Origin of the sequence: Stieleria tagensis (assembly GCF_024129865.1) — a bacterium.
Taxonomy (GTDB): Bacteria; Planctomycetota; Planctomycetia; order Pirellulales; family Pirellulaceae; genus Stieleria; species Stieleria tagensis.
The window spans coordinates 1-57,671 of record NZ_JAMYFE010000019.1 but is presented as its reverse complement, the minus strand read 5'-3'; the positions used below and the strand labels follow the sequence as shown (position 1 = coordinate 57,671).

Sequence of the window (57,671 nt, the reverse complement as noted above, 5' to 3'; positions counted from 1 at the left end):
GTCGCCGAACGGTCCAAGTCACCGGGGTTCAACCCAAATCCGGACGCGCCGATGGGAGCGGTCAAGGATTTGTTGAACGCTGATTTCATGTTCGCCAAAGCGATTCGGTCTTGCGGACGTTTTGGTCCGGCCATGCTCGGTTCGACCGTTCCCAGGTCCAACGACAGCGTTTTGGTGTAGGTCAACGCCGGGCTGTCATCGGTGTGGAACAGACCCTGTTCTTTGCAATACCGTTCGACCAATTGCACGTTGGCTTCGCTGCGACCGGTTTGTCGCAAGTAATCCAATGTCACGTTGTCGACCGGAAAAAAGCCCATGGTGGCGCCGTATTCGGGTGCCATGTTGGCGATTGTCGCCCGGTCGGCGACGCTCATCGCGTTCATGCCGCTGCCGTAAAATTCAACAAATTTGCCCACCACACCTTCGGCACGCAACATTTCCACGACACGCAACACCATGTCGGTTGCGGTGGCACCGGCGGGAAGTTTCCCGGTCAGCTCGAATCCGATCACTTCGGGCATCAACATGTACAGGGGCTGGCCCAACATGTTGGCTTCGGCTTCGATCCCACCAACGCCCCAACCGAGTACACCCAAACCGTTGATCATCGTGGTGTGACTGTCGGTCCCCACCAACGTGTCGGGCATCGCGACCGGACCGTCACCGGTGTCGCGGATGGCGACCACGTGTGCCAGGTATTCCAAGTTGACTTGGTGGACGATACCGACGTTTGGCGGAACGACACGGAAATTGTCAAACGCCTGTTGCCCCCAACGCAAGAATTCATAGCGTTCGCGGTTCCGCTCGAATTCCATTTCAACGTTGCGGCCGAGCGCACTGTCGCTGCCAAAGAAGTCGACCTGCACACTGTGATCGATCACCAGGTCGACCGGGATCAGTGGGTTGATTTTGTTGGGATCGCCACCGATACGTTGCATGGCCGATCGCATCGCAGCCAAGTCGACGACGGCCGGCACACCGGTGAAGTCCTGCAGCACGACTCGATAGGGTTTGAACGGGACCTCTTGTTTGGCCGGCGCGGCGGCATTCCAGGCGGCCAAGTTCTTGACGTCGTCCTCGCTGACAGAAAATCCATCGCAGTTTCGCAGGACGGCTTCGAGTAACACTCGGATCGAAAACGGCATTCGATCGATCGGTCCGAGCCCGGCGTCTTGTAATTTGCTAAGCCGATAAATGGCGGCGTTTCCGTTTCCAGTCTCGAATTGGTCGCGGGCGTTGAACGGGTCAAAACTCACTGCGGATGTCTCTAAGTGCAAGCGGAAGTGGGCCTCAAAACCGCAAGTCTAGCGTTTGGTTGCAAAAAAATCGCCCCGGTTTGAACGCGGAATTTGGAGACACATCGCCGCTGCAGGCAGAATTTCAGCAAGGCATTCAGAATCGCCACAGGCGGGGGACTGCGGCAATCCATCGCACGTAGATCCCGCTGGCCGTTTTCTTGGATTTTTCCACACCGCCCAGCGCCCGCCACAGCAACCTGACTGTCAATCTAGGCGATCTGCGTTCAGTTTGCCGGAACGAAGGGTTCTCGTGGTCATTCCGAATCTGTGGCGTCGATAGATTCAGCCGGGGCAGAGATTTTATCACGAGGTTTCCGGATGAGACGCAAGACAGTCATGGACAATCGCAGTTCGTCGTTCAGTCACAGCCAATGGTCACATTGGACGCGTCAAAGTCGACGCGGTGTCATCGCCACCCTAGTCGGTGGGGCGTCGATGCTGGCTGGCCTGGGTGTCGCTGTCGTGGCGTCGCCGCAATCAGCCCTGGCCGGGACTGCGTGCGACACCTATGAACCCAGCTGCGGTGCAGGGATCTGTGATTGCGGACAGTGCGGGGTCGGCCCAGCGGTCGGCGGGTGCGACGGTGCATCGGACTGTGGCTGTGGGAAATGCCGACCAAAGTATTTCCACCACAATCCGTTGATCAACACGCTCGACGCAGTCGCCGGCGGCATCGAACAGGTGCTAGGTCTCGACCGCTGCCGCACCGCGGGATGTGGCCAGTCCCACTGCGATGGCGGCTGCGATTCAACCGGTCAGTGGATGACACCGATCGAGCATGCCGATCCATTGTTGCCACCCTATCATGGCAACATGGTGCCGTCGCCAAACGTGGCTCCGATTCCGGCGCCGCAAACTCGCGTCCATCCGAACACCACTCCGCGCGTCGTGGCCCCGGTGTTGCCCGCCGTACCAGACTTGGAACCAGCGCCAACCAAAGCGGCGCCCAACAAACCGCAGGTAGTCGCCCCACGCGTGACTGAGCCACGTTCGGTTCAACCGCGAACCACACGCCCCGGCAACATTCAGCCGACGATCGAACCGGCACCCGTTCTGCGTGACAGCGAACCACGATCCGAACCGCCGAACATGCAAATGTCACGTCCGGAACCGAGTTTCCGTGACACGCCACCACCAGCGCCCGTCGATCCGACTCCGCCGACGCCCGCTCCGGCTGTCCCCCAACGCGATCCGTTCTCCGAGAACATGCCACTGGTCGAACCACCCGACGCTCCCGAGCCACCACTGGAAGATCCGGATCCCAAAAGTGAAGGGTCGATCTTTGACGCCCTGGACAACTTGAACGATCCCTTCAGCGATGACCAGACCAGCGTGCGCCGTCCGTATGGGGCAATCCGTCCGGCATCCCACCGGTCGCCTCAAACGCACCGCTCGACGTATCGCCCGGTGCGGGGCAATGTTCATCGAGAACGTGGTGCGGGCCAACTGCAACCGATCGGCAGCGGGTTAAAAACCACGCCTCAGCCCCAGTCGCTGCGTCCGGTCAGCCACGAACAGCCCGCCGGGCTTCAGCCACTGGGTGGCGGACGCGTCGTGGCGCCCTACCGAGCATCGCGATAGAGAGCCCGAGCGTCGCGATAGAGAACCCGAGCGTGTCAACGATCGACCGCTTCGATCTGCACGTCGTCAAAGTCGGCTTTACCGGTTGCCCCGAACAAGCCGACACGCAGAATCGCCTCGCGGGCCGTGATCGGCACGCGGATCAACCGATTGTGTTCCCGCCAGGGCCGTGTGCCACGGAAGGGGCCCAAATGAAACGTCCCTAAATCGCGACGCAATTCGTCATACAGACTGATCGCGATCATCGGCATGGCATCGTTCGAGGGACCTTTTTCGATCGATTCGGTCCGCACGTGGCCACTGAGGCGCAGTTGTGACACCGCGCGGCCGTCAATCGCGATGCCTTGCAACAGGTGCGAATTTCGTCCCGGTGTTTCATTTTGAAAGCGAACGTATTCGTTTCCTTCCGGCGCCGGGTCGGGGCTCTTGCCGGTGACCTGAAAGACTTGACGGCCGTAATACCAACCGGGAACAAAGTCGACTAATTTGGATTCGTCACCCGCCGGTCGGCTTTCGAAATTGCCGTTCACGGCGACCGGATGTTTGGGGTCGGGCAACACACTGCGGTTGTTCTCGGCGGCGCCCGTCATCGGTACAAATAGAGTCGGGCGCAATGCTTCCCGTTGAAGTTTGCCGTCAACTTTGACCATCCGAAACAATGTTTGCTGATAGCGTTCGCCAACCGGAATGATCATCACGCCGCCGTCACGCAATTGTTCGACCAATGGCACCGGCACCGATTCCGGGCTGCAGGTCACGATGATTTTGTCGAACGGTGCCGCGCTGGGCCAACCTTGAAAGCCGTCGCCGACGCGGGTGGAAACGTTTTCATAGTCTAATTTCGCCAGGGTTGCGGTGGCTTGTTCGCCTAGTTCCGGCACGATCTCGATTGTGTAAACGTGCTGGACCAGTGGGCTAAGGACTGCGGCTTGATAGCCACTGCCGGTGCCGATTTCCAGCACCTTGTCGGTCGCCTGGGGCTGGAGTGCTTCGGTCATCGAGGCCACGATAAAGGGGCTGCTGATGGTTTGCGAATGCCCGATCGGCAGCGCCATGTCGTAATAGGCACGCGGCCATTGACTGCGCGGAATGAATTCATGTCGGGGCGTGCGGCGGATCGCATCGAGCACCCTGGTGTCGACCACACCGGCGGTCGCGATCCGTTCATCGACCAATTTATCTCGCGCCGCTTGAAACGGATCCGCAGCAACATCGTTGGCTGTCCAGAGCAACAGAATCAATGCGGCGGCGATGTAGCGTGGGGCGCAACAAGTCATGGTTTGGACAAACACAGGGCTCAAGATTGGTTGGGGGTGGCTTTGATCGCGCGGGTGGCGAGGAACGTTGCGATTCGATCCGACAAGACGTCCTCTCCACCCCAGCGATCTTCCATTATATCTGTGATCATCAGGCCCGCATCGAGTTGCCCGCCGACCAAATCCGTCAGCGAATGACCGAAATCGATGGGGCGTTCCGGACCGATGGTGTCGTCCAACTCGTCCGCGCTCAGATCCAAATCACTGTAGGGGATACGGAACCGGACCTTCAATTTGCCACGGTCCCGTTTGACCGGATCAAAGATGAAATTCACAGGTTGCATCAGGCCGGTGATCAGCACACCGCCCGGGCGTAACACCCGCGCCGCTTCGCCCCAAACCGGACGAACATTTTCAACAAAATTGACCGAGCACGGATTGATGACCATGTCGAACGCGTTTGACTGAATCATCGCCAAATCGGTCATGTCGGCTTGCATGGTCTGCAGTGCCAATTGATGTCGCTCGGCCACCGCGCGATCGATCGCAAGTTGCGCCTCGCTAAAATCGACCACCGTCACGTCCGCTCCGGCCGCTGCCAAAATAGGTCCTTGATGGCCTCCACCAGCGGCCAGCGCCAGGATGCGTTTGCCGGCGACCGGTCCGATCCATTCACCCGGAATCGGTTTGCAGGCGGTCAACCGAATCGAAAACTCACCTCGACCCGCGGCATCAATTTGATCACCGGTACAGGGCGTAAACCATTGATGCCGGCTGGTCGCGATGTTGTCCCAGGCGGCACGATTGAATTGCTGAGTGTCCAAAACTATCTCGTTTTTGGTCCAAGGTTGCAAATCCGACGATTTCCTGAAAGAGCAGGTTCGCTGCGGCTGACCCGCACTCGATCTAATACAATGGTTCGAGCCCGCCTGACGCGAAGTACTTTCCCACCGGTTTCTGGATTCCCTGACATGCTTAATCTGACTGCGCGCGGATCATCGCACACCTGCAACGGCACGCGGCGCCGCGATTTTTTGCAAATTGGAACGCTCGGCGCGATCGGGTTGGGATTGCCAGATTACTTGGCCGCGGCCGAGCGTGGCGTGGTGGACCCGAAAAAAGACAAGCGGTCCTGCATCATGATCTTCAATCTTGGTGCGCCCAGCCAACTCGATACGTTCGACATGAAACCCAATGCGCCGGCCGAGGTGCGTGGTCCGTTCAAAGCGATTTCGACCAGAGGCGATTTCCAAGTATCCGAGATCTTGCCACGACATGCCGAGATCGCGGACAAATTTTCGATCATCCGCTCCTGTTACCACACCGCTGCTGCGGTTCACGATGCAGGCTGGCAAATGCTGCAAACCGGTCGGCAGTTCACCGGCGGCGTTAACTATCCTCACGCCGGCGCTGTGCTTCAATACATGCGCGGACGGCGCAGTGATCTGCCGGCCCATGTGGTCCTGCCAGAAACCATGGGCCGTGGCGGAGGCAATTTGCCCAACGGCCAAGCCGGCGGATTTTTGGGCAAGACCTATGACCCGTTTGCATTGATGGCCGACCCCAGCCAAGAAAATTTCAAAGTTCCGGATCTGTTGCCCCCACAAACCTTGGGCGACGTCCGAATCGATCGCCGACGGCGGATGCGGGCCGCAATCGAAGGACGCATGCAGGAGTTGGAAGCCACCGAGTCCGCCAAAATGCTGGACAAGAACTTCCAGGCCGCGTATCGGTTGATGAACAGTCCCCAAGCACGCCAGGCGTTTGATCTGTCGAAAGAACCCAAACAAGTGCGTGAACGCTATGGGATGAACCGCTTCGGACAATGTTGTTTGCTGTCCAGGCGATTGATCGAAGCCGGCGTGCGGTTCGTCACCATCAATACCTTTCTGACGGTGTTCAACGAAATCACTTGGGACATCCACGGCAGCAAACCATTCACGACAATCGAAGGCATGAAAAACATCGTCGCGCCGATGTATGACCAAGCCTATGCGGCGCTGCTGACCGACCTGGCTGACCGAGGGATGTTGGACGACACATTGGTGTGTGGTTTGGCGGAATTCGGACGCACTCCCAAAGTCAATCCGGCCGGCGGTCGCGATCACTGGCCGCAATGCTTTTCCACCACCTTTGCCGGCGGCGGCGTGGTCGGCGGCCGCGCGATCGGTGCCAGTGATCCGATCGGAGCGGTACCAGCCGACCGGCCGACTCAACCTAGCGAATTGATCGCTTCGATTTTCCATTCACTCGGACTGGATCTGCACGCGGAAATCCCTGGACCGGGCGGTCGCCCGTTTCCATTGGTTGATTTCGGTGTTCGCGAAGTCAAAGAACTTTTCGCGTGAACCATTTCTCTCTCTCCCGTTTGATATGCGACCTTCCATGCTTCCCTCTCGATTGCTTCGTTGGATTCTGCCCCTATCGCTGGTTCTGCTGCTTTTCGGCCGCGATGTCGCTGCCGCAGACGCCGTCGATTTTGCGGTGCTGCCAGCGACCATTGAACTGAACGGTCACGACGCGCGGCAAAGGGTCTCTGTCGTCCAGCTGCGCGGCGCGCTACCCTCGGCGGTGCTCGCTCCAGAACAGTTCGAAATCTCCGTGACGGATCCCAGCATTGCCAAAATCGACAACGGGATGGTCCAATCCATTTCGTCAGGAGAAACGACGCTCCGCTGCCGCGTCGGTGACCGGGTTCACGATGTGCCGGTGGTCGTCTCCGACGCCGTAGCGGCACCTGGATACAGCTTTCGCAACGACGTGCAATCGGTGTTGTCCAAGAACGGTTGCAACATGGGGGCCTGCCACGGTGCGCTGTCGGGCAAAGGCGGATTTCGGTTGTCGCTGCTCGGCTACGATAGCGAAGCAGATTTCTTGTCGATCAGTCGCCAGGCACGCGGTCGTCGGATTGAAATGGGCGACCCCGGTCGCAGTTTGCTGTTGGCCAAACCGACCGGCGCACTGCCACACAAAGGCGGGCTGCGTCTGGACGTTGATTCGCATGACTATCGCGTGATTAGCCAATGGATCGCAAGTGGCGCCGTGGGGCCGAAAGCGAGTGATCCGAAATTGGAAACGATCAGCGTTTCGCCACCCGAAGCCCTGCTGTCGCCGGGCGATCAATCACAGGTCTTGGTCAGCGCCCACTACAGCGACGGACGCAGCATCGACGTGACTCATTGGGCACGGTTCACCGCGACCGATGAATCCGTGGCCAGCGTTGACGAAAACGGATTGGCAACGGTACGTGGAAGCGGACAATCCGCCGTGCTGGTTTGGTTTGGCAGCAAAGTCGTGTTGGCGCGGATGACCGTTCCCTATCCCTACGATGTGCCGAGCGACATTTACAACAGTGCTCCTCAACGAAATTTCATTGATGGCGAGAACCTAGCGCAATTGGAAACACTGCGTTTGCAACCCTCGCCGCGCTGTGACGACGAAGCATTCTTGCGGCGCTCGGCGCTGAGCACGATCGGACGATTGCCGACATTGACCGAGCGAGAACAGTTTTTAGGGTTCCCGGAACGCACCCGCCGCGACCAATGGATCGAGTACCTGTTGGCCAGTGATGACTTTGTGTCCTACTGGGCCTACAAATGGTCCGACATGCTGCTGATCAATGGGACACGGCTGCGCCCGATCGCCGTCAAAACTTACTACCAGTGGATTCGTGAGCGAGTCCAACGGAACCAACCGTGGGATCAATTCGTCCGGGAAATATTGACCGCAACGGGCCGCAGCGACGAAAACGGCGCGACCAATTTTTACGCGTTGCACCAATCTCCCGAGGAGATGACTGAAAACGCCTGCCAAGCCTTTATGGGGTTGTCGATCGGCTGTGCGAAATGCCACAACCATCCATTGGAAAAATGGACCAACGATCAATATTACGGTATGGCCAACCTGTTCGCCCGTGTCCGCGCCAAAGGCTGGGGCGGGGATGGTCGTAACGGCGACGGGCTGCGGACACTGTATGTCTCCACCGCTGGCGAATTGATTCAACCAAGTCTCGGTAGACCACAGCCGCCCGCACCGCTGGATGCCGAAGCGATCGAGTTTGACAATCCCAATGATCGACGAGTCGTGTTGGCACAGTGGATGACGGATCCGGCCAATCCCTATTTCTCGCGGGCGATCAGCAACCGTTTGTGGGCAAACTTTTTCGGCCGCGGCCTGGTCGAACAAGTTGATGATCTGCGGCTGAGTAATCCAGCATCCAACGAAAAACTACTCAACGCGCTCAGCGGTCACCTGGTTGACGTAGGATTCGATCTCAAGCAATTGATGCGAACGATTTTGCAAAGCGAAACCTATCAACGCAGCAGTCAACCGCTGGATCAAAATCGCGACGAGCTACGGTATCACAGTCGATATTATCCCCAGCGGCTGATGGCCGAAGTGATGCTTGATTCAATCGACCAGGTGTTGGGAACCAGCACTGCATTCAAACAGATCGCCTTTCCAGGTGCCGACCGCCAACAAACTGATTTCTACGCCGATGGCACCCGCGCCATTGAATTGTACGACGCCGCAGTCAACAGTTATTTCCTGAAAACGTTTGGACGCAATCCTCGCGAAATCACCTGTGAGTGCGAGCGCAGCGGCGAGCCCAGCATGGTGCAGGTGTTGCACCTGTCCAACGGCGACACGTTGAATCCCAAATTGGCGTCGGATCAAAGTGTCATCACTCGGATGGTCGCCCAGGGGAATTCGGACGCGGAAATCATTGACGAACTATTTCTGCTGGCCTTGTCGCGGCTGCCCCAATCTGGGGAGCGGCAGAAATTGCTATCAGTGCTCGGCGAATATGGTCCGCAGGACCGAATGACCGGGTTGCAGGACGCGGCCTGGAGTGTTCTGACCAGCACAGAATTCACTTTCAACCACTAGTGGGTTGGTCTGTCGACGATTGCTGGCCGTCTTGGTAAGGTTCTCGGTTGTTTGCCCTGAAACTTCCCTTCTGCCCCTACCTTTCATCCGCCGACATGGCCGTATTGATTCAAGTCCGAAACGCTCACAAACGTTTTGGCGACCAAGTTTTGTTGGACGGCGCCGACGTGTCGTTGACCGACGACGTCAAAGTCGGGTTCATCGGCCGTAACGGAGCCGGGAAAAGTACCTTTTTGCGGGCCATCCTGGGTGACGAGGAGCTCGAGATGGGGGAGGTGATTCATCACCCCTCGTTGCGAATCGGTTACTTGCGGCAACACGATCCGTTCCAACCCGGTGAATCGGCACTCGACTTTCTGATGCGTGAAAGCAAGCAGCCCGATTGGCGCTGTGGCGAGGTCGCCGGCCAATTTGAACTCAAGGGCGATTATTTAAACGGCCCCGTCAAAGCACTCTCAGGTGGTTGGCAGACACGTGTCAAACTGGCCGGATTGTTATTGAATGATCCGAACCTGTTGATGCTGGACGAACCGACCAACTTTCTGGATTTGCGGACCCAGATCCTGTTGGAGCACTTCCTGCGTAGCTTTAATAAAGCCGCCTTGATCGTCAGCCACGACCGAGCGTTCTTGAAAGCCACCTGCACCGAAACGCTGGAACTTTCGCGTGGCAAGTTGACGATGTATCCAGGCAAAATCGATCGGTTCCTGGAGTTTCGTGAAGAGCGTCGTGAACACGACCGTCGGGTCAACGCGACGGTGGTCGCCAAACAAAAACAACTGCAACGATTCATCGACAAGAACCGCGCCAACGCCTCCACCGCTAGCCAAGCGCGCAGCAAAGCGAAACAGTTGGAACGACTGCAGACCAGCGAAGTCGAAGTCGATGAACCCACCGTTCATATTCGTGCCCCACGCGTCGATCCGCGTCAGGGTACCGTGATGCGATGTCATGAATTAGCCATCGGTTACCCGGACAACACCGTGGCCGAAGACATTTCGCTGGAAATCGAACACGGCCAACGAGCGGCGATCGTTGGCGACAACGGGCAAGGCAAGACGACGTTGCTAAGAACCCTGGTCAATTCATTGTCGCCGATCAAAGGCGCCATCAAATGGGGGCATGCAACCGAACTGGGAACGTATGCCCAACATGTCTACACCAGTTTGGATGACCGCCGAACGGTGCTGGAGCATCTGGAATACGAGTCCAATCCCGATACGACGCGGCAAGACTGTCTGGCGATGGCAGGTGCCTTGTTGTTCCGCGATTCCCACATCAACAAGAAAGTCAAAGTCCTGTCCGGTGGTGAGCGGGCACGCTTGTGCATGGCCGGATTGTTGCTGGGGACCGCCAACGTGCTGGTGCTGGACGAACCCGGTAACCACTTGGACGTCGAAACCGTCGAAGCGCTCGCCGACGCATTGGTTGAATACAAAGGCACGGTGATTTTTACCTCGCACGATCGACACTTCATGCGACGCGTTGCGACCAATGTCATCGAAGTCCGTGACGGTACGGTCCGTAACTATTTCGGCGACTACGATTCCTATCTACAAAGTGTCGAAAGCGAAATCGACGAAGGCGAACGGCAGCGTGACAAAGCCGCCGGTAAATCTCCCCCACCACCGACCGGCAAGGCTTCCGGGGTGCAAGATTACCGCGCCAACCAACGCGAATCTCGCAAGACGGAAAAGGAGTTGAAGAACCTGGAGAAAAAGATCGCTCGCCTGGACGACGAAAAGAATTCGATCAACAAGAAACTCTTGACCGAAACCAATCCCGGCAAAGCGGTCGCGTTGCACGAGCAACTGACCGAGATCAGTCAGGAACTCGAATCAGCCGAGGAACGCTGGATGGAGCTGAGTGATTTTTCCTGACGCGCGAACACACAGGTTGGCCCGCTTTATGCTGTCGGCGGTGAATGTTGGTGTGGAGGATTTATCCGACCGACCACGACTCCCACTGAATCCAACCAATCGAAACAGGTCAAACCTCTTCGTTCTTGCCTGATGCCAAAGGTTTGCCCCCTTGGTTTGCTCCGTTACGGTAGCTGATCCCGCCAGGGTTCAGTCGGTCTGGAATGCAAGGAATCTGAACCGTGGCCGGTCCAACTACGGTTGGAGATGCCTGCTAGCGTGATGCGAACAGGTCGCTCAGAACGATCTGTTCGATCATGGTTTTTGTCGGGTAGTCCTCAGACTCAAGCCGCTGCAAGATATCATCGATCGTACCGCGGTCGGCCGGTTCGACGCGTCTGCCGAGCGAATAGGCGAACAGTTTTTCCGCCAACGCGCGAACGAAAAATGCCTTTCGTTCGACCAGCAACCGCTTCAGCCCGACAATGTCATCAAAGGTCTGCCCGCTGGGCAGTTTTCCCGACGTATCGATCGGACTCTTGTTTTCATAGCGGCTGCGCCATTGGCCGATCGGATCAAAACTCTCCATGGCAAACCCGAGCGGATCGAATTTGCGATGGCACTCGTTGCAAGCCGCCGACGCGCGGTGTTTTTCCAACAGGTCACGCACCGATTTCGAACCGCGAACATCAGGATCGATGGCTGGCACATCATCCGGTGGTGGCGCCGGCGGCGTTCCCAACACATTTTCCAGCATCCAAACGCCGCGGATCACGGGCGAGGTTTCGATCCCGTTGGCTGAAACGGTCAGCACACTGGCCTGACCCAGCAGACCGCCACGCCGGCGGTCAGGAAAGTTGACTTTGCGAAACTCATTGGCGTTTTCCGCGGGCACTAAATCGACGACGTCATAGACACGCGCAAGGTCACGGTTGATGAACGAATAATCCGCTTCCAACCACCGCGTCGCGGGTTGGTTGTCATCGATTAAGTCGCGGAAAAACAAACGCGTCTCTTGTTTCATGTCCGCTTTCAAATCCGACGCATAGTAGCGCCAGAACGCATCGCGATCCGGCGGCATGTCCCCCAAGGCTCGCAGATTCAACCAGGCATCGGTGAATCCGGCAACCATCGCATCCGACTCCGGTGTTGCCAACAATCGACGGGTTTGCTGCAGCAATGCGTCGGCATCCAATTTGCCCTGATCCGCCAATTCACGCAGCCCCGCGTCCGGCATCGAACCGGTCAGAAAGTAAGATAGTCGCGACGCTAGCGCGTGCTGGGAAATCTGGTTTGATTCGGGATCACAATCCGGTTGCAGATACAGAAACGAGGGGGAACATAAAACGGTTTTCAAAACGTCTTTGAAAGCACCCAAGGGTTCTCGGCCTTGGGTGACACGGGCCTGGTAGACAGCCATCAGCCGATCAAGTTCGCCGGATTTCAACGGTCGACGATAGGCACGCGTCGCGAATCGGTCGACTAATTCGGGAACCTGCTGGGGATCGAATTGACCGGATGGCAGAATGCTGCGCACCGTCTCGCTGGGCCACTGGGTAAACAGCGGTCCACGGATGGAAACTTCATGGATTCGAATTTGCGGCATTTTGCCATAACGCAGCATGGCCTTTCGCCCCACCACGATGCCTTTGCCACCACGTGCTTTTTCCGGCAGTGTGTCGTTGTAGATGCGGTGCAATCGCGTGTGTAACGGACGAATCGCTTCCAGCCCATTTTCAAACGTGAACCGCGGTGAAAAACCACGATCCAGTGGCACTTCAAAACGGTACCACTGTGGCGCTCCGTCCTGAATCGTCTGCTCGGCCAATAGCGGTTGAATCGGCTGCATCGTGTGCAAGCTGCCGACGGCCGCGTTTCCGGGGCGAATCCCCATGCGAAACTTTTCACTCAGATCGATCTTCAGATGTTCTTCGGCGTAGGGCGAATCTCGATGCAGGGCTTGGGCCAAGACGCGGATTTCATAGCGTCCATCGGCAGGCACCCCGTCGTGGAATTTCTCCAGCGGACCGTAGGCACCTTCGGGACGATCGGCCAAAGGTGAATCGTAGAGGCACAGGTATCGATGGTTAAAGGCTTCGCGATGGGCGGAATCCAGTTCCGGCTGTTGCCGAAATCCACCGTCGAAAACCCAACTTTGTTCGGCCGGTTGTTGCAGGTTGGCCAACGCTTTCTCGATGATCAGGTCCGCCGCGTCCAGGTACTGTTCCAGTAAGTAGCCGGATGTCACCAGAGCGTTGCCGACATTGTCTAAATGCTCGACCGTATTGTCGCTGGGGAAGCGGTCGGTGGGGTCGAACATGGACATGTCCATGTTCAGCAGATCGCCGATGGTTGCGACGTATTCTCGTCGTGTCAATCGTCGCAAGACGGTTTGCGCCCCCGTGCTGGTCGATTGCTCACGTAAACCCCGCAGCACTTCGGTCAATCCATCAATCGCCTGTTGACGTTGTTTATCGCTCGGCTGGTCGGCGTCTTCGGGTGGCATTTCGCCGAGCGTCAACTGGTCAATAATGTCTTGAAGCGTGATCAAGGTGTCATTGCCAGCGTCGGCCAGATCCAAGCTGTCAAAGCTTCGCTCGCCACTCGGGTCGTCGCTGTGATGGCAATCCAAACAGTACTGCCCCAGAAATTCGGTCGCATCATCTGCGGCAGTGACCGCCGAGCATCCCCACAACATCAGCGCAGCGACAGCGCCCAGGCATCGCCCAATGAACGGCTGTTCCATCAAACCCACTCCAACCCGCGCAGCGTTCCGGTGCTGGTTGAAAATCGTTCGGTTTGCACACCGAACCGCTGCAGCATCGTCAGGTACAGATTGGTCAGCGGCGGGCGATGAGGAGAATTTTTATCAAACCACATCGTGCCTTGATGGCGATAGCCGCCACCGGCCAGAACAATCGGCAGGTTGGTGTTGGTGTGCGAATTTGCATTGCCCATGCCACTGCCAAACAGGACGGAAGTTTGATCCAGCAAATTTGAATCACCGATCTCACTTTCACGCAACTTCGTCAAGAACCGCGAAAACTGTTCGACCTGATAGGACTCGATCTTGATCAGCGCGTCGATCGCGTCTTGGCGCTGGCCGTGATGCGAAAGCGAGTGATAGCCGCTGCGGTATCCAAAGTCACGGGCTTCGAAGTCGCCTCCGATTTCCAGCGTCGCAATCCGTGTCGAATCGGTTTGCAACGCCAATGTAATCAGGTCGTACAGCATCGGCAGGTCATCGACCATGTTGGTCTTGGTGGGGCGATCAAATGGCGCCGTTGGTTTTTCGATGTCGACCCATTGCTTGCTGTTCTCCAGTCGCTGTTCGACTTCGCGGATCGAGGTCAGATACTCATCCAGTTTGTTTCGATCCCGCGAATTCAATTCTCGAGCAATCGATCGCGCGTCGCCGCCAACGGCGTCCAAAATCGATGCCTTCATTCGGAACCGATCCGCCGCTTTCTGTTGGTCCTTGGGAGCAATGCCGACAAACAGTTTCTCGAACAATTGCCCGGGACCGGTGATCGGAGGAACCCGCGTCCCGGCACGACTCCACGACATCTGGCAACCACCATGAATGCCGGAGTCACTGCCGACGGTCAATGACGCGAATCGGGTTTGTCCACCGATCGTTTCAGCCGCCGCCTGATCGAGTGTCATGTTGCCATCGGGCATCGATTTCGCATCGACGTTGCGGACACCCGATAGGAATGCGTGAATGGAAAAGTGACCGCCTTTTAAACCATGATCCAGTCCACCAATCACGGTCATGTCTCGTTTATGATCCGCCAGCGATGCCAGGGTGGTCGAAAGCGTTTCGGAATCGTGTTGGGGCCAAAAAGCTTCCGGATAAAACCCCAGCATGTTTCCGATACAAACCATGCGCTGTGGATTTTTCCCATTCGACGGTGCCGCCTCAGCTTGTCCACGCAACGAGGCGAATGCGGGTAGAGCAATTGAAACACCGGCGGCACGAAGCAGCGAGCGACGTCGCAACCGAGCAGAATCAGGGCGATTCATCGGTGATTTGAACCTTGATTGGAAAGGGTGGGATCAGCGGACCAAGGGCGGGGGCTGGGGGGGCGAGAGGCGCGAAATCGCTTGATCAAGCATCTACGCCGCATGGCTTCATTCTACACCATCTCGTGCGGCTTGAAAAAAACAATCGTTTTGGCAATCCACGCTGACTTTGCCGACCATCCGGATCGACTGCCAGCGGTGCGGATCGTTGTGACGATGGATTCAATCGTCGACGTTTTTTCACCATTCGACTTCAATAATTGATTGCATTATGGACTGGAAGTTGCCCGAGCGGCTGGGGATTTGGAGACTTGGGGCTCTGCTGCATGCCAATGAGACCGTTTGTGTGACTCGGGCCCAACCGGTCGATGCGATCGGCAGTCCGCGCTGGGATTATGTGGTCAAATTGGGTGATCGGCAAAACGTCCAGTGGTTGATTGATCGTTCGATCAACGCCGGCGCAGCTCTCGCCCACCCCAATATCGTGCCCGTTTTGGATGGTGACGCGACCGGACAGTTGCCCTATCTAGTGATGCCAGCACTGGAAGGCAAAACGATGCAGTGGCATTTGAAGCGTGGCCCCAAAAAACCACTTCCCGTTGCCCTATGGTTGGTGCGTCAAGTTTGCCAAGCCATCGAATCGATGCGGTTGGTCGGTTGGACACATGGCAACATCACACCGAACAACTTGATTGTCGGCAGCAACGGTCACGTGACGCTGATCGACTTTGCATCCGCACACGACGGATTGACCGACAACGGATTCATTCCACCGCTACAGGTATTTCGCTCGGCGACTAACTACATGGCTCCTGAAATATCGCAGGGGACGGAATCGACCACTCATGCCAGCGATCTATTTGCTACGGGAAAAATTTTGTGGGAATGGTTGACTCGAGTCGACACCAGCAACGAAATCCAATTGAGTCCGGTCTGTGAACTGGTCGAACAAATGGTGGACCAGATCCCGACTAGGCGCCCCACCGCAGGCGAAGTGACTCAGGCGCTGTTGCGGCTGGAAATCGACACGCTGGGCGATCACATTGGCCCGGACAGCAAGCGCCGGGCCGCGTAGCTAGACCAAGCAAGCACTGCTGCTGTCACACACCAGTGAGGGCAGCGTTGCTGCCGGAGTCGGCGCCGGGCTAGCTGCTTCGATTGTTTCCATCGGCATCGGCATCAGCACTTCCGCCGCCGGGATCAGACGCACGTTTTCACAGCGTGACAAATAGAATTGGCGAGGTTCTTCACGGCACAGGCAAAGCCCTAGAAATCGTTCCTGGCCGACGAACCGGATCGGGCTGACGATGCGGCGCGTTCGATTGCCTTTGGAATCGCTGTAAATCATTTCGATGACGAATGTTTCCGAGTCCATCATGGCGCGACGAAGTACGTTTTTCATTTCTTGATCCCCCGAAGGATTGGTTTGGTACGGGTAAGTCGTCCGGGAATTCCCATCACGACTGTCCCGTGGTGTGCAGAGGAAGTATCAGCGCGCGGCGGACACGTTCGGTCACCACCCCCGCCAAACCACTGAAAAGCCCGCAAAAACTGGGGTTGCAGGGCACTCGCCCACTGCCGGATTCACCGGGGCACACGTGAGTATTGAGGTTTCGCTGTTATCACAACCCGACGCGTGAGCGAGGGATTTAGGGTGTTGACTGGATCCCTCGCTGACGCGTCGGGTTACCAAAAACCAGGGCCTGACGCGAAAACGCATCTTCAACGGCGCTGGTGTGGAGGATTTATCCGACTCGGGTCAGGGTTTTCTGCGAAGAATAAAGCCGGTCGGATAAATCCTCCGCACCAGAGTGCGACCGGTTAACGAAATCGACCGATCGGCGATCGGACCGCTATTTCGATGTCAACTCGACGGCCAGATCTTTGGCACCTTTGAGATCCAGTTTGCCGGTGCCCAGCAATGGAATCTTGTCGACTTCGAAAAATGCGTCACGTGAGGGAATAAACAGATTCGGCAGCCCGGCTTGTTTGAGATCTGACAGGATCGATTCGACGTCTTTACACAGCGGGCGATGCAGCACAATCAGTCGTTCGCCTTTCTTGCTGTCGGGGACCGACGTCACGCACAAACGAACCTCGCATTCATCATCGTCTCCATCGCCCGCCTTCGCATCGCCACCGTCTTTGCTGGCTGCGGCACAGGCCAGATTGATCTGGTCTTCGACTTTGATATGGGGCACCATCTCGCCACCGATCTTCGAAAATCGGCTTAGCCGGCCGGTGATGAATAGGAAACCTTGATCGTCAACGTGGGCGATGTCACCGGTTTTGTACCAACCCGCTTGCAACACTTCATCGGTCTGTTCTTGCTTGTTCGCATAGCCAGTCATCACGTTCGGTCCGGCAATCATCAGCATGCCATCTTGGCCCGCGCCAAGTTCTTCGCCGGTCTCATTGGAAACGATTTTGGCACACACCCCTGGCAGCGGTCGTCCCACCGAGCCTTCTTCGCGGTCGGGTTGGAATTTCGCCTGCGATCGACTTGGTGGCACATTGACCGAGACCAGGGGGCTTAGCTCGGTTGTGCCGTAGCCTTCGACCGGTCGCACGCCAAATCTTTCTTCGAACGATGCAAACAACTCGGTGGGCATTTTTTCAGCCCCGACGACACAGGTATCCAGTTTGGAAAACTGTTCGGGCGCGATCCGACGGATGTAGCCCCGTAAAAACGTCGGTGTGGCCAACAACACGGTCGCGCCATACTTTTCAGCCAGCTTGCCGACCTGTCGTGCATCAAGCGGATTAAAGTGATACACGCCACAGGGTCCCAACACTTGGGCCGCCCACAGCGTCACGCTGTATCCAAAGGAATGGAAGAACGGCAACACGCCCAACACCACATCTTGGTCGGTCAATCGGACCGCTTTCTTGATCGTGTCGACGTTGTGGCTGATGTTGGACTGGCTCAGCATCACGCCTTTGGGCATCCCCGTCGAACCACTGGTGAAAATCACGGTCAACAGATCATCGCCGTTGATTTGATTCAGCCCCAACACGCGGTCCAATAGCCAGGCCGGCACCAAATTGGCCTGCATAAACGCGATCGCTTTATCCATCGTGGTGATCTTTTCCGGGATCGATTCCAGTTTGATCACTTCGGTATCAATCGTCAGGTTGAGCTTGCTTAAGAACCGTTCACTGGTCAGGACATGTTTGACACCGATCTCTTTGATGCAGTGATTGATGACTTCACTGGTGACTGTGTAGTTCAGGTTTGCTGAGACGCGTCGATCGAGTGCCAGGGCAACATTGGTGATCACACCGCCGGCGCTCGGCGGCAGTAGGACGCCGATGTTTTTTTCGTCGCGAGCGAAGACTTCACGTGAGAGCACACGTCGCAGAGCCAAGGCCCGGGTCAATGCTTGCCGCCCACTGACTTCGCTGCCCATCGAATCGGCAATTTGCAACCTGCCGCCACGGTGTCGCCAGGCACGGATGACCGAACTGGCCAAACGTGGGAATTCTTGACGGTGTTCGACCGCGGCTCGTGCTTGCAACTGCTGCACCTGTGACCGCACCAGATCAATCGGCGTTTGATTAGGCAACGGTTTGCCGACGAACAGCGTCAACTTGCGACGAAATTTCTCTGGCCATTTGAAGAAAAACTTGCCACCGGAGAAGCTGAACAAGCTGCCCCACATGCCATCCAAATACACCGGCACCACGGGGGCGTCGTTGCCCTGCATGATTTTCCGCATCCCGGGTTTGAAAGCTTGTAGTTGTCCGGTCCGCGTGATCGTGCCTTCGGGGAAAATGCCGATCACGTCGCCCGCCTTCAGACCTTCACGCGCCGCGATCAGCGCCCGAGCGATCGATTTGGGATTGGCCAACATCAAAATGGTGTCGAAGGCTGCGGCCAGCCATTTTGCCAATCCCGATCCAAAATTGGATCCGTCGACGACAAAGCGAACATTCCGCGGCAACATCCATAAGATCAGGATGCCATCGATCCAGGACACATGATTGGAAACGACTAGATAGCCGCCCTGCGAGGGCAGGTTTTCCAGGCCGATGACCTGTTTTCGATAGAGAATCGATAAAAACGGTCGAAAAATTGCGCGGACAAACAGCCGCGGCAATAAGACAGCCGACGCAGCGATCAGAAGAAGGAGAACAATCAATGCTCCCAGGACATACCAACCCATTCGCTGAGTTCCTTTGTCAATTGACCAAACGGTTCGGATCGTTACGGGGTTTTATTCCAAAGTTACGATGAGCTTTGGGAAACGAAGATAGGTGATTGCAGGGTCCGCTAGCAATATCATCGCGGCTAACGAATCGCTTTGTCCGGCAGAGCAGTTCCGATCCCGGCATCAAGCGGCATTTTGTCCGATGCTTCGTCCAGGCCGACCGCCTGCATCGCTCGCAGCAGACGTTGCTGCATCTCAGCAACCGTGTCTTGGTATTCCGGATGGTCGATCAGGTTCGTCGATTCTTCGGGATCGTTGGCGATGTCATACAGTTCGGCCATGTGCTGGTCCGGCGTCCCGTCGCCATGTGGATAACGCGTGTACTTGAACCGGTCGCCGCGGACGCAGCGCACGTTCGGTGTGTAAGGAAATTGTTTTTCGTAGTTGTAGGAATACAGCCACTCGGTCCGCCAATCGCCGGCATCACCACTGATCAACGGTTTGATCGAGTGACCGTGGATGTTTTCCAAGGCCGTGGCCCCGGCGGCATCCAAAATCGTGGGGGCGACATCGGTCGTCAGCACTTGCTGCTTGATTCGCAGCGGGCCGGATTGTTTGGTCCAGGCGGGATAGCGAATGATCATCGGCACCCGGACACTGGCTTCGTGAGCGGTGCGTTTATCAACCATGCCATGCTCACCTTCGAGTAACCCGTTGTCACCCATGAACACAAACATCGTGTTGTCAAACTGGCCGATCTGTTTCAGATAGTCAACCAATCGTCCCACGCTGTCGTCGACCGAAAGGATCGTTCCCCAATAGGCGCGAACCATGCGTGAAAAATCGACCACGCCACTCGCTTTGTCGTTGGGGAATTCTTTTCGCCAATCAAAGATCGGGCCATAAATGCCATGCCAGGTCGACAATCGCTCAGTGATCCATTCGGGTTTGTCGTCCAGTTGAAACGACGAATGCGGGTAATTGACTTCGACTTCATCAAAGACGTGTTCGTACTTGGGTTCGGGAAAGTAAAAACTATGAGGCGCCTTTTGACCGATCATCATCAGAAACGGTTTTGAAGCATCGGACTGCTGATGCTGTTTCATCCAGTCGATCGCCATGTCCGTGACCACTGTCGTGTAATAGCCCGGCACGACTTTGGCACCCTGACCATTTTGATTGAAAGCGGTGTCGAAGTAGGCTCCCTGGCCTTTGTGAGTGACGAAGTAATCGAATCCGGGGCGGGGCGTGTCGTCGGATTCGCCCATGTGCCATTTCCCGATGTAGGCCGTTTGGTAGCCCGACTGTTGCAACTGACTGGGGAAACTTGCCAGCCCGGCGGGATAGTCGGTGAAGTTATTGGTGACGCCATGGGCGTGGGCGTACAAACCGCTCAGGATCGTTGCACGACTGGGCGAGCACAAACTGGTGGTGCAGAACATGTTTTCGAAATACAGTCCCTCGTCGGCCAAGGCATCGATATTTGGCGTTTTCAGGTGAGGGTGGCCCGCACACGACAATGCGTTCCAACGGATGTCGTCACACAACACGACGACGACGTTCGGGCGAGTTTGTGCAGAGGCATGGACGCTGATCACCAGCAGCAAGCAAAGGGCGAAAATCTGTCGCATATCAGGGCTAGTTCGGCAGGGGAAGGGAAGCGGGGAACAAGTCAACCATTGCCTAGTCTATCAATTGCCACTGCGATGTGTCCGGCGCGCCGCCTTTGCGGTTGACTTCCCTGACCGATCGCACCAACTGAATGGGTAATTGCACCAGCCCGATGACGATCAACCCGACATAGGCGATGGTCAAAATTCCCGTCGGTGTCGCCAATTGGTTCCAGGAGGCATGCGATCCCGCGATCGTCAATCCGAGCAGACACAACACCGCCTTGAATTCGGTCGGACCAAACTTTGCCAACGTGAACTCACCGATCAATTTGGCTTTGATGTTGGTCAGCACGGCAATCGCAAACAAACAGACCACGGCGACCAAGGCCAGATCCAAGCGGGCACAGGCGACGCCGATCCCAATCAGATAGTAAGCAAACGAAAGTGGATCGGTGAAATGGTCCAGCAACTCGCCGCCGTTACGACATTGCCCCGTACTGCGGGCGTGTGTTCCATCCACACAGTCCGCCAAGTGGTTGCCAACAATCCCGATCGCGGCCAGCACACCGGCCCACCAATAGGTCGTTGAATAGGCCAGTCCGATCGCGCCGACGATCGCTGATAAATGCCCGATCAAAACGATTCCCTCAGGCGGAAACCCGGTGGGAATAGGCAGACGTGGATACAAGGATTGCAGTTTTGGACCGACATACGGATCAAGCAAACTGTGTGATATCCGAGCGCTCATCGCTTCATTCCTCATTGCATTGGTCGATGTTTTCCGAAGCCCCTGTTTCACCGGGCTGTTGATTTGGCAACCCGACGCGTTAGCGAGGGATTTAGCCTATTGACGGGATCCCTCGCTAACGCGTCGGGTTACCGTTTCCACTCTAAGTTGCCTTCAAAGATTCAATCAACAGCCCGTCACTGCCGGGCCTCAACCATCAAGAGCCTGTACCACACCGCTTTGTTTGCACTGTTTGCCAATTTGGCTGACGACAAACGGAAATTTTTACACTCCGGTGGATCGACACTGCCGCTGCAAATGCCCGAATCACTGTGTTTCACGGCATCGGCTACAAACGATTTGAATCGCCCCAACGCCTCACCACAGGCACCGCCATCGCCGTCCAGGCCGCCTGTTTCACGGCAATCGAGATAGGTTTCGATGGATTGGTACCGATCTTGCAGCCTGTCCAAACGAAAGATTACCACCTATTTCGAGAGCCGCGCATCTTGCAGATGCTCCTACTTGTTGCGACAAATCCAATGAGACGCCTGACCCCCAGCCTACTATCGACAATTGCAATCACCTCTCTGCTGTGGGGAGTGGAAGCGTCTGCACAGCCAGACACGGCCATCACGCGGATGCGCCCGCTGGGGTCTCCCAGCGCAGTCGATCAGTTTCGCCGCGACCGGCCTCACCCGGTGACCACTGCCGGGTATTCGGCAGATGGATCAACGGGGCATTCAGCAGCGGTTCGCCAAACGGTTTGGATGCAAAACGGTCTTTCCGCGCCGCCGTTGGAAGGTTCGGGGATTCAGTTACCTGGCAGTCAGCCCACGATCATGCCGAATCCCAATGCATTGCCAAACGAGATCCCCTTTCCGGAAGCCAATACGATCACGGCAGCGCCGCAGACGATGAACACCCCTCGTGCGCTGCCAACGCAGGATCCATCCCAGACGATCTTGTCGACAGATGCCGCGATTGTTTCGTCATCGGACGCCACGTTCATGGCACAGCCTCAGTTGACCAGCAGCGGGTTCGCGACGGTTGACAATTGCAATCTGATCACCGGCCCCAGCCCCTATCAGTCGGCCGGCGGATTTGGTTGTGGATGTGGGCCAGTTGTCCCCACCACCTATGCCGCTCCCGCCAGCGGCACCTACGGCGTGTCTCCGATCACCATGCCTGCCGAGATCCCTTCGTCGGCCACGATTGTCCCACCAAGCGTCTTCCCGCCCACGACGCAAACCATCGTCGCCCCGGCGGCGACAACCGCGTCAGCCCCCCGAGCGCTGGTTTCACTGGGACAAGATAAATATGCCGTCCAACTTGGACAGGGCTTGTGGGGCCAACCGGTGGCCTATGTTCCCGGCCAGGGGCTTCGCAACTGGCTACGCTATTTTTCGTTCTAAGCAGCAGTGCAAATCTCGAGAAACTCAGCAGCCCCGGCTTGCACAGCGGATGTGGCTTCGATAACTTACCGCCCTTGAAAAAAAGCAACCAAGCGGATGTGGCGGAATTGGCAGACGCGCTAGATTCAGGTTCTAGTGTTCGATAAGAACGTGGAGGTTCAAATCCTCTCATCCGCACTGCAAATAACGGGTTTTCTGGCAAACGCTGGAAAGCCCGTTTTTTTTGCGCTATACCATCTGTTGCCCGGCCCGATAGGCGGTGCCGCCGCAGGTTGCTCTGCAATTGTGTGACGAATTGGGCCGGACAAACTGAATTGTTCCGGCCCTCAAAAGCTGGACGACTGGCCGTCTATTCGCCGTGGTCGTTGATGTCCTGGCCCGTCACTTTGGCGAGTTCCGCTTCGTAGTCGGCAATCGCTTGCTGATCGACACCATCGGTCACCGTACGATTCGCCTCGTCGCCACATCCAGCAACCAGAGCAACAACGAACATCAGGGACAATAGAGAAAGAGCTTTCATCGTGAGGACTCAATTAGAAAAAAGTTGAAAAACAGGACCCTGCTGACAGACGCGGTGACCTGCCAACCAAATTGGGTCGGCATCGCGTTTGATGTGACCAACTACTGATTCAGCTGTTCGTCGATCGTCTCGCCGCTGGCACGTGTGCCAAGTGCTCCCCAAACGCCGTAGGGACTTGCGGAACCAGGGGCTTGAGCACCGGTACCATTTAGCCACACATTGCCGGCTGATGAAGTGCCTGCTTCGATGGAATCGGAGATGAAGATGACAGCACCATCACCCATCAAGACATGACAGCCGCCCTGATGGCGACTGGACATCGTTGCAATCAGAGTTGTGCCGAGCGTGTTATAAGGACCACAGACTTCACTATTAGGTGAAAGGATCGTCATGCATCCGGAAAACAAAGGTCCATGATCGGCCCAGCGGTATCCGCGACCAAATAGTTTTCGTGATTGCATGTAGTACTGTGGATCCCAAAATCGAGGTCGTTCGGGATTAATCAAGGGTTTGCAGACGGTTGGGTTATCACGAATGCTTGCCAGCGAAACCCCGGGTGCACTGCTATTGGGGGCTGATTCAGTGGTGATGGTTCGATTGTCGTTGTCACCCAAGTCAGTCATGATTTCGCCCATTGCAATGGTATTAGACAATCCATCCAGACAATCTCGAAAACGGGTCTTATCGATCGGTTTGAAGAAGCCACGGTGTGCCGCCCTGGCTTGATTCGAGGCACCTGCTGTCTGCTGCGTTCGCTGCGCATTCCAGGGGCCAAAGTAGACTCGCCAGCAGGAATCTCCGACGCAGGCGGCGTAGTTGGTTCGGCCCAGCGCGGGGAGCCCAAATCCGGGGTCACTGGGGCAGCGGTAACCCGGAATTTCTGTCGTCCAGGGGATGTATTGAATTTGATCGGGAGTCGATCCCATTGACGGCCAAGGCGGCGATTGAATCCCACCATCGGTGCGCTGCTGACTGGGATTCGAGATTTGGTCCCAAAGCCCTTGTTGTTCGATAAACGGCAGCGTGGGAACGAGCATGCTTAATCGATAGCGGTTCCCTAGTGCCGAGGTGCGGAAGTACTGGTCTGGTGTGCCCGGCTGCGTTCCCGTTCCATGTGTCGGCACCTGCTTGTAAGCCGAATGGTAATTATGGATGGCGAGACCGATCTGTTTGAAATTGTTGCTGCAACTCATCCGCCGCGCGGCTTCACGCGCCGCCTGAACCGCCGGCAGTAGCAGTCCGACCAAAATTCCTATGATGGCGATCACAACAAGAAGTTCCACCAATGTGAAACCACGATTTTGAGAACTCTTCATGGTCTTCCTCGATTACAGGGTATGACTCAACAAAGAAATAAGGGGATCGCAGTTAACAGAGTGTGTGGCGAACGGCGATTTGTTTACCGTACTGCAGGCAGCGGCGTGGTTGTTTCTTTTTTAGCCACAGAATCGCAAACTTTCTCGAGTTTGCTGTTGCGAGTGTTGAATCAAATCGTTCCTCAACAACGTCGAACGACCACGCCAACATCGCGCCACTAAGAATCTCGCAAAAGAATGATGGCCGGGTGTTCAGGTCCAGGTCTCTTACGGACTGAATACTCAGCCAGTCGATCAACGCCATGCTGGTGTTCGCTAAGGTCAGCTCTTGCGAGCGCAACGAGCAAACCGCAACCTAGGTTTCGAACTCTCTTGGCGCATCATCGCTTCTTTGTCCAAGTGGCGCGCAGCCGCTGGGCATTCAGAAAACACTCGTCGGCCAACTCGTTTTCGTCGAGTGATAGATGTAGTTGCCCCAACGCTTCGTAGGCCGACGCCCGTCGCAGTCCGTCGCTCGCAAAAATCGCTTCCATCAAATATGCCTTGGCGGCAACGGTGTGCCCTTGGCGGGCCAGCAACTGGCCGAACGGTTGCAAGGCACGCTCAAACGTGCCGAACTCAAACAGTTTGGTGTAGCGCTCGATCGCGATGTCGGGCTGGCCCAATTTGTCGCTGCAATCGGCCAGGAGATACCAGCTTTCCAAATCACGCGGCAACAATCGAATGGCGTCGTCGGCACTTCGCTGGGCTTCTTCAAATTTACCGGCCCAATGCAAGACCTTGGCCAGATTTCGAAACGCGACCCCTTGTGCCTGGCGATCGATCCCGCCGCGGACTGTCGCGATCGCGCGTTCGATTTGGTCGGCAGCAGGCGTTGTCGCGACGATCTGGCGCTGGGCCAACGCAGCGATGATCTGCAGCGCCAATTCACGATGCACATCAATGGTTGGGTGCACATGATCCAAAAACGATTCGGCACCAAAACAGCGGTGCCCCAATTGCGAGCGAACCGAATCGTTCAAGTAAGATTCAAAATCAACAGGGATCACGTCTGGCGACCGCATCGATTCGCGAACGATCGATTTGATTGGCGTCGTCGCGCGCAGCGGACAGACATCGTGGTCGATCGCCCGCTGGAACGCGATCGCGGCATCGTCGCCACGCCCCAGTTCCAACAACGTCTTGCCAAGTAAGTAATCAACCGCGGCGTTTTGCGGATCCGTTTGCTGAATCAATTCCAGCGTCTCGAGCGCGCCTGCAAAATCGTTCTCCGAGTAAGCCTGCTGCGCCGAATCAAGTTGTTCATCCAATCGGCCTCGTGTCGCGTCATCGAGCTGCTCGTCAAACAGGGCTTTAAACGGGGCGCAATCTCGTAGACTGGAAACGGGAGTGACGATCGCTAACTTTGCACCGCAGTTCTGTGCGATCGCCTCCATCCGCCGTAGGTTGACGCGAAAGTGTTGTTCGACACCGCGGTACCATTCTGGATCGCGGCGGTAATCGGCTGGCCCCACACTGTGGTTAAGCATCTCGTCGACTTCCGCCGGCAAGATCGCTTTGTTGGCCTCGACGTCCTGAACGCTGGGGGTGGAAGCTTTCCAGCGGTCAACGATGCGATTGATTCGACGGCCGAGATGTGTGCGAGAGAATGCGGCGGCCAACTGCTGTGTCGCTTGAGAGCTGTCGATCAAATCCTCATAGGTTCTCCATTCCAAAAACTCGTTTTGGCCGGTGTACAACACGAACAGGTCGACATCGTAGGCCGACATTTCTTGCATTACCCTGGCCACGCGGTAGCTGGCATAGCTAACACCGCCCGCATTGATCACTTCCCACTGAGTTTGCGGCTGAACCATCGGCAACAACTGTCGCAGCCAACCACAAAACGAGGTCGAATCATCAAACGGGCGCCCAAAAGTCGTCGAGCCGCCCAAGCAAACGATCCGATAAACGTTGTCACCTTTGACCGCAGGAAATGACTGGTCATTGAACCACACCAATTTTGAAACATTGGTGCGGAAAACTGGCTGGCCGGTTTCATCCTGTTGGCCGATGAACAATTCAGCGCTCCCGGTAAACCCAACCCAAGGATCCTCCAATGAGGGTGGATCGCCATAATCGATGGCAGCCAAAGCCAATTCGACCACCAGAAAAAATGCTCCGACGGAAACCAGCGAAAAACAGATTTTCTTGGCAAGGCTGATCCGTTGTCGGTTTGGCCGACCGGATGATTGAGGTTGCTCCGCCGACACAGCAGATCACTACGCGGTTGTAAGGTGGGATGGACTGGCGACTGACTGGCGATTCACTCCAGGCGTTGCCGCAACAGCACCTTGCAACGCCGGGTGGTGCGATCGCATCATACCAGACCAAAGTTGACTTCACGAGCAAACTCGCACTCTCCCGTCCTATGCCCAATCAGTCACGCACCGTTTCTCCCGGCCCCAACACCAACCAAGTGATCGATGCGGACGGAACGATCTTGAACGTTCCCGACGGTTGGCGGTTGTTGCCGCCCGGCGATGCCGGATTGACCCGCCGGGTCAAAGCCGCGGGGCCAACGTGGACGGTGAAACAAAAGCGGGGGCGTCGTGTTTTTTCGCAGGGGGTGTGGGCGGATGCACAACAGATCGCCTCGGCCAAACAGACGTTGGACGCGGAGCGTTCCACCGACGCCTATGCCAAGAAACGAAAGAGCGATGCCGCCCGCCGCGAAAAAAAGCAAACCGAATATGTCGGCGAGTTTGAATCCGCGGTGATCAAGTTTCTCGCATTCGATGATCGATACCAAGACGTCTCGCGACAATTGGCCGATGCGGTCACTCGCCACGCCACACCCGTCGGCAGCGGCACCGTCGCGCGGACGCAGCGGATCCCGGTTCAGCAGCGTGCTGAATCGGCCGTGATCGCTTGGATGCGACACCAAACGACGGCCTACGACAATCTGTCAATCCCACGCGTCAAGGGCAAGCGACGCGAGGTGCGGCGGATGTTGGCCGAGCAGTCACGCCGACTGTTGGAATCCTATCGCAAGGGACGTGATGTCGACGCGATTCGTTGCCCGCTTCAGATCGCGCTGCAAAAAACGATCGACATTGAAGCGTCTTAGGCGTTGATCGCTGCCAAGGCGTCGCTGATCGCAACCGGTTGACGCTGGCGGCCCAAAAAGTAATTGACATGGGTGTAGCCGGCGGCACGCAACAACTCCATCGCGGACTCGTAACCATCCCCGACGCGGCCGGGCGTGTGAGCATCGGCACCGAGCGTGACCGGAATCCCACGGATCTGCATCTCACGTAGCATGTCGGGAAACGGATTCATCTGGGAAATCCGTTTATTGACGCCACTGGTGTTCAATTCCATCGCCACGCCAGTTTTAGCGATCCGATCCAACGCCGGCCGAATCACATCTAAAATCGCAACCGGATCCCAGGCTTCGCTGGTAAAGTTCTTGATCAAATCCGGGTGCGCCAGCGAATCGAACAAACCCGTTTCAGCCGACTTTGCCAACAGATTGAAATAGGTCCGCTGGACTTCTAGCAAATCGTCCTGCCAGTAGTCGCGGCGAAACTCCGCGATCTGGGGATGCACTGAACCGAGCACGAATTGAAAATCGGTGCTCGAAAGTTGTTTCTCCAGATACGTTTCATAGCCTTCGAAATAATCGGCTTCCAATCCCAAACCGACATCGATTCGCCCGCGCCATTGATCCGTGGCCTGAGCGACCAAGTCGACGTATTGGTCGAACTCTGATTCGGCCATCCGCACACCAGCTGAAAATCCAGCGGGCATCGGGTTGTGGCAAGTGATATGAATCCCTTTCAAACCGCGAGATTCGGCAACCGCAGCGTACTCGGTCGGATAGCCATCGGCGTGCTTGCAGAGCGGCGTGTGAGAATGAGATTCAAATAAGACGCGTTCTTCAGTCGTAATCAAAACAAACTCTGGGGAATGCGATGAGGATGCGTGTGCAGTTGGTCTGGGTCTGACCGGAAACCCACTAGAAAGGTTCGTCGTTGTCGTCGACCGGATCGCCACACCATTTCTTCAGTGACTCGATCACACCATCGCGACCCTTTTGGCTGGTCCACAACGAATCATCGACGTCCAGACGAATTTCATACTCACCTTCACGTTCACACTGCTCGTCTCCACAAAAATGCGGCAAGTCAGCGACCCAAACGATTCGGTAAAGTGGTACGTGCTTGTCATCGACAACGATCAACGGTGATTCCATACGATTGGTCACTCGATTCTTCAGGTAGACGAACGGAGAAATGCCGCGTTTGGCATTCTGGGTACCACCTCCATGTTCCCAGAAATTACGATCTGGGCAATCCGTTTTTATCCCAGGTTCGGTTTGCGGCGGCAAACCGACACTGTCAATTCCACGCATCGGCCTGTCAATAACATGCGAAAATCCCGTTTTGCTGCCGTCCTGTCATTGGCCATCACCCTTTTGACGGCGCCCTGCGACAGTGCCGATCAAACCATTCCCGCAGCCGTGAAAATTCGAGGAAACTTGGATCACAGCCGTCAGGTCTTTACATCCACCGGCCAGGGGAATGTTGTGTTCTTGGGCGGATCGATCACCGAAATGGACGGCTACCGGCCGATGGTGATGCAATCGCTGCAAAAACGCTTTCCGGACACCCAGTTCCATTTCAGCAATGCCGGGATCGCATCGACCTGCTCACACACCGGTGCGTTCCGAATGCCACGTGACGTGATTTCCCAGCACCCGGACCTGTTGTTCGTTGAATTTGCAGTCAATGACGACCAGGACGCCGGGCACAGCCGGGCCGACGCGGTGCGGGGGATGGAAGGCATCATTCGTGCCGCCAAAAAAGCCAATCCCGAACTGGACATCGTGATGACGCACTTCGTCAATCCGTCCCTACTGGCGACCACAGGCAAAGGGGAAACGCCGACCAGCATCGGTGCCCACGAAAAGGCCGCGCAGCACTACCAGATCAGCACTTGCAACGTGGCGATCGAATTAAACCAGCAGATCAACGCCGGCAAAACCAGCTGGAAAATTTACGGCGGCGTGCACCCCAAACCTGCCGGAAATCGCATCGCAGCCGATCTGATCGAACAGGTTTTCAATGCGAATCAGTTTTCCCAGGCCCAGCAATCTTCTCCTTCCCCGCAATCTCAAGCCTCTCCGGTCATTGACCTACCCGCACCGATCGACGCCTCCAGTTTCTTCCGTGGCCGATTCCTGGACAACCAAGCCGTGCAACTCGGCAGTGGCTGGTCGCGGGTCGAACCGGATTGGTCAAACATCCCCGGTTCAAAACGCCCCCGCTACACGGGGCGTCCATTGACCGTCAGCGAAACACCGGGATCGGAATTGGAGGTTCAGTTTTCCGGGACCGCATTTGGCTTGTTTGTGGTTGCCGGCCCCGATGCGGGCGCAGTCGAGTTTTCAATGGATGGCGGTGACTGGCAAACGGTCGACCTTTACCATCGCTACAGCAAAGGGCTTCATTACCCTCGCACCGTCGTGTTGGAATCAGGGATGGAGGACACACCACACGATGTCAAATTGCGTGTCGCGCCCAAGAGCAACCCACAAAGCAGTGGCAGCGCGATACGGATTCTTGAGTTCGTCGCATCCTAAGCATCGCGTGAACAACAATTGGCGAGTTTACCGTAGCTGATCCCGCCAGGGTTCAGTCTTTTACCGTGCAAATCTGAACCCTGGCGGGATCAGCTACGGCGGTTATTGATCATGCGATGCTGAGCCTTTGTCCAACACCCCGTGACCCATGGCACTGTCCGTGAAAACGAATCCAGCGTCACCCGATCGCTCGCGTCCGCGGTATCTGGTTCCCGGACTGTGTGGTCTTGCTGGGCTTGTCCCCATCTATCTTGTCACCTTGTTCGTCACCGGTTTGCCACTGTTGGCGGTCACCCTTGCGGCGATTGCAGCGGCGGTTGGATTCATCGGTTGCTTGCTCGTTCGCAATCGCGGGAAAATGTCGTTGGCGATTGTTGTGATTGCATTTCCGATCATCGCTTCACTGGCTTTTCTTACGATCCAACTCTTGGGGCCGCTCGCTCAGCGAGAACGGTCGATTGCCGTTTTGCGCGGAAGTTCGATTGGGTATCGCGTGCGGTCTGCGGACCAGCTCGGTGAGTGGCAGCGAGACCGGAATGGAAGGATGTTGCCGACTTGGATCGTGAATCAAATTGGGCCTGATTGTCTGTCGGAGCTGACAGCGATCGACGGTGACCTGGGGGCGTTTCAATCCATTCAATTCAATGACATCGATCCCTCCCAGTTGTCCAGGATCGAACTGAATCGGTATTACCGCGACGGCCAAGCGGTGTCACCGCAGCTGGTCAGCTGGCTCAATGGTGTCGATTCGACAAGACTTCGTTTCAGATTGTTTGATCTCACACAAGCGGACGTAGATGCGTTGGCAGAGTTGCAGCGGGACTATCAATTAACCATTGAAAACGTGGATGAATACTCGGGAGATTTTTCGCGACTGAAGTCCGCATCCAGCCTTTCGATTCGTGGTGCTGAACTTACGAAACAGCAAATGCGACAGTTGGCGGCGTTGTCAGCAACGCGAATCACGCTGGACGGGTTTCAGTTGACGGCTGACACGATTGCCAGCCTGAACGATCGATCAACCGATCGTTCCAACTTGACGATACAAAATACCAAGCTGGATTCTGCCGCACTCGGCGCGTTGCTCTCTGTCCCACGTTGTGGCATCACACTCAGTAACGTCCGACTACCGGTTCCGGGACTCGAGTCCTATCTGATCGGCCTGGTGACCCCGGAAGATGCTGATCAGCGAACGATTCCAATGGCCCGATCCGTGCTGGTGCTTCAAGGCAAACCCACGCTCGCCGATGCGAAACGCATGGTGGGCCTATTTCATTGTCAGCAGTTCATGATCGACCTGGTCGTCTCGCAGCAGCAGGTCGATTCGTTTTGGGACTTTCCGGAACTGGAAACGATTCAGGTGCTCCGTCCCGAGGACCGCCGCGAGCAGACGTTCACGCGAAATTCTGAATGAATAAGCAGGTCAGGTGCTAAATGCCGCTGACTGTTTGATTGCATCGCAAACGCGAAGTGTAAGTTTTGAAGTTGCGTTTCTATGGTAACCCGACGCGTGAGCGAGGGATTTTGGGTGTCAACGGGATCCCTCGCTGACGCGTTTTGAAGCCAGCGCTCTAGCAATTCACTCGCCCGCTTGGAGCTTGTGCAGTTCACCCGGGGTTCCTGCCGAACCTGCCTCCAGCAGGTTCGGCAGTGACCCCGGGCTAAGCTATGGAACGCCGTTGGCGTAGAGATGGGATTGAGTGCATGCGACTCTCCCAAGGGAGAGTGAAGGGATCGAAGCAGCAATTTGCTGAGTCATTTGAGTTGAAAAGGCTGTTTAGCGCTGGCTTCAACACTGATGCTTCGGGTTACCAAAAACTATAGCCTGACGCATAAACGCAACTTCAACACGCTGTAATTACAGGGGCAGCCCCAACAACCATTTGACATCAATCGCGCGGGTTATTGGGGGAGCTTCAACGCTGCCGCTAGGCGTTCACGCTGCTCGCCGGTCGCCAGCAGCATCGAGTGGTCGAACAGGCAGAGTTGTTCGCCCAGGATCCGACAGCGACCGAGTTGTCCCACTTTTCCACAGCGACGGTCACTGCTGCGGTGCATCGAGCGATAACCAGCGCCGACCGGCAGCCCCCGCGCAACAAGCATTGCCAGCAAATGATCTCTCCCGGGGACAGACCCCGGTGCACCCGCGTGATCTCTCCCGGGGACAGACCCCGGTGCTCCTGCGGGGACAGACCCCGGTACACCTGCGGGGACAGACCCCGGTGCGGCGTTGACGTTGGCGGCCAATTTGTAGCAGGTGGCGCCACAGACTGGCTGCAGGTCCCCGACGGCATCCCGCAGCCAATCGACGGCGTTGAGCAGAAACTGCGTCGTTTCGTGTCGGATTTGATTGCATTGCTCGAGACGCAGCAGTTGTGGCAGCAGCGCGGCGGCCTGCAATTCGCTTAGAGGCATGGCGTTGCTGGGGCGATCCAACAACACGTTCCATTTACTGGCCACTGAATCATCATTTGTCAGCAAAGCCCCGCCGGTTCCAGCGGTCAGCGGTTTGCTGCCACCGAAGCTGTACACACCGACGTCGCCCCAGGCGGCGGCGGGGCGTCCGTCGACCCACATGCCGGGGACTTGGCAGGCGTCTTCGACCAATTTCCAGCCCCGGCGATCACAGAGGCTGCGAATCGAGGCGATCTGGGCGGGGATGCCGTACAAATGCGACACCAACACCGCTCGAACACGCGAGTCCGACACTTCATCTAGCTGGCCGGGATCGATTGAAAAACCAGCGGGATCGGCATCAACCAGCAGCGGGCGGGCTCCCAACAGCTCGATGGCACGAAAGTTTCCTGGATAATCGTAGCCGCAACAGATCACTTGATCGCCGGGCAGAACGCCGACGCTGCGAAGTGCCAATTCGACTGCGACCGAACCGCTGCTGGTCAATCGGCAGCGTTTCGATGCGGTCAATTGGCAAAGCTGGTCGGCCAATTCGACGGCGGCCGGTCCTTGATATCGCCCCCAATTTCCGCTGGCAATCGACTCTGCAACCGATTCGGCGATCTCCGGCCACTGTGGCGGCCAAGCAGGAAACAATGGCGAATCGGGCACAGCAGGCGGCTGCCGCTGGCGAGCACCCGCTGGGGGCATGGGTAATCTGGAGCGATCAGGAAGGGGCTGATTTGTCATCCGAGCGGCATCCATATGGGAAAAGTGTGGCGAAAGCTTGACGACTTCGCCCTTGGCTGGGCTTGTGACCAATTTTGGGCTTCCATATCATGCCGCACTTGTATTTTGCTTGCCGGAAACTGTCGTTTCTGGGGTCGATGCCATCACGTCATCGGCGAGCGTTGCCTCGAACGCGGCAGCGGCGTCCCAGAATTGGCAGATTAGAACCCATTTGGTCCGGATTGTGATCCAACCTTTAACTCAATTCGAACCTTCCTTGTTAGCCAGTTTGTCTTCATTCGAATTAATGACGTCCCTGCGCCCGATTGTGGGAATGCTGTGGGATTTCAAGTTGTTTCTGGGCGACGATGCAGCGCCGGCAGCCGCTGGCGACAAACCGTTGATCCTGCAGTTGATGGAAAATCCGCTGTTCCCGATCGCGGGGATCATGTTGATCTTCTATTTGACTCTGATCGGACCGGAACGCCGCCGCAAGGCCGCTGAAGCGAAACGCCTGTCAGCGATCACCAAGAATGACCGGGTGATCACGAGCGGCGGACTGCATGGCACTGTCGTCAGTGCACCGAGCGACAGCGATGTGATCACGATTCGACTAGATGACAACGGCACGCTGCGTGTCAAAGTCAGCCGCTGGGCGTTGACGGTCGTCAGCGACAAACCCAGCAAAGAGGCTTCCAAGGACGACTCGTGAAACCAATATATCTGGCCTGACGCCGAATCCACCGGACACTCACTGTGTCGCCCTTAGCCAATCGATTTGGCCCTAGCGACCCACTTCCCACATCTGCATTCGCCCCCGAATGCATCCACCCTCGACTGCGAAACTACCAACGATGGACTGCCTTTCACTTGCTCAACCGCTGACCGATCTGATGTCAACGATCGATCTCGCTTCGATCAGCGGATGGATCGGCGACGCGCTTCCCAGCAACTTGCTTGCCCAAGCGGAAGCCGATAAAGGTGTCTCCTGGACACAGCTCGGATGGCTTGCCGGTGCCATCGCCGTTTTGGTGTTGCCGTTCATGCTGGGCGGTTTTTTGGCCAAGCAGCTGAAAATGCCGACGCATTCGACGCGAATCGGATTTGTCCTGTTTGCGATCACCGCTAGTATCGTTGTGCTCTGCACGAGCCTACCCAAACAGGGTGTTGACCTGCGAGGCGGCACGATTCTGGTCTATGAAATTGATCCGTCCAAAAGTAATCCCACCGCCGACGGGGAAGCCAGTTCGATTAAATCGCAGGATCTGGTCGGCCCACTGACCAACCGCATCAATCCCAGCGGCACGCGGGAAATCATGATCCGCCCGTATGGTGATTCGCAAATCGAAATCATCATTCCCGAAGTCGACCAGCGGGAAGTGGCTCAGATCGAAGAGATCTTGGAGCAAGCCGGGATCTTGCGATTTGCGATCGTCGCCAACCGTACCGATCACCAGCACGTGATCGACCTGGCGGAAGAACAAGCGAATTCACCAGACCGTGCGATTCGCATGAATGAAGTGATTCAAGACGTCAATGGAGACGTGGTCGGACGCTGGGCGATCGTTGACCGCGAAACGGTTACCAAGTCGGACGAAACCGCTCCCTTCCGCGTCAACGTCGGCAACGCCATCGTGCGAAATCCGGACACCGGAGAGATGCTGGATTTGCCCGCGGGCGTGCAAGGTCGCGATGGCGAATTGCTACAAGCCCAATGGGTCGACCAACAGAACATGTCGGGGTTAGAGATCCTGATGATCATCGATCCCAATATTGACGTGACCGGCGAAGACCTGGCGTTTAGCTCGACGACGTTCGATGAACAGGGTGCTCCAGCGGTTGCGTTTAACCTGACCGATGCGGGCAGCGGAAAATTCCGTGTGTTGACCACCGAAAACGCACCGCAGGGCAATCGACAACGACAACTGGGAATCGTGATGGACGATCACCTGTTATCGGCACCCAACATTTTGCAACCGATCAGTAAGCAAGGTCGAATCACAGGCAACTTCACGACTCAAGAAGTCAAATCGCTGGTCGATGTGCTCAAAGCCGGCCAGCTGCCTGCGGCACTGACAAAACAGCCGATCGCCAAGAATCAAATCGATGCCACGCTGGGTGCCGATACCATCCGCAAAGGGGTGATGGCAATCGGCGTCTCCCTGCTGCTGGTGCTGCTATTCATCCTGTATTACTACCGTTTCGCCGGCATGATCGCTTGCTTGGCCCTGGTGCTGAACCTGGGCATGATTCTGGCCAGCATGGTATTGATCAACCAACCGCTGACCCTGCCTGGATTGGCCGGTCTTGTGTTGACCGTCGGTATGTCGGTCGACGCAAATGTGTTGATTTTCGAGCGGATTCGCGAGGAGATCAAGAAAGGTGCCAAAGACCGGATGGCAATCCGCAACGGTTTTGCCAAAGCCACGGTGACGATTGTCGACGCCAACCTGACAACCTTGTTCACCGCGATCGTGTTGTACGCGATTGGTACCGACCAGATCCGCGGCTTTGCTGTGACGTTGATCCTGGGCATCCTGTACTCGATGTTCACCGCAATCTACATGTCGCGCACGTTGTTCGATATCGCCGAACGTCACAACAAACTGACTCTCAGTATGTCCGACAGTGTCAACAGTCTCCGCCAATCCCTCTCGGGTGATGGTGTGCTGGATTTCATCGGCAAGAGCAAGATTGCGTTGACGCTCTCGGCCATCTTGATGCTGGTGGGCGTTGCCTCGCTGGTCGCCCGCGGCAGCGGCATTCTGGATATCGACTTTGCCGGTGGTTCGTCAGTTCAGTTTCGTGTCAATGAAACCACCAGCACCGAAGAAATTCGACGAATCGTTGGCGCCGGAATCGGTGAAGAAAACGGTTCGCCCGTTCAATTCACGGTCAATGGTGTGACCATGGAAGGTGCCGACGAAGGCACGGTCTACAAAGTCGACTCGTCGATCGAATCGGTCGAAGACTTGCAAACTCGCGTCGTCGAGGCATTTGCCAACGAACCGTCTGTCGATCTGGTGACCTACGACATCAGCATCGCTCCAAGTGCCGCGCAAACCTCGGCGATCAGTGCCGATACCAACGGTATCCGATTGACCGCGATGCAGGACGAAACCGAAACCGAAATCGAGTTGGATACGGTCCAGCCGGCAGAGAGCGCAACGGAGCCCCCAGCGGAAACAGAATCACCAGCCGAAACACCGGCTGCTGACGACAATGCCCCGGCAATTGATGCCGGCGAGTCTGCCGTTCGCGAAATCACCTTTGGTGTCGATGGGTCGAAAACGGATGCCCTGATCAGTGGGACCACGTTGATCAAACGCATGAAAGAAGCCGCGGACAAATTGAATATTCCACTGAACGAACGAGCCGTCGAATTGGTTCCCAGCGGTGAAGGGTCGGAAAAGTGGAAGGTAGGTTCGAGTCTGCCGTTTGCCGCGTGGCGTGTCACGTTGCCGATGGGCAATGACAACGCTGACCGAGTGATGGCCGCCGTCGAAACGTCGCTTGGCAATGAACCGGTTTGGGTCAGCAGTAGCAGCGTCGGAGCTCGGGTGGCGGGTCAAATGATCGGACGTGCCTTGGTGGCCCTGTTCGCAAGTTTGATGGTCATCATTCTGTACATCTGGTTCCGTTTCCAACGCGTCGTCTATGGCTTTGCCGCTGTCGCCGCCCTGGTGCATGACGTGTTGATCACTCTCGGTGCGATCGCGATCAGTTACTACGTTGCCGACGCTCTCGGATTCCTATTGATCGATCCATTCAAAATCAGCTTGACCGTGGTTGCGGCCTTGTTGACGATCATCGGTTACTCGTTGAACGACACGATCGTGGTGTTTGACCGCATCCGCGAAACCAAGGGCAAGGCACCGCGTCTGACCAGTGAAATGGTCAACACCAGCATCAATCAAACGCTTAGCCGGACGTTGCTGACATCGTTGACCACGTTGATCGTTGTGCTGCTGTTATACGCCTTTGGCGGGGAAGGCATTCACGCCTTTGCATTCGCATTGGTTGTCGGTGTGTTGGTCGGTACCTACAGTTCGATCTTCGTTGCCAGCCCGATCCTGTTGTGGCTGGTCAGCCGTAATCAACCCGCTGCGGAAACGGTTTAGTCGACCGCCTGTGGGCGGATGCCACGCAGTTTTTTAGTGTCGTCATTGCAGCGAGTGACGACTTTTACCCCTCCCGCGATTGTTGTGAAATTTCGCCTTTGCGTGAGACATTGGTTTTCCTAACCCGACGCGTGAGCGAGGGGTTCCGTTAACACGCCAAATCCCTCGCTCACGCGTCGGGTTGTGAAAAAACGCAAACGCTCATTAACCAATCGGGTTGTGATCCAAACGCAGCTTCAACAGGCGAGAGAGGCGGCTCTCATCAAAACAACAGACAGAACAGACTAGCGCATGCCGTACTTTAGACTCTCCGCTGCCCCGGCTCTCTCTGCGCTGCTTTCACTGCTGTTGATGCTCGTTCCCTGGCTCGGTGCCGTCATTGCTCAGCCGCCAGTGACTGTGACCGATTCGCTGCGAGATGACATCCAGTTCCTAGCCTCGGATGAACTCCGGGGACGCAGTGTGACCGACGAAACCATCGTCGTCGCGCGTGACTATTTGGCCGATCGCATGCGCGGCATTGGCCTACAAATGGACTCGGTTGACGGCCAACCGTTTCAGTCGGTCAAAATCGCGATCGGTAGCGAAGTCCGCAGCGCTGACAACAACCAGTGCCGTTTCCAACTGGCCGACGGGAATTCCATTGACGCCAAATTGGGCGACGGATTTGGGCCGCTGGCAATCGGCCAAGAAGTCGGATCGGTCACCGGCCCAGTCGTTTTCGCCGGTTATGGAATCACATCAGCGACTCATTCCTATGACGATTTCCAATCGATCAATGCCCAAGACTCGATCGTCATGGTGCTGAGAAAGGAACCCGGTTCCAGCGATCCCGACAGTCCGTTTGACGGAGTCAAAAACACGCGCCACGCCTATTTTGCGACAAAAATTGCCAACGCGATCGAGCATGGTGCCAAAGCGGTGCTGATCGTCAACGACCCCGCCAGCACACGCCAAACGGTCGAAAAAGAACAACAGCGAATCGATCAAGAAGAAGACCGCAAACAAACGCTCGCAAAATTGCTGGTCGACCTGCCTGCCGAGGCGGTAAAGAATCGTGCGGCGGCCGAAGCCAAGATCGCCGGGATCGATCAGCTGATCAAAGCGATGCAAGCTGATCTTGATTCAGCCCAGCGCGGCGTACTGGGTTTGAGCGAAGCGGGGACTCAAACCAATCAAACCAAAATGATCCCTGTTGCCTCGATCGCACGTGATCTAGCCGACAAACTCCTGCGGTCGTCCGGCCAACCAGGGCTGGAACAGATTGAAAAGCAAATCGACGAAACCTATCAACCGGCCAGCCGAGCGCTGGACCAGGTGACTGCAACGGTTTCAGTCGATCTGAAACCGGCCGCAACGGTCAGCGACAACGTGATCGGACGCTTGCCTGGCAAAGGGCCGTTGGCATCGCAAGTGGTCGTGATTGGCGCACACTACGACCATGTTGGTATGGGCGGTTATGCGTCGATGGCACCGGGGACGATCGCGGTGCACAACGGCGCTGACGACAATGCGAGCGGCACGGCGACAATGCTAGCGTGTGCCGGCGAACTTTCAAAACGATTGAGCACTGCCCCGTCACACCGGACATTCTTGTTCATCGGGTTCACCGGTGAAGAACGTGGATTGGTCGGTAGCCAGACCTATGTCGAAAACCCGGTGTTACCGATCGAGAACACCGTAGCGATGATCAACTTGGACATGGTCGGACGTTTGCGTGACAACGAATTGACCATTTACGGCACTGGCACCGCCGATGGTCTGGATGCATTGGTCGAATCGGTCAACCGTGGATTTGGTTTCGATTTGTTTAAAGTTGCCAGCGGATACGGGCCCAGCGATCATCAATCGTTTTATCGGGTCGGTGTTCCGGTGCTGTTCTTTTTTACGGGCCTGCATAACGACTATCACCGCCCATCTGATGATTTCGACAAAATCGATTTCGGGAACCTAACCCGTTTAACCGATATGGTTTCAGAAGTGGCATTCCAGTTGGCGGTGCGTTCACAGCGACCAAGCTATGCGGAAACGGATGCTCGAGTCGAGATTCGTCGTCAGATGACGGCGTTTTTGGGAATTCGGATTTCTGTCCGCAGCGGCGTGGTCCAGGTCACAGAGGTGACCGAGGGTGGGCCGGCATCGATAGCGGGTTTGCAAATCGACGATCAAATCCAGCGCATTGGCAAATCAACGATCCGAACAACCGCAGACGTGTTGTCGTGGGTCCGCAATCATTTGCCAGGCGACGAATTCGAAATCCTGGTCCGTCGAGGAACAAACCAAATCACGCTTCGCGGAAAGCTTGAAAAACGACCTTAGAAAATAGGCTGATCAATCTTTACGCGGCTGGCGTGGGTTGCCACAATCCAAACCAGTGAACAAAAGCCGAAGCGATTTCGGTACGTCAGTGAACCGGTGGAATTCTTTCAGGCAACGGATGTCTGAGGGGATCCATTTCGAATCGGAACGGGAAACGATCTCCTTCGATTCATTGCTGACAGCAAAGGACGTGCGACTCAAAAACGCAAGGAGAGCGAAAGTGCGAACCGTTCGCCATCAAATCTGTGGGATTGCCATCGGATTGGCATCGATGTTGGGCGCCGGCCTGTCGACCGGTACCGTTTCAGCACAAGATACCGCTCCGCACCGCGTTGCGGTCGTGGACGTCGCTTCTATCTTCAAAAACCATGAAGGTATCAAGCTACAAGTGGCAAAGGTCGAAGCTGATCTAAAAGCTTACGACGGAGAGCTGAAAGAAAAACGCGAAATGCTTAAAACGACCGCGGCCAAGCTGAAACAGCTGACGCCCGGAAGTCCAGAGTATTCCGCTTTGGAAGAGCAGTTCGCGGAAATGGATTCCAAGCTGCGATTGGATATGGCTCGCAAACGCAAAGAGCTAGCCGATGCCGAAGCACGGATCTATTTTGACAACTATCAAAAGATCTCCGAAGGTGTGAAGCTGATCGCTAAACACAACAAGATCAACTTGGTGCTTCGCTACAACAGCGAAGAAATGGACCAAACCCAAGGTGAATCGGTGATCCGCGGCGTGATGAAGAACATCGTTTACCACGACGATGCACTGAACATGACCCCGACCGTGATGACGTACTTGAACAATGTGTTCAAGAACGAAATCGCCCAGGCCGGTGCGGCGGCACCCCGACGTTAGTCTGGCAATGCCGGCTCGAATCACGAGCAAATGATCAATCAAAGCGACGGACCTCAAACTCCGTCGCTTTTCTTTTCCACCGACAGTTCCTTGGTCTGACCCGGGATGTCAACGGTCTTTTGGGCAGGGAGGCTTACCGTGAATTTATCGCGCAACCAGCATTCGATCGCCTCGGTTTGCGAGGTTCAGGGCCGTGGCTATTGGACGGCGAAAGAGGTGTGTGTGGTGATGCGTCCTGCACCCGCCGACACCGGCATTTTACTCGTTCGATCAGATCTGCCTGACCGCCCCAGCTGTCCGGCTCATGTCGAACACCGCAGTGATGCAACCCTGCGAACCAATCTATCGCGTGGGAACGCCCAGTTCGAAATGATCGAACATTTGATGGCGGCGCTTTACGCCATGGAAATCGACAATTGCATCGTCGAAATCAATGGACTGGAATTTCCTGGCCTGGACGGTAGCAGCAAACCCTACATCGACGCGCTCTGCGGCGCGGGGCTTGTGATCCAAGCTGCCCAACGGCCACGCCTGGTGATCGAACAACTGATCACTCTCCGCGAGGGTGAATCATGGATCTCGGCATCGCCGATCCAAACCGGTGTCAGTCACTTCGGTTACCAATTGGCGTTTGACCACAAAGGTCCGATCGCAAACCAGAATTACGGGTTTGCCTGCACACCGATTCGATTCAGTCGCGACGTCGCAGGTGCACGAACATTCGTCACGCAAAGCCAGGCTCAAGCCTTGCACGCCAAGGGTGTGGCCAAGCACGTCAGCTATCAAGACTTGTTGGTGTTTGATGATGACGGGCCGATCGACAATCAACTTCGCTTCAACAACGAATGCGCGCGACACAAGACCCTGGATCTGGTCGGCGATTTGGCGCTGGCGGGTGTCGAGTTGGTGGGGAAATTCGTTTCCTACCGTGGCGGACATCATCTGAACGGTCGAATGGCCAAAGCGTTGCACGAGTTGGCCGTTCAAACGCACGCCAAACAACGTTTCAATTTATTTGAATCGCGACCAAAAGCTGCTTGAGTGAAATCGACGAATTCATTCATGGTCGCAGATTCTTCCATTTCTTCCGCCGATCTTCGATTTTCCACCCAATTCCTCTCGATCTTCAGTCGATCGATTCAGTAACGTCAACTTGATCCGCGGCACAAACATGAAGTTTTGCCGTTTCATTCCAATTCCTTCCGAATCATTGATTGCCATGAGTGTTGTCATCGCTCAAACAGCCGTTGTTGATCCCAGAGCGCAGCTCGGAAGCGGCGTCCGAATCGGCCACTTTTCGGTGATCGGCCCCGATGCAAAAATCGGCGATGGAACGCTGATTGAAGAGCATGTGGTTGTCACGGGTCGCTGTACGATCGGCGAAGACAACCACATTTTCCCTGGCAGCATCATCGGAGCTCACCCCCAAGACACCAGCTACAAAGAAACACCGACGCAGGTGGTGATCGGTGACAACAACATTTTTCGTGAGCACAGCACGGTCAACCGTGCCACCGAGAAAGAAGACGGCATCACGGAAATCGGAAACAACAACTACTTCATGGCTGGCACCCACATCGCCCATGATTGCAAGATCGGCGATCGCATCGTGATCGCCAATAACGGCATGTTGGGCGGACATGTTCGAATCGGAAACGATGTCACCTTGGCCGGTGGAGTCGGCGTGTCGCACTTTGCTAGTGTCGGGCAATTGAGCTTTGTCAGTGCGATGAGCCGCGTGCTGCACGATGTACCGCCCTACACCATCGTCGATGGCCAACCGACCAAACCCAGAGCGATCAATTCGATCGGTTTGAAACGTCACGGTTACACCGCCGAAGACATCGCGGTCTTGACCGCTGCTTTCAAATTGTTGTATCGATCGCGTGTCGGTGTCGAAAAAGCCCGCGAGACGATGTTCTCCAAAGGCCCGATTCGTCCCGTCATCAAACATCTCTTTGACTGCGTCGATCGTTCCTGCAGCGGACATCACGGGCGTGGCCAAGACCAACGGAGCAAGAAAGTAGCATGAGTCGATTACGTGTTGCGGTTATTGGAGCCGGCCATTTGGGCCGCATTCACGCCAAACTACTCGGAAGTGTCGATGGGGCCGAATTGGTCGCGATCAGTGACCCCGTCGATTCCGCGCGTGACAATGCCTCAACACTGTTTGACGTGCCTGTCGTCGCCGACTACCGCGAATTAGTCGACAAAATTGACGCCGCCGTGATCGCGGCTCCCACCGATGCTCATGCCGAAATTGCGACGGATCTACTGAAGGCCGGCAAACACTTGCTGGTGGAAAAACCATTGGCCACCACGGCGGCCGACGCCAACAAACTGGCGATGTTGGCCGATTCGCGTCGGCTGACGCTGCAGGTCGGCCATGTCGAACGATTCAATCCCGCCTTCACCGCACTCGGTGACGTCGGTGTCGACGCGAAATACGTTGAAGCCGTCCGTGCCTCGCGATTCCCCGGCCGTTGTTTGGACGTTGGTGTGGTGATGGACCTGATGATCCACGACATCGACCTGGTCTGTGCAATGACCAATGCCGCGCTCAACAATGTTTCGGCCAGCGGCTTGGCCGTTGTCAGCGACCACGAAGACATCGCCGAAGCACGCCTGGAATTTGAATGTGGATTGGTCGCCAATCTGAAAGCTTCCCGTGTCAGCCCCACCCCGGCGCGTGGCATGCAAGTGTTCGGGTCCAACGGGTTCGCAGAAATTGATTTCTCCGGCCCCGCCCTGCACATGGTTCGTCCCAGCGACATGCTGGTGCAGCGATCATTCGAACTCGATCAAGCGACCGACAATCCGTTGGCATATGCGGACGAACTGTTTAACGATCACTTGCAGATCAGTTCGACGGAACTTGAACCTCGAAACGCCATTCTGGATGAGCTGCACGATTTTGTGATCAGCATTCAGTCGGGAATGTCGCCAACGGTCAATGGAACCGCCGGTGCTCGCGCTGTCACGATCGCCGAACGGATTGTCCAGGCTATCGCAGACCGTGCTTGGTACGCAGGCGCGACTCCCAGTGAAATCGGCGCCATGGCGAATGTGCGAACACGCATCGACGCGGCGAGTCGCCAACGTCGCGCTGCCTAGCCACGCAGTAGTTCGGTCAATTGATGATCCAGCTCTGACGCGGCACCCTCGGGGTCGTACCACCAATCGCGTGACCAAACGCGCAGCATGGTCCATCCCAATTGCTCCAACACCGTGGCACGCGTTTTGTCGCGGTCGCGAGCATTTTGTGAACGGTGGTACGCCAAACCGTCACATTCAATGCCCGCGAGAAATCGCTGGCTGTCGTCAGGATGTCGAATCGCAAGTGGAATTCGAAATCCCGAGGCTCCAATTTGCTCGGCGACATCCCATCCCATGCGTTTTAGTCGCTGTGCCATCGCAGCGACAAACTGCGAACCGATCTCTTCGGCGGCAGGATGTGCCGGATCAAAGTTTGCAACGCTGTCGGATTCCGCGAACGCTAGAAAATGTTTCAGATCTTGAACGCCACGTGATTTCGACCGCTCGGCGTCCAATTGGTCGGCAGTGAACGACGAAAACACGATCAGTTCTTCTCGAGCTCGGGTGATCGCGACATTCAATCGTCGCTCGCCACCCTCACGATTAAGTGCTCCAAACGTCAGCGGTACTTTGCCAGATGCGTCCGGCCCAAACGTAATCGAGAACAACATCAGGTCTCGTTCATCGCCCTGAACGTTCTCCAGATTTTTGACCACGGTTGGTTCGATCCGCTGTTCATCAAAGAACCAACCGATCTCCGGTGATTCCCGTTGGGCTTCATCTAATAGGTCTAGAATCAACGTTTGTTGTTGACTGTTGAACGTGACAATCCCCAACGTTTTGCGTTGTTCGGCCGGTAGCTGCAACCAAGCTTTCATGCGATTGATCGCTTCGGCAACGATCGCCTGGGCTTCCATTTCGTTGGTTCTGGTTTTGCCGCGGTCGTAGTGGGTCTGCGGCAAGTGGCGCAGTGAGACAGCGCTATCACTCGTTTCCGGCGATGGAAACGTGACCAATTGATCATCGTAGTAATGGTGATTTGAAAATGCGATCAGCGACTCATGCCGGCTCCGATAGTGCCAGTTCAGCTGCAACAGAGGCAGCCCCGATGCCTTGGCTTCGTCCAAGATGCTCTCGAGATCTCGTTCATAGTCCAGCAGTTCCTCGTCGTCTTCATCGTCGTCACCGCCGTCAAAAAAATTGGTCGGCGGCAATTGTTTGGGGTCGCCGACAATGATCGTTTGACGACCTCGGGCGATCGCACCGATCGCGTCCCAGGTCGTGATCTGGGATGCCTCGTCAAAGATCACGACGTCAAAGGCCGGTTGATCTGCAGGCAGATATTGCGCAATCGAGAGCGGTGACATCAACAAACATGGCGCCAGAGATGCGAAGTGCTGGGGCATCAACGAGATCAACGAGCGGATCGATTTGCTGGGACGCTTGAGTCCGATTTGATGACGCAGCATTCCCAATTCGCTTTTTCGCGGTACGTCGCTTTGGGCTGGCAATCGATGCGCGATTGACTGTCGCACTCGATCCGCCGCCGCGCCACGGGCGGCGGAGTCGAATTGATCAAATTCGGCAATCACATGTTCGTGCTGCAAACGCTGGAAACGTCGCAGTACGTCACTGGAATCGATCACCAGTGGCAACCACCAACGGACGTAGGCCAAACGAAATCGTTCGACGGCCGATTCAGTGGAAACTGCGCCGCACTGGATCGCGTTTGAAAAGGGTCCCAGACCCAGTTCAATCGAACGTTGGTGCACCGTCTGCCATAGCGTCCAACGTTGTAATCCAGTCCGGTTGGACTGGATTCGCTGCACCATTTCGGATGCATCGGCCAATGCGGTCAGCGAATCGCGGGGAGACGCTTTGTCACCGGCTAAATGTTCGAACAAACCTGCTGACGCATCGTATTCTTCGTAGCTGGCCACAAAGCGTCTGGCGATCGAATCAAGTGCCGATTCGGTTGATAAACCTTCCAAACGCAGCGTCAATCGATCACGCAACGCACTCACTTGAGATTCGGAGCCGGCGATCGAACGACCGATTTCCTGAATCAATTTCTCGATCGATTGGCACCGGCGTAGATGTCGGTCTGTCGCCGCGATAGGCGTCTTGCGGTGCTGCCACAAATGATCACGTCTCGCCAATGGATTGGCGTCGATCCGCGCCATTTGCTGCTGCATTTCCCGAACCAATTGCAGATCATTGGCCGGGTCAAGAACGCCGAGATTGGCAAAACGCTGCATCCGCTTTTGCAGTTTGTGTCGACGCAGCGCCGACAGCGGCCAGATCGACGCGCTGGCATCGCGCCAGTCCCGATCCATCTGATCGATCGGCAATTGGCGTAAGACATCATCGTCGATCGTTGCACCGCACGCCGATGCGGCGGCATCGTAGCGGGTGATCGCCTGTTTCAGATCGGACAGATCAGCCGGCAACTGTGCGAGTTGTGGATCAAACACAGTGCGGTAATCTTCCCCAGCAGTGTCGACCAGTTCTCGCGCCAATTGATAAAGATGGCCTAATTGTTCGGCTGGGGCGTCATCACATTGCAGTCCAATCGAATCACAAAACTGCGTCAAATGAGGTCCGAAACTGGAAATCGTTTCGGCCAACCGATCGCACTGTTGCAGCAGATCACGCTCCCATTGGATCGACCACTCGGTATGCGTGATCGCAGTCAGTGGATCCAAATCACGAACCGCATCAAAATTCCGTGCCACGTCGCCGACGACCGTGACCAACTGTTGAAATTGTTGCAGATCATGTTCATTCGGATCATTCCAATGAAGTGATGGCGTGTCGATGGATTGGCCTTGAATCGAAACACCCATTGCCTGATAGGGCGTCCAACCGTTCGCGGCCCGCTGGTGAACGGCGTTGACATATTCATTCAATTGATCACGCCGCAGTTTCAGTTCTGCGTTGATCTGAATCCAGTCGTCCTGTGGATCTCCATTTTGATCTGGGCGTCCATTCTGCCAAGCTTGATCCAGTTGTCGCAAGAATCGCTTGCGTTCGGCTTTGTTGCTGTGTAATTCGACACAGAAATCTCCCAGACCGTGCTGATGTAAACGACGCTGGACGACGTCCAACGCAGCTGTCTTTTCCGCAACAAACAACACGGTTTTCCCCGCCGCCAAACACTGCGCGATCATGTTGGCGATCGTTTGACTTTTGCCGGTGCCCGGCGGTCCGACCAAAACAAAATCGTGGCCTTCGGCGGCCGCCATCACGGCGGCCAATTGTGTTGAATCGGCGTCCAAGGGATGCACTAAATCGACTGGATCGTATCGACCGTCGATCTCTGCCGGAGCGACAATCGCTGTGTCGACTGCGGCAAGGAACGGTTTGTCTGGATCTCGGACCAGATGCCGGACGACACGATTCTGTTCCAATTGGTCACTGCGATCGACCAAGTCTTTCCACATCAGGTACTTCGAAAACGAGAACCGAGACAGCGCGGTTTCCGCAATCACCTCGAACCCTGGGATCTCACGCACCAGACGTCGCACCGAATCTAGGACCTGTGGAACATCAACGCCAGTTTTGTCCGTCGGCAGTTCATTTTCAAACTGCGAGAGATCACAATCGAAGTCGCGTTTTAGCTTTTGGATCAACGTCGCGTTGAACCGCACATCGTCTTCGTGGTGGGCCAATTGATACAACGAATTAGCACTTTTGCGAATCAATTTGACCGGAACCAATAACAGCGGGGCACGCAACGTGCGTGTGTCACTGGGATGTTCTTTCCAGATCAAAAAACCGACCGCCAAAAACAACGTGTTCGATCCGCCTTCGGCCAAATCGTTGCGTGAACTGCGATACAACGCGGTTAAACGCTTCGCTAGATCTTCACCGCCCAAGGTTGCACAGACTTCACCGCGCTCAAGTGCTGCGCTTGCGTACTCGGATTCCAGGTCTTCGTGCTGCGTCGTTCGATGATGTTCGGCATCTCTGCCGGCGGTAACATTGGCATCAGGCAAGGAAACGACCCGCAGCCGTTTGCCTTGGGACAATCGGTCTTCCAATTTAGAAACTTCGGGACAGACAAAAGGAATCGTTTGCTTTGTCCAACGGAAGTGAAGCAGCCGATTGCGGAGCGTCAAATCCAACAGCTTTCGATGCCAACGATCGATTCGGCCGTCCGGTGTGGTCGGCTTGGTTTCCGGCGGCAACGGCCGTGGCCCCGGATCATTCACCGGCAGGTCCAAACCATGCGATCGGATCTGCGCATCGTTTGAAGTGTCGCTGTCAGGACGATGATGTGACGCCAGCGGCCGGATCTTAACCATCCGTGCGCGCGCGACATCGATCGCAGCAACAAACTGCGGTTGTTCTTCGACGTCTAGATTGGATGCGGCAACTTTGATTGCATCGTCAAATCGTGCGGCCGGGCGATGGGTCAACAATGTCGTTTCGAAAACGATCAATTCCTTTCCTGCGATCGCTTTGCGGACTTCACTGCAATCGGTTTCGATCAGACGGCCGAAACTGCTTTCGATCATCCAAACACCGACAAAGCAGTGATCGCGTTTAAGCACAATGATCGGGTGCAACCCCATTGCCTCGAGTGCCGCGGCCAGCAGCAACGTGCTATCTAAACAGGTTGCCAACCCGGCGTCTAAAACGGTACTCGGACGGCGCGTTTTTTGACCGACCCGTTCGAAACTTTTGGGGGGACTGGCATAACTGAGTCCTCGATCTGCAACCGCGGACCAAAGTGCGGATGCCAACAGATACACGCGACTGGGGTCGTTGCAGCGGTAACCATCAAGCGCGCCTGATCGGCCATGGTCGACCAAAATATCGCTCGCAGATTTCAGCAACAGGTTGATCGCCGGATCGTTGGGTTGAACAAAGGCCGATAGCAGTTCGCCCATCGCACCAACGCCGCCCCATTCGTCGCGGGCTAACACACGCAGGTCGTGCTGGGCATCGCCGATCAATCGATCTTGATCGTACAGTCTAATTTGCAAACAACCTTGCTCGGCTTCGTTCAAGGCATCCAAGTATCCGGGGTCAAGCCGGATGTCGCCGGTCGGCAAGGTGATCGTCGTTTCAGAATCGATACGATCAATTTGCCAGACTTTTGGTTGGACAAAACCAGGTGCTGAGGACAGCTCCAATCGCAGATCGGACAGACTGTCATTGGAGTTGTTGGTGATCGCCAGATTGCGCAGCAGCGGACTTGAATTCTGGTAGCTGGCGTAGTTCACGCAACCGGCCGAATCAATCTGAATTTGAATCGGCCGGACCGTGTCCGATGTCTCGTCGTCTTCCTCGGCCAGCGGCGACGATGGCTTCTGCGAAGCAGGTCTCATGGAAAAGCCCGTGCGTGGGTCTTACTAAGAATCCGCGCGACCCTGTTCTGATCGGCCGCAATCGAATTCTATGCCCTCGATTCACCGAAAGTCATTGCCTGGGCAAAGGATCCAATGGCTTTTCCAACGACGGCCGGGTTTTGCCGGTTGGACAGATTGAACGTCGCCCCCGGTTGAAACGCCGACAGATCACTTGCCGTCCTCGTTGCCCAGCGAGCGATCGCTACTCGATCGGTTCGGGTTCAAAATCGCCCGGGTTCACCCAACCCGCATTTAGTTTTTCGCCAGCGATGTAGCGTTCGTAAAATCCGGCCGTTGCGGGACTGGTGTACTCATAGCGGTCAAACACGTCGCCGTTGCCAAACATCCGCGGGTCGCCTTGGGATTTCAACTCGGATTCCAATTGCGCACCGAGCGACTCGATTTGACTGGCGTAGTGGGGATCTTTGGCCAAATTGATGACGCAATCCGGATCGGACGCAACATTGTATAACTCGATCTCTGGCCGCTTTCCAAAACACTGTTTCCAAAACGTGGTCGCTGTTCCGCTGCGACGCATCTCCAAGACCTCGGTCTTGGTGGGGCCACCATCGCAGTTCAGATAACCTGTTTCCGGATTGCCGGCCGGCCAACGATCGGTGGCAAAATTATGCAGGTACAACAGGTCGCCTCTGCGGATGCCACGAATCGGATAGCCGCCGCGCTCGGGACGTCCGATGTCGTGTCGTTCTTTGCCGACCAGGACGTGATCGCGTGCCGGGACGGGGCCGCTGGCGGCAAAGATATCGAACAGATCTTTCCCGCTGGTCGGCTGCATGATGGGACCGGCTTCGTTGATGCCAGCCGCTTTCAAAAACGTGGGTGCTAGGCCGGCGAAATCGACGAAGTCGGTGACGCGGCGTCCGGGAGATTGGATTGCCGCCGGCCAACGCACCGCCAATGGAATGTGGTTTGATTCATCGTAGGCTTGGCCTTTAGCGCGGGGGAATGGCATGCCATGATCGCTGGTCGCGACGATCAACGTGTTGTCGAGTTGCCCGGTCTGTTCGAGTGTTTCCAAAATACGACCGAGATGATCGTCGTAGTGCTCGACTTCAACGGCATAGTCCAGCATGTCGTTACGTACTGTTTCGTTGTCGGGCCAGTACGACGGGACACGGTCGATCGAATCCAACGTTTTGCCTAGCCGGACGCCTGCGCCGTATTCATAGCCGCGGTGTGGTTCGGTGGTTCCGTACCAAAACACCCATGGCTGATCGGCTGGAACGTCCGCTAAAAAACTTTCAAAGTTGCCAGCGTAGTCATTGTTGGAGATCTTTTTGGCCGGCGGCTGAGCTTTCTTTCTCGAATAAGCTTTCCCAGTGATTGCGCGCTGATTGCCGTTCGCATCGTTGGCGATCCCGGGCCCCCAGCCTTTGCCCGTGTAGCCGGCGAAATACCCGTCGGCAGCTAAGCGTTCCACATAGCCACCAAACTTGGCCGGAAAGTAACACATGTGGTTGCCGGCTTCTTCGAGTTGCCACGAATAACGCCCCGTCAGAATGATTGCTCGCGAAGGCGCACATTTGGCATTGGGTGTAAAAGCGTTGTCAAACAATAACCCTTCGCGGGCGATGCGATCAAAGCTGGGTGTCTGGACCCACTGGCATCCATAGGCACTGGCGTGACCATAAGACCAGTCATCGGCGATCGCCAACAAAATGTTGGGGCGAACGGTAGGTTCGGCCCGCGCAGCATCCTCGGCTCGGATCGACTGACCGGCCCCCATCCCCAGCAGCAGCAATATTGTCAGTAAGGAATTCGACTGGAATCGCGTTGGCATGGCAGATCATCGGGAAGGCGATTGAAGGGGGAACAGGCCAACGATTTTAGCACAGCCGACGCGATCGGGAGACTTGATTGCTAGCCCAGGGGGAGATACACGAATTGCCGGCGGTGTAAGCCGCCGGCATTACATGTGTTCAGACCGACTGAACCCTGGCGGGCCCAGCTACGATTTGGTCGCGACGGAGTCGATCCGCAAACCGAGTGGAAAGCGGATTTTTGGATCAACCTAACTGATCTACGGTCGTGGCGCGGCCGCGGCCATCACGGCCAAGTCGTCTTTGCCAATCCGATCACAAAACTCACCCAGCGATTCGCCTTCGTTTGCGTTGGATTTGAAGGCCGACATGATCCCGATCAGTTCGTCAGCCAAGTCAGCCGATGGCACCATATCTTTGTAGATGTATGCCAGGCGATTGCCCAACCATCCGCCACCGACGTACAGCGTGTATTTTTCGCGGGCCTTGCCGACCAGCGCGATGTCGGCGTTGTAGGGACGCGCGCACCCGTTGGGGCAACCGGTCATCCGGATCGTGAATCGTTCCTTGTCCAATCCTAGTTTGGCCAGGGGTTGTTCCAAGTCGTCGATCAGCGATGGCAGGCGACGCTCGCTTTCGGTGACCGCTAGGCCACAGGTGGGAAACGCGACACAGGCCATCGACCAGCGACGGACGGTGCTGGTTTCTTCGGTGGTCCGCGCATTGTGTTTTTTCAGAATCGCAATCAGCTTGTCTTTGTCGCCCGGATCAACATCCGTCACGATGATGCTCTGGTGACCGGTCATCCGCAACTCGGTTCCAAAGGTGCGACAGATCTCGCGCATCATCGCTTTGAGTTGACGATGGTCGTTGTCGTACAGGCGACCGTTTTCGATGTTCAGCCCATAGGACAATTTGCCATCGCCCTGGTCTTGCCAGCCCATGTGGTCATCAAAACCGGTGACGTCATCGGCGGTGCAATCTTCCAGCGGCTGTCCATAATATTCTTCGACGGCGCGACGGAATTTTTCGACGCCCCATTTGTCGACCAGATACTTCATTCGCGCAAGTTTGCGGTCTTCGCGGTTTCCGTAATCGCGTTGGACTTTGATCACCGCTTTGGCGACATCCACGGCTTGCTGCGGAGTGCAGAACGCCATCCGTTTGCTAAGTGCGGGGTAGGTTTTTTTATTGGCCGGCGTGTTGCCCATGCTGCCGCCCACCAAGACGTTGTAGCCGATGATTTTTTCATCGCGTACAACCGCCAAAAATCCCAGGTCTTGGGTATAGATGTCGATGCAATTGTCTTCGGGCAACGCGATGCCAATTTTGAATTTTCGTGGCAGATAGCGGGGGCCGTACAGCGGTTCGACGATCGGGCCGCCGCCTTGCAATGTTTTTTCGCCGCTGTCCGGGTCGGCCACCCACAGTTCGTGATAGGCCGGTGTTTGAGGCGCCAGGGCGACCACCAATTGATCGGTCAGTGCCACCATGTCACGGTGCACCTGGTCGTTGCGTTTGGCCGGGCAGCACATCACGTTGCGATTGACGTCGCCACAGGCCGCCAGCGTCGACAACTCAATCTCGTTGATCCGATTGATGGTGGCTCGCAAGTCTTGCTTGAGCACGCCATGCAACTGCAGCGTTTGCCGAGTCGTGATACGCAGCGTCGAATCGCCCAATTCGTCGCACAAATCCAGTTGAGCGAGCATTTGATCGCTGGTGATCCGGCCGCCAGGAATCCGGCAGCGAACCATCATGGCAAAAGCTTTTCCGCCGCCCGTTTTCTTCAATTCGGCACGTTTGTCACGGTCATCTTGCTGGTAGGTGCCGTGGAATTTCAGCAATTGGATGTCGTCTTTGCCGAAGTGATCAGTGTCAGCAGCCAGTTCGGTGTCGATGGTGCCTTTTAGATACTGACTTTCCTCTTTGAGCTTCTCGACCTGGCTAAGCTTGGGCGCTTCGGTAGACATCGAGTCAAAAATCCTGTGTGATATCGAATCGCGAGTGACGCGAGGAGTGAACGGTAAATCTATTGCAACTATAACGGTCGTCCGCCTTTACCACTATGGCGATGCGACGGACGGTTTGCCGCAGCAAACCGACCTATCAGTGACGCAACCACGCATGACGAGACAAAAATGACGGCACAGATTTTGGATGGGAAAAGCGTCGCGGCAGAAATTCGACAGGAAGTTGCCGCGGCGGTCGCGAAATATGTCGCTGACAGCGCCGCCGCCGCACCCTGCCTGACGGCCGTTTTGGTGGGCGAAGACCCCGCCAGTCAGGTCTATGTGAGAAACAAAGCCCGTGCCTGCGAAAAAGCGGGCATCGACGGTCGAACGCACCGCCTGCCGGCCGACGCCGGACAAGCTGAATTGATGCGGCTGATCGCAGAGCTGAACGCGGATCCCGGGGTCAATGGAATCCTGGTTCAGCTGCCCCTACCCAGTGGGGGAACAACCAAATACGACGAACGAGAAATTCTGGATGCGATCGACCCCATGAAGGACGTCGATGCATTTTCACCGGTCAATGTCGGCCTGCTGATGCAAGGTCGACCGCGTTTTTTACCCTGCACGCCACATGGCATCGTCCAACTGCTGGGACGATCCGGATTGTCGGTCGCCGGCAAAAAGGTTTGCGTGGTCGGTCGCAGCGACATCGTCGGTAAACCGATGGCAATGATGCTGGCACAGAAAACGGGTTCGTGCGGACCCGGTGTTGCCAACGCCACCGTGACGTTGGCCCATAGCCGGACCGCTGATTTGGCGGCGGTGTGCCGCGAGGCCGATTGCCTGATCGCAGCCGTCGGGCGCCCGGAAATGATTACCGGTGACATGATCAAACCCGGCGCGATTGTGATCGACGTGGGAATCAACCGCGTCGGTGACAAACTGGTCGGCGACGTGGCCTTTGACGATGCCAAGCAAGTTGCGTCGGCGATCACCCCGGTCCCCGGCGGTGTCGGACCGCTGACGATCGCGATGCTGCTGCACAACACCCTAGCGGCCGCCAAGCTGCAATCGTAGTCAACGCACGACAGCCGGCAGTCCGTTGACCGGGGATTCGAGCGCGGTGGTCCGCTCGATGATCAGTGCCGGGAAATCTTCATTCATTTCGATTCTCTCGGCTTGCAGCAGTTTGGGGTCTCCCGATTCAGGCTGCATCTTGAGCGTCGCGTTGCCCTGCAGCGCCCATTGCTTGTCGGTCAGGTGAAACGAGTCGCCCGACAGGGTGAGTTCGTCGTCCATCACGACCAAGGCGTTGCCGGTCAACTTGAAATCAACCGATGCTGGCTGGTCATCGGACCGCTTCAAGACCACCGTCACTCGATCCGCGGTCATTTGTTGCAAACTGTCGCTGCGGATCTTCACCTCGCGTTCGGCAGTGCAGCGAAGTGTTTGCCCATCGACCTCCACCGTCATCTCGCGAGCTTCGATTTCCAGCGTGTCCTCATCGGTCATCGGCAACCCCACATCGCCCAATTTCAAATGGACCGGGCCGGCACTCAGGACAACCGTTGAATTATTTTCGATCTTGAACTGGGTCAATTCGGTAGCCTCGATCGCTGCCTGAAACGCGAGCAGTTTGGATTTCAATGCGGCCGGCAAGGGGACCTCGCTAGCGAGAGGCGATGGGGCGGATTTTTCTTGGGGCACAATCGCTTCGGGACCCGGAAAATGGGTCAGTGGCACCAATCCACACTTCACTGCGGCTCGTTCATTGTCAGACGGCAGGGACCACTGCTGCTGTTGTGTTTCGAACTGACCGGCATACTCAACGATTTCAGGCGTCATGGTGACCAGCCGAACCCTGTTTTCGGCCTCCAACCAGGCCACCAGCACCGTCTCGCTGGCTCGCATCGTGACCTCAGCCGAAAACTGTTTGGTTTGCAGTTGCGGTGTTTGCAACCGTGACTGTTTCAGTTTGGTCGGCAAGTCAAATCCGGTGACGCTGGGGATCTCTGTTTGTTCACAAGCAAATCGTAACGCAATCACGTCGCGGTCCAAGACATGCGCCAACAGATGCGTTTCCATGCCGTCGAGCAACACTTCGATGGCCGGCTTTGCCCCTTCCGATTCACTCCAGTTCATCGACGTAATGAACGGTCGTTGACGGGCGGTTTGCACGGTCGCATGTTGTGAATCAAACAGCGTGACCTTGGGGGTCTGCATCAGGTTGGCCAACTGGTCTCGTTGCAACATCTGTAGCAACGCCTTGGTTTCTGCTGCATCCATAAACGTGATCAACAGCGGCACGCTACTGCGACTGGTCAATGACGAGGCCGCTTTCCAGGTGGCAAATTGGGGCAGCCGGTCCTCTGACAACGCTGACTGAGGTGTCTCGCCGGCGACAACGTCCTGCTGTTGCCGCGGCACCGCATACCACTTCGTTCCAATCGCGGCAAAAAGTTTGCCGATCTTTTCATGGTCGGCTTCTAAGAAACGGGTCGCAATTGAAATCTGGGGTAGATCGTCAAAGTCCAGTTTTGTGACGACCTGGGCCAACTGTTCGTGTTGCTCTGCGGTGGCAAACACATGCAACTGCGATCCGATCCAAGCCATCGTGGATGCGGGAGCGCCCCTGTCGCGGTCGTCCCAATTCTGCATCCGCATTCGCAACGAAGACTCAATGTGTTGCTTCCGCTGGGTCTCGTTCAACGGGCTGGATCGCTTTCCGAGCATGTTGCTCAAGTCATACTTGCGCAGTTCGATCGCGACGGAAGGAACAGCTGTCGGCACTGCGGTCAACGGCCGCGGGGGCGTTGCTGGTGCGGGCGGTCCGATCGGCAGCTGTGGCGCAGCGACCGGCACGGGCGCAGCAGGTGGCGTTGCAGCAGCAGGTGGCGTTGGCGCAGCAGGTGGCGTTGGCGCAGCAGGTGGCGTTGGCGCAGCAGGTGGCGTTGGCGCAGCAGGTGGCGTTGGCGCAGCAGGTGGCGTTGGCGCGGCGATCGGTGGCGCAGGCAAGATTTGTTGCGGGGCATCTGCGGTCAGGTCACCTGGCAGTACGCCGACCGCAACCGCCAGCAGCGCTACCGCACCCATCCAGTCAATGATTCGCCTGCGCTTTGGTTTCGTCTTCATGATTCTCTCCAATCTCTGACGGGTTTGACCAAACGCACTCATACTCGGTGCGATCGATCGGGGAATGGAAATCGACAGCGGCGCCGCGGCAGCCATTTCAATGACGTTCAACAATTGCCGCGCATAGCTGGCTTGGGGGCACTGCAATTCTCGGATCACGGTGTCGTCACACAACAACTCGGTTTGGATCGAAAGCTGTCGCGATGCCAGCCAAACGAGTGGATGGAACCACCACAGTCCAACGGCCAGGTTTTGAAAAATCCCCCAATGCAAATCATGGCGACGCAGATGGATCAATTCGTGCGCCAGAATCGGGTCGATGGATTCGCCCTGCTGCTGTGATTTGTCGCCGACCAAACTCGTCGGCAGAATGATTTTTGGGTGCACCAGCCCGAACACGCAGGGCGAGGCGACTGCCGGGGAAAGCTGCACCGTGACGTTTTGTGTCACGGCTAGCCGCTCACGCAGCACCTGTGTGCGGCATTGAATCCAATCCGGGGCGGGACTGAGCGTTGGGCTTAGACGCCGCCGCAAACGCCGCACCAGAATCACTTGCCGCAACCAGAACACCATGCTGCCCAGCGCCCAGCAATAGACCAGCGCGGCACCCAGCGATTTCGCAGACACTGTTCGCACGGTTGCCGCAGCGGTGCGAGGCGTAAAAAGACTGTCTGCGACTTGGCCAACAGGACGCCTGTCATTCACCGACGCAATGGCGGTCGTTGGCGCCAGCGGCTGATCTGGGACCGAGGCCTGATCGGCGACACGGAGCTGCTCGGCGGCAACTATCCGGTCCGCTTGACCAGCGTTGCTCCGGTCCCTCCCCGGCCATTGATCGACTGTGATCAAAACCAAGGGCACCGCTGCAGACGAATGCTGGATTGCCGGCGGGGCGCGTTCAATCTGTTCGACATCGGTGTTGGACGTGGACGTCCAATCCAGTAGCGCGATCGGATGTGGCAACAATGGTGGCAGCACCGCTTTGATCAGCACCAGTATCCACAAACCATACATCAGCCGCGGCGAGCGATAGCGAATTGCAATCGCGACCAACATCACGACGGAGGCCAATAGCGTCAGTTGCCAAGTCTGGGCCCACAGCAAATTCAACAGCGAATTCATTCGGATGTCCCCTGATCGAGTTCATCCACCATTTGCCGCAGTTGACTGATCTCCGCGGAACTCAACGAGCGATCTTCGACCAAGTGCCGCACCAGCGGCATCGCATCGCCGTCAAACAGCTGATCGACGAGTTCGCCGACCGTTTGACGGATCACCGTTTGAGGGCGGACTCGGGCGCGATAGTGACGGGTGCGACCGACCAGCTTGGCCGTCGCATAGCCCTTCTGCTCCAGCCGCCTCAGATAGGTTTGGACCGTGGCGAATTCCATCGCCCGCTCCGCCGGCAATGATTCATGAATCTGGCGAACGGTTGATTCACCGCAATCCCAAAGCACTCGGGCGACTTGAAGTTCGCCCTTTGAAAGTGGCGGCCGGTCTTCCATCACGATCCCTCAGATTGCACCAACGACATTCAATTACATCTGTACGTCAAAGAATACACGTACAGATGTAATTCAGTCAAGGTGAATGTGGGAACCGTGCAACAGCTGCATCTGGTGGTCTGCGGATGGCATGGAATTCGTGAGGGTCTGGACAATCACATGCACCCAATCCCATCTCTACGCCAACGGCGTTCAATAGCTTAGCCCGGGG

The 57,671-nt window shown here is 56.3% G+C and carries 38 protein-coding genes and 1 tRNA gene (1 of these 39 running past the window's edge); 18 read left to right on the top strand and 21 right to left on the bottom strand.

Going from position 1 to position 57,671, the window contains the following annotated elements:
* Positions 1-1,256, bottom strand: the 5' portion of a protein-coding gene (acnA, locus tag NHH03_RS03195; RefSeq protein ID WP_253154297.1) for an aconitate hydratase AcnA. Its footprint begins 1,453 nt before the window's first position; 1,256 of the gene's 2,709 nt are visible here — the first part of the coding sequence; the start codon lies at positions 1,254-1,256; its stop codon lies beyond the left edge, outside the window.
* A gap of 360 nt (positions 1,257-1,616) precedes the next feature.
* Here acnA and NHH03_RS03190 point away from each other — a divergent pair, with 360 nt between their 5' ends.
* Entirely contained in the window at positions 1,617-2,879 is a 1,263-nt protein-coding gene (locus NHH03_RS03190) for a hypothetical protein (RefSeq protein ID WP_253154296.1), read from the top strand.
* Between the two features lie 35 nt (positions 2,880-2,914).
* On the opposite strand, the gene NHH03_RS03185 is transcribed toward NHH03_RS03190, so the two are convergent.
* Both NHH03_RS03185 and NHH03_RS03180 read right to left on the bottom strand, forming a co-directional pair.
* On the bottom strand, positions 2,915-4,156 hold the full coding sequence (locus tag NHH03_RS03185) for a protein-L-isoaspartate(D-aspartate) O-methyltransferase (RefSeq protein ID WP_253154295.1): 1,242 nt from the start codon (positions 4,154-4,156) through the stop codon (positions 2,915-2,917).
* Between the two features lie 20 nt (positions 4,157-4,176).
* Positions 4,177-4,959 (bottom strand): class I SAM-dependent methyltransferase, encoded by a 783-nt coding sequence (locus NHH03_RS03180; protein ID WP_253154294.1) that lies wholly within the window; start codon positions 4,957-4,959, stop codon positions 4,177-4,179.
* Positions 4,960-5,106: 147 nt separating this feature from the next.
* Between NHH03_RS03180 and NHH03_RS03175 the strand changes: the two genes are divergently transcribed.
* The 3 genes from NHH03_RS03175 to NHH03_RS03165 all read left to right on the top strand — a co-directional run bounded on the left by NHH03_RS03175 (position 5,107) and on the right by NHH03_RS03165 (position 10,905).
* The gene (locus tag NHH03_RS03175; RefSeq protein ID WP_253154293.1) at positions 5,107-6,483 is read left to right on the top strand and encodes a DUF1501 domain-containing protein; all 1,377 of its coding nucleotides are present in this window, start codon (positions 5,107-5,109) and stop codon (positions 6,481-6,483) included.
* 37 nt (positions 6,484-6,520) lie between these two features.
* The gene (locus NHH03_RS03170) at positions 6,521-9,025 is read left to right on the top strand and encodes a DUF1553 domain-containing protein (RefSeq protein WP_253154292.1); all 2,505 of its coding nucleotides are present in this window, start codon (positions 6,521-6,523) and stop codon (positions 9,023-9,025) included.
* 95 nt (positions 9,026-9,120) lie between these two features.
* On the top strand, positions 9,121-10,905 hold the full coding sequence (locus tag NHH03_RS03165; RefSeq protein ID WP_253154291.1) for an ABC-F family ATP-binding cassette domain-containing protein: 1,785 nt from the start codon (positions 9,121-9,123) through the stop codon (positions 10,903-10,905).
* Positions 10,906-11,158: 253 nt separating this feature from the next.
* Here NHH03_RS03165 and NHH03_RS03160 read toward each other — a convergent pair whose 3' ends face one another.
* Positions 11,159-13,630, bottom strand: a complete 2,472-nt coding sequence (locus NHH03_RS03160; RefSeq protein ID WP_253154290.1) for a DUF1592 domain-containing protein — start codon at positions 13,628-13,630, stop codon at positions 11,159-11,161.
* Positions 13,630-14,910, bottom strand: a complete 1,281-nt coding sequence (locus NHH03_RS03155) for a DUF1552 domain-containing protein (protein WP_253154289.1) — start codon at positions 14,908-14,910, stop codon at positions 13,630-13,632. The genes NHH03_RS03160 and NHH03_RS03155 overlap by 1 nt, the downstream gene beginning before the upstream one ends.
* A 271-nt stretch (positions 14,911-15,181) precedes the next feature.
* Here NHH03_RS03155 and NHH03_RS03150 point away from each other — a divergent pair, with 271 nt between their 5' ends.
* Positions 15,182-15,985, top strand: coding sequence for a protein kinase domain-containing protein (locus NHH03_RS03150; protein ID WP_253154288.1), 804 nt, complete (start codon positions 15,182-15,184; stop codon positions 15,983-15,985).
* Here the strand turns inward: NHH03_RS03150 and NHH03_RS03145 are convergent, their stop codons facing one another.
* The 5 genes from NHH03_RS03145 to NHH03_RS03125 all read right to left on the bottom strand — a co-directional run bounded on the left by NHH03_RS03145 (position 15,986) and on the right by NHH03_RS03125 (position 21,889).
* Positions 15,986-16,312 (bottom strand): hypothetical protein, encoded by a 327-nt coding sequence (locus tag NHH03_RS03145; protein WP_253154287.1) that lies wholly within the window; start codon positions 16,310-16,312, stop codon positions 15,986-15,988.
* Positions 16,313-16,763: 451 nt separating this feature from the next.
* Entirely contained in the window at positions 16,764-19,076 is a 2,313-nt protein-coding gene (locus NHH03_RS03140; RefSeq protein WP_253154286.1) for an AMP-binding protein, read from the bottom strand.
* Positions 19,077-19,201: 125 nt separating this feature from the next.
* Positions 19,202-20,692, bottom strand: coding sequence for a sulfatase family protein (locus NHH03_RS03135; protein ID WP_253154285.1), 1,491 nt, complete (start codon positions 20,690-20,692; stop codon positions 19,202-19,204).
* 52 nt (positions 20,693-20,744) lie between these two features.
* Positions 20,745-21,422 carry a CDP-alcohol phosphatidyltransferase family protein gene (locus NHH03_RS03130; RefSeq protein WP_253154284.1) on the bottom strand — a complete coding sequence of 226 codons (678 nt, stop codon included), beginning with the start codon at positions 21,420-21,422 and terminating at the stop codon, positions 20,745-20,747.
* 176 nt (positions 21,423-21,598) lie between these two features.
* Complete coding sequence (locus tag NHH03_RS03125; RefSeq protein ID WP_253154283.1) at positions 21,599-21,889, bottom strand: hypothetical protein; 291 nt, start codon at positions 21,887-21,889, stop codon at positions 21,599-21,601.
* 54 nt (positions 21,890-21,943) lie between these two features.
* On the opposite strand from NHH03_RS03125, the gene NHH03_RS03120 reads away from it, so the two are divergent.
* Both NHH03_RS03120 and NHH03_RS03115 read left to right on the top strand, forming a co-directional pair.
* On the top strand, positions 21,944-22,816 hold the full coding sequence (locus tag NHH03_RS03120) for a hypothetical protein (RefSeq protein ID WP_253154282.1): 873 nt from the start codon (positions 21,944-21,946) through the stop codon (positions 22,814-22,816).
* A gap of 92 nt (positions 22,817-22,908) precedes the next feature.
* Positions 22,909-22,993, top strand: a tRNA-Leu gene (locus tag NHH03_RS03115).
* Between the two features lie 172 nt (positions 22,994-23,165).
* On the opposite strand, the gene NHH03_RS03110 is transcribed toward NHH03_RS03115, so the two are convergent.
* From NHH03_RS03110 to NHH03_RS28095, 3 genes are all read right to left on the bottom strand, one after another.
* Positions 23,166-23,336, bottom strand: coding sequence for a hypothetical protein (locus NHH03_RS03110; RefSeq protein ID WP_253154281.1), 171 nt, complete (start codon positions 23,334-23,336; stop codon positions 23,166-23,168).
* A 101-nt stretch (positions 23,337-23,437) separates the two neighbouring features.
* Entirely contained in the window at positions 23,438-24,652 is a 1,215-nt protein-coding gene (locus tag NHH03_RS03105; protein WP_253154280.1) for a DUF1559 domain-containing protein, read from the bottom strand.
* A 380-nt stretch (positions 24,653-25,032) separates the two neighbouring features.
* On the bottom strand, positions 25,033-26,904 hold the full coding sequence (locus NHH03_RS28095; protein WP_253154279.1) for a tetratricopeptide repeat protein: 1,872 nt from the start codon (positions 26,902-26,904) through the stop codon (positions 25,033-25,035).
* Positions 26,905-26,933: 29 nt separating this feature from the next.
* Here NHH03_RS28095 and NHH03_RS03095 point away from each other — a divergent pair, with 29 nt between their 5' ends.
* Complete coding sequence (locus tag NHH03_RS03095) at positions 26,934-27,761, top strand: DUF2293 domain-containing protein (RefSeq protein WP_253154278.1); 828 nt, start codon at positions 26,934-26,936, stop codon at positions 27,759-27,761.
* Here NHH03_RS03095 and NHH03_RS03090 read toward each other — a convergent pair.
* Together NHH03_RS03090 and NHH03_RS03085 are read right to left on the bottom strand one after the other, a co-directional pair.
* Positions 27,758-28,588, bottom strand: a complete 831-nt coding sequence (locus NHH03_RS03090; protein WP_253154277.1) for a histidinol-phosphatase HisJ family protein — start codon at positions 28,586-28,588, stop codon at positions 27,758-27,760. The two genes, NHH03_RS03095 and NHH03_RS03090, sit on opposite strands and share 4 nt — an antisense overlap.
* Before the next feature lie 64 nt (positions 28,589-28,652).
* The gene (locus NHH03_RS03085; RefSeq protein WP_253154276.1) at positions 28,653-29,048 is read right to left on the bottom strand and encodes a hypothetical protein; all 396 of its coding nucleotides are present in this window, start codon (positions 29,046-29,048) and stop codon (positions 28,653-28,655) included.
* A gap of 15 nt (positions 29,049-29,063) precedes the next feature.
* Here NHH03_RS03085 and NHH03_RS03080 point away from each other — a divergent pair, with 15 nt between their 5' ends.
* Together NHH03_RS03080 and NHH03_RS03075 are read left to right on the top strand one after the other, a co-directional pair.
* On the top strand, positions 29,064-30,278 hold the full coding sequence (locus NHH03_RS03080) for an SGNH/GDSL hydrolase family protein (protein WP_253154275.1): 1,215 nt from the start codon (positions 29,064-29,066) through the stop codon (positions 30,276-30,278).
* A gap of 160 nt (positions 30,279-30,438) precedes the next feature.
* Positions 30,439-31,692 (top strand): hypothetical protein, encoded by a 1,254-nt coding sequence (locus tag NHH03_RS03075; protein ID WP_253154274.1) that lies wholly within the window; start codon positions 30,439-30,441, stop codon positions 31,690-31,692.
* A 488-nt stretch (positions 31,693-32,180) separates the two neighbouring features.
* On the opposite strand, the gene NHH03_RS03070 is transcribed toward NHH03_RS03075, so the two are convergent.
* The gene (locus NHH03_RS03070; protein WP_253154273.1) at positions 32,181-33,329 is read right to left on the bottom strand and encodes a DegT/DnrJ/EryC1/StrS family aminotransferase; all 1,149 of its coding nucleotides are present in this window, start codon (positions 33,327-33,329) and stop codon (positions 32,181-32,183) included.
* Positions 33,330-33,708: 379 nt separating this feature from the next.
* On the opposite strand from NHH03_RS03070, the gene yajC reads away from it, so the two are divergent.
* From yajC to NHH03_RS03035, 7 genes are all read left to right on the top strand, one after another.
* A complete protein-coding gene (gene yajC, locus NHH03_RS03065) occupies positions 33,709-34,113 on the top strand; it encodes a preprotein translocase subunit YajC (RefSeq protein WP_253154272.1) in 405 nt (134 codons plus the stop codon).
* 142 nt (positions 34,114-34,255) lie between these two features.
* Positions 34,256-37,522, top strand: coding sequence for a protein translocase subunit SecD (secD, locus tag NHH03_RS03060; protein WP_253154271.1), 3,267 nt, complete (start codon positions 34,256-34,258; stop codon positions 37,520-37,522).
* A gap of 291 nt (positions 37,523-37,813) precedes the next feature.
* Positions 37,814-39,841, top strand: a complete 2,028-nt coding sequence (locus NHH03_RS03055) for a M28 family peptidase (protein WP_253154270.1) — start codon at positions 37,814-37,816, stop codon at positions 39,839-39,841.
* A 220-nt stretch (positions 39,842-40,061) separates the two neighbouring features.
* Positions 40,062-40,694: an OmpH family outer membrane protein gene (locus NHH03_RS03050; RefSeq protein WP_253154269.1), complete on the top strand. Its 633-nt coding sequence runs from the start codon at positions 40,062-40,064 to the stop codon at positions 40,692-40,694.
* A gap of 138 nt (positions 40,695-40,832) precedes the next feature.
* Entirely contained in the window at positions 40,833-41,735 is a 903-nt protein-coding gene (lpxC, locus tag NHH03_RS03045) for a UDP-3-O-acyl-N-acetylglucosamine deacetylase (protein ID WP_253154268.1), read from the top strand.
* Positions 41,736-41,913: 178 nt separating this feature from the next.
* Entirely contained in the window at positions 41,914-42,726 is an 813-nt protein-coding gene (gene lpxA / locus NHH03_RS03040) for an acyl-ACP--UDP-N-acetylglucosamine O-acyltransferase (protein ID WP_253154267.1), read from the top strand.
* A complete protein-coding gene (locus NHH03_RS03035; RefSeq protein WP_253154266.1) occupies positions 42,723-43,808 on the top strand; it encodes a Gfo/Idh/MocA family oxidoreductase in 1,086 nt (361 codons plus the stop codon). The genes lpxA and NHH03_RS03035 overlap by 4 nt, the downstream gene beginning before the upstream one ends.
* Here the strand turns inward: NHH03_RS03035 and NHH03_RS03030 are convergent.
* From NHH03_RS03030 to NHH03_RS03020, 3 genes are all read right to left on the bottom strand, one after another.
* Complete coding sequence (locus NHH03_RS03030; protein WP_253154265.1) at positions 43,805-49,066, bottom strand: DUF4011 domain-containing protein; 5,262 nt, start codon at positions 49,064-49,066, stop codon at positions 43,805-43,807. The two genes, NHH03_RS03035 and NHH03_RS03030, sit on opposite strands and share 4 nt — an antisense overlap.
* 223 nt (positions 49,067-49,289) lie before the next feature.
* Complete coding sequence (locus tag NHH03_RS03025; RefSeq protein ID WP_253154264.1) at positions 49,290-50,888, bottom strand: sulfatase family protein; 1,599 nt, start codon at positions 50,886-50,888, stop codon at positions 49,290-49,292.
* A 240-nt stretch (positions 50,889-51,128) separates the two neighbouring features.
* Entirely contained in the window at positions 51,129-52,841 is a 1,713-nt protein-coding gene (locus NHH03_RS03020) for an NADPH-dependent assimilatory sulfite reductase hemoprotein subunit (protein ID WP_253154263.1), read from the bottom strand.
* Between the two features lie 168 nt (positions 52,842-53,009).
* Between NHH03_RS03020 and folD the strand changes: the two genes are divergently transcribed.
* Positions 53,010-53,900, top strand: a complete 891-nt coding sequence (gene folD, locus NHH03_RS03015) for a bifunctional methylenetetrahydrofolate dehydrogenase/methenyltetrahydrofolate cyclohydrolase FolD (protein WP_253154262.1) — start codon at positions 53,010-53,012, stop codon at positions 53,898-53,900.
* Here folD and NHH03_RS03010 read toward each other — a convergent pair whose 3' ends face one another.
* Positions 53,901-57,077, bottom strand: coding sequence for a M56 family metallopeptidase (locus NHH03_RS03010; protein ID WP_253154261.1), 3,177 nt, complete (start codon positions 57,075-57,077; stop codon positions 53,901-53,903).
* Positions 57,074-57,460, bottom strand: coding sequence for a BlaI/MecI/CopY family transcriptional regulator (locus NHH03_RS03005; RefSeq protein ID WP_253154260.1), 387 nt, complete (start codon positions 57,458-57,460; stop codon positions 57,074-57,076). The genes NHH03_RS03010 and NHH03_RS03005 overlap by 4 nt, the downstream gene beginning before the upstream one ends.
* Between the last annotated feature and the right edge of the window lie 211 nt (positions 57,461-57,671).

Bases quoted from the DNA above. Each gene is read 5' to 3' on its own strand.
- NHH03_RS03095 (WP_253154278.1), top strand. From the start codon at position 26,934: ATGGACTGGCGACTGACTGGCGATTCACTCCAGGCGTTGCCGCAACAG.
- NHH03_RS03165 (WP_253154291.1), top strand. From the start codon at position 9,121: ATGGCCGTATTGATTCAAGTCCGAAACGCTCACAAACGTTTTGGCGAC.
- NHH03_RS03025 (WP_253154264.1), bottom strand. From the start codon at position 50,888: ATGCCAACGCGATTCCAGTCGAATTCCTTACTGACAATATTGCTGCTG.
- NHH03_RS03150 (WP_253154288.1), top strand. From the start codon at position 15,182: ATGGACTGGAAGTTGCCCGAGCGGCTGGGGATTTGGAGACTTGGGGCT.
- yajC (WP_253154272.1), top strand. From the start codon at position 33,709: ATGACGTCCCTGCGCCCGATTGTGGGAATGCTGTGGGATTTCAAGTTG.
- NHH03_RS03130 (WP_253154284.1), bottom strand. From the start codon at position 21,422: ATGAGCGCTCGGATATCACACAGTTTGCTTGATCCGTATGTCGGTCCA.
- NHH03_RS03160 (WP_253154290.1), bottom strand. From the start codon at position 13,630: ATGGAACAGCCGTTCATTGGGCGATGCCTGGGCGCTGTCGCTGCGCTG.
- NHH03_RS03185 (WP_253154295.1), bottom strand. From the start codon at position 4,156: ATGACTTGTTGCGCCCCACGCTACATCGCCGCCGCATTGATTCTGTTG.
- NHH03_RS03105 (WP_253154280.1), bottom strand. From the start codon at position 24,652: ATGAAGAGTTCTCAAAATCGTGGTTTCACATTGGTGGAACTTCTTGTT.
- NHH03_RS03080 (WP_253154275.1), top strand. From the start codon at position 29,064: ATGCGAAAATCCCGTTTTGCTGCCGTCCTGTCATTGGCCATCACCCTT.
- NHH03_RS03005 (WP_253154260.1), bottom strand. From the start codon at position 57,460: ATGGAAGACCGGCCGCCACTTTCAAAGGGCGAACTTCAAGTCGCCCGA.
- NHH03_RS03170 (WP_253154292.1), top strand. From the start codon at position 6,521: ATGCTTCCCTCTCGATTGCTTCGTTGGATTCTGCCCCTATCGCTGGTT.
- lpxA (WP_253154267.1), top strand. From the start codon at position 41,914: ATGAGTGTTGTCATCGCTCAAACAGCCGTTGTTGATCCCAGAGCGCAG.
- folD (WP_253154262.1), top strand. From the start codon at position 53,010: ATGACGGCACAGATTTTGGATGGGAAAAGCGTCGCGGCAGAAATTCGA.
- NHH03_RS03055 (WP_253154270.1), top strand. From the start codon at position 37,814: ATGCCGTACTTTAGACTCTCCGCTGCCCCGGCTCTCTCTGCGCTGCTT.
- NHH03_RS03020 (WP_253154263.1), bottom strand. From the start codon at position 52,841: ATGTCTACCGAAGCGCCCAAGCTTAGCCAGGTCGAGAAGCTCAAAGAG.
- NHH03_RS03175 (WP_253154293.1), top strand. From the start codon at position 5,107: ATGCTTAATCTGACTGCGCGCGGATCATCGCACACCTGCAACGGCACG.
- NHH03_RS03190 (WP_253154296.1), top strand. From the start codon at position 1,617: ATGAGACGCAAGACAGTCATGGACAATCGCAGTTCGTCGTTCAGTCAC.
- NHH03_RS03145 (WP_253154287.1), bottom strand. From the start codon at position 16,312: ATGAAAAACGTACTTCGTCGCGCCATGATGGACTCGGAAACATTCGTC.
- NHH03_RS03030 (WP_253154265.1), bottom strand. From the start codon at position 49,066: ATGAGACCTGCTTCGCAGAAGCCATCGTCGCCGCTGGCCGAGGAAGAC.
- NHH03_RS03085 (WP_253154276.1), bottom strand. From the start codon at position 29,048: ATGCGTGGAATTGACAGTGTCGGTTTGCCGCCGCAAACCGAACCTGGG.
- NHH03_RS03135 (WP_253154285.1), bottom strand. From the start codon at position 20,692: ATGCGACAGATTTTCGCCCTTTGCTTGCTGCTGGTGATCAGCGTCCAT.
- NHH03_RS03035 (WP_253154266.1), top strand. From the start codon at position 42,723: ATGAGTCGATTACGTGTTGCGGTTATTGGAGCCGGCCATTTGGGCCGC.
- NHH03_RS03120 (WP_253154282.1), top strand. From the start codon at position 21,944: ATGAGACGCCTGACCCCCAGCCTACTATCGACAATTGCAATCACCTCT.
- NHH03_RS03140 (WP_253154286.1), bottom strand. From the start codon at position 19,076: ATGGGTTGGTATGTCCTGGGAGCATTGATTGTTCTCCTTCTTCTGATC.
- NHH03_RS03155 (WP_253154289.1), bottom strand. From the start codon at position 14,910: ATGAATCGCCCTGATTCTGCTCGGTTGCGACGTCGCTCGCTGCTTCGT.
- secD (WP_253154271.1), top strand. From the start codon at position 34,256: ATGGACTGCCTTTCACTTGCTCAACCGCTGACCGATCTGATGTCAACG.
- NHH03_RS03010 (WP_253154261.1), bottom strand. From the start codon at position 57,077: ATGAATTCGCTGTTGAATTTGCTGTGGGCCCAGACTTGGCAACTGACG.
- NHH03_RS03110 (WP_253154281.1), bottom strand. From the start codon at position 23,336: ATGAAAGCTCTTTCTCTATTGTCCCTGATGTTCGTTGTTGCTCTGGTT.